The 57,671-nt window shown below is 53.0% G+C and carries 50 protein-coding genes, 3 pseudogenes and 1 riboswitch; of the genes and pseudogenes, 22 read left to right on the forward strand and 31 right to left on the reverse strand.

Annotated features, from left to right (window positions below; genetic code table 11):
• A partial coding sequence (locus tag BGK49_RS26820; RefSeq protein WP_047664789.1) for an IS1 family transposase occupies positions 1-165 on the reverse strand: 165 nt, incomplete at its 3' end.
• A 55-nt stretch (positions 166-220) separates the two neighbouring features.
• On the opposite strand from BGK49_RS26820, the pseudogene BGK49_RS12330 reads away from it, so the two are divergent.
• The 3 pseudogenes from BGK49_RS12330 to hofC all read left to right on the forward strand — a co-directional run.
• Positions 221-481: pseudogene (locus tag BGK49_RS12330) on the forward strand (prepilin peptidase-dependent pilin); the annotation flags it as partial.
• 9 nt (positions 482-490) lie between these two features.
• Positions 491-1,865: pseudogene (gene gspE / locus BGK49_RS12335) on the forward strand (type II secretion system protein GspE).
• Positions 1,855-3,041, forward strand: a pseudogene (hofC, locus tag BGK49_RS12340) (protein transport protein HofC). Before gspE ends, hofC begins: the two co-directional pseudogenes overlap by 11 nt.
• Positions 3,042-3,075: 34 nt before the next feature.
• On the opposite strand, the gene guaC reads toward hofC, so the two are convergent.
• Positions 3,076-4,119 carry a GMP reductase gene (guaC, locus tag BGK49_RS12345; protein WP_001217318.1) on the reverse strand — a complete coding sequence of 348 codons (1,044 nt, stop codon included), beginning with the start codon at positions 4,117-4,119 and terminating at the stop codon, positions 3,076-3,078.
• A gap of 155 nt (positions 4,120-4,274) precedes the next feature.
• Entirely contained in the window at positions 4,275-4,319 is a 45-nt protein-coding gene (locus BGK49_RS30630) for a protein YacM (protein WP_120795372.1), read from the reverse strand.
• 24 nt (positions 4,320-4,343) lie between these two features.
• Here BGK49_RS30630 and coaE point away from each other — a divergent pair, with 24 nt between their 5' ends.
• From coaE to yacG, 3 genes are read left to right on the forward strand one after another with little or no spacing between them, the layout of a single operon-like run.
• Entirely contained in the window at positions 4,344-4,964 is a 621-nt protein-coding gene (coaE, locus tag BGK49_RS12350) for a dephospho-CoA kinase (protein ID WP_001269520.1), read from the forward strand.
• Complete coding sequence (zapD, locus tag BGK49_RS12355) at positions 4,964-5,707, forward strand: cell division protein ZapD (RefSeq protein ID WP_001194731.1); 744 nt, start codon at positions 4,964-4,966, stop codon at positions 5,705-5,707. The genes coaE and zapD overlap by 1 nt, the downstream gene beginning before the upstream one ends.
• A 9-nt stretch (positions 5,708-5,716) precedes the next feature.
• Positions 5,717-5,914, forward strand: coding sequence for a DNA gyrase inhibitor YacG (gene yacG, locus BGK49_RS12360; protein WP_000005042.1), 198 nt, complete (start codon positions 5,717-5,719; stop codon positions 5,912-5,914).
• A gap of 106 nt (positions 5,915-6,020) precedes the next feature.
• On the opposite strand, the gene mutT is transcribed toward yacG, so the two are convergent.
• From mutT to ilvI, 23 genes are all read right to left on the reverse strand, one after another.
• Positions 6,021-6,410: an 8-oxo-dGTP diphosphatase MutT gene (gene mutT, locus BGK49_RS12370; RefSeq protein WP_000736004.1), complete on the reverse strand. Its 390-nt coding sequence runs from the start codon at positions 6,408-6,410 to the stop codon at positions 6,021-6,023.
• 59 nt (positions 6,411-6,469) lie between these two features.
• On the reverse strand, positions 6,470-9,175 hold the full coding sequence (gene secA, locus BGK49_RS12375) for a preprotein translocase subunit SecA (protein WP_000905789.1): 2,706 nt from the start codon (positions 9,173-9,175) through the stop codon (positions 6,470-6,472).
• Positions 9,176-9,236: 61 nt separating this feature from the next.
• Entirely contained in the window at positions 9,237-9,749 is a 513-nt protein-coding gene (gene secM / locus BGK49_RS12380) for a secA translation cis-regulator SecM (protein WP_004980437.1), read from the reverse strand.
• A 229-nt stretch (positions 9,750-9,978) separates the two neighbouring features.
• Complete coding sequence (gene lpxC / locus BGK49_RS12385; RefSeq protein WP_000595479.1) at positions 9,979-10,896, reverse strand: UDP-3-O-acyl-N-acetylglucosamine deacetylase; 918 nt, start codon at positions 10,894-10,896, stop codon at positions 9,979-9,981.
• 100 nt (positions 10,897-10,996) lie between these two features.
• On the reverse strand, positions 10,997-12,148 hold the full coding sequence (gene ftsZ / locus BGK49_RS12390; protein WP_000462776.1) for a cell division protein FtsZ: 1,152 nt from the start codon (positions 12,146-12,148) through the stop codon (positions 10,997-10,999).
• Between the two features lie 60 nt (positions 12,149-12,208).
• Positions 12,209-13,471 carry a cell division protein FtsA gene (ftsA, locus tag BGK49_RS12395; RefSeq protein ID WP_000588474.1) on the reverse strand — a complete coding sequence of 421 codons (1,263 nt, stop codon included), beginning with the start codon at positions 13,469-13,471 and terminating at the stop codon, positions 12,209-12,211.
• Positions 13,468-14,298 (reverse strand): cell division protein FtsQ, encoded by an 831-nt coding sequence (ftsQ, locus tag BGK49_RS12400; RefSeq protein ID WP_000075744.1) that lies wholly within the window; start codon positions 14,296-14,298, stop codon positions 13,468-13,470. Before ftsQ ends, ftsA begins: the two co-directional genes overlap by 4 nt.
• Before the next feature lies 1 nt (position 14,299).
• Positions 14,300-15,220: a D-alanine--D-alanine ligase gene (gene ddlB, locus BGK49_RS12405; RefSeq protein WP_000130053.1), complete on the reverse strand. Its 921-nt coding sequence runs from the start codon at positions 15,218-15,220 to the stop codon at positions 14,300-14,302.
• Positions 15,213-16,688, reverse strand: coding sequence for a UDP-N-acetylmuramate--L-alanine ligase (gene murC, locus BGK49_RS12410; RefSeq protein ID WP_001096080.1), 1,476 nt, complete (start codon positions 16,686-16,688; stop codon positions 15,213-15,215). Before murC ends, ddlB begins: the two co-directional genes overlap by 8 nt.
• Positions 16,689-16,741: 53 nt before the next feature.
• Positions 16,742-17,809, reverse strand: coding sequence for an undecaprenyldiphospho-muramoylpentapeptide beta-N-acetylglucosaminyltransferase (gene murG / locus BGK49_RS12415; RefSeq protein WP_000016559.1), 1,068 nt, complete (start codon positions 17,807-17,809; stop codon positions 16,742-16,744).
• The gene (gene ftsW / locus BGK49_RS12420) at positions 17,806-19,050 is read right to left on the reverse strand and encodes a cell division protein FtsW (RefSeq protein WP_001369939.1); all 1,245 of its coding nucleotides are present in this window, start codon (positions 19,048-19,050) and stop codon (positions 17,806-17,808) included. The genes murG and ftsW overlap by 4 nt, the downstream gene beginning before the upstream one ends.
• The gene (gene murD / locus BGK49_RS12425; RefSeq protein WP_000796491.1) at positions 19,050-20,366 is read right to left on the reverse strand and encodes a UDP-N-acetylmuramoyl-L-alanine--D-glutamate ligase; all 1,317 of its coding nucleotides are present in this window, start codon (positions 20,364-20,366) and stop codon (positions 19,050-19,052) included. The genes ftsW and murD overlap by 1 nt, the downstream gene beginning before the upstream one ends.
• Before the next feature lie 2 nt (positions 20,367-20,368).
• Positions 20,369-21,451: a phospho-N-acetylmuramoyl-pentapeptide-transferase gene (gene mraY, locus BGK49_RS12430; RefSeq protein ID WP_000964131.1), complete on the reverse strand. Its 1,083-nt coding sequence runs from the start codon at positions 21,449-21,451 to the stop codon at positions 20,369-20,371.
• Entirely contained in the window at positions 21,445-22,803 is a 1,359-nt protein-coding gene (gene murF / locus BGK49_RS12435; RefSeq protein WP_000626688.1) for a UDP-N-acetylmuramoyl-tripeptide--D-alanyl-D-alanine ligase, read from the reverse strand. Before murF ends, mraY begins: the two co-directional genes overlap by 7 nt.
• Positions 22,800-24,287, reverse strand: coding sequence for a UDP-N-acetylmuramoyl-L-alanyl-D-glutamate--2,6-diaminopimelate ligase (gene murE, locus BGK49_RS12440; protein WP_046891676.1), 1,488 nt, complete (start codon positions 24,285-24,287; stop codon positions 22,800-22,802). Before murE ends, murF begins: the two co-directional genes overlap by 4 nt.
• Entirely contained in the window at positions 24,274-26,040 is a 1,767-nt protein-coding gene (ftsI, locus tag BGK49_RS12445) for a peptidoglycan glycosyltransferase FtsI (protein ID WP_000642199.1), read from the reverse strand. The genes murE and ftsI overlap by 14 nt, the downstream gene beginning before the upstream one ends.
• A 15-nt stretch (positions 26,041-26,055) precedes the next feature.
• Positions 26,056-26,421, reverse strand: a complete 366-nt coding sequence (gene ftsL, locus BGK49_RS12450; protein ID WP_000625658.1) for a cell division protein FtsL — start codon at positions 26,419-26,421, stop codon at positions 26,056-26,058.
• Positions 26,418-27,359, reverse strand: a complete 942-nt coding sequence (gene rsmH, locus BGK49_RS12455; RefSeq protein WP_069375748.1) for a 16S rRNA (cytosine(1402)-N(4))-methyltransferase RsmH — start codon at positions 27,357-27,359, stop codon at positions 26,418-26,420. The genes ftsL and rsmH overlap by 4 nt, the downstream gene beginning before the upstream one ends.
• 1 nt (position 27,360) lies before the next feature.
• Positions 27,361-27,819, reverse strand: a complete 459-nt coding sequence (gene mraZ / locus BGK49_RS12460) for a division/cell wall cluster transcriptional repressor MraZ (protein ID WP_005039044.1) — start codon at positions 27,817-27,819, stop codon at positions 27,361-27,363.
• Positions 27,820-28,420: 601 nt separating this feature from the next.
• Positions 28,421-29,425: a catabolite repressor/activator gene (gene cra / locus BGK49_RS12465; RefSeq protein ID WP_000762401.1), complete on the reverse strand. Its 1,005-nt coding sequence runs from the start codon at positions 29,423-29,425 to the stop codon at positions 28,421-28,423.
• 81 nt (positions 29,426-29,506) lie between these two features.
• Positions 29,507-29,593: a hypothetical protein gene (locus BGK49_RS12470; protein WP_032161951.1), complete on the reverse strand. Its 87-nt coding sequence runs from the start codon at positions 29,591-29,593 to the stop codon at positions 29,507-29,509.
• A gap of 11 nt (positions 29,594-29,604) precedes the next feature.
• Complete coding sequence (gene ilvN, locus BGK49_RS12475; protein ID WP_001252743.1) at positions 29,605-30,096, reverse strand: acetolactate synthase small subunit; 492 nt, start codon at positions 30,094-30,096, stop codon at positions 29,605-29,607.
• Between the two features lie 2 nt (positions 30,097-30,098).
• A complete protein-coding gene (ilvI, locus tag BGK49_RS12480) occupies positions 30,099-31,823 on the reverse strand; it encodes an acetolactate synthase 3 large subunit (protein WP_000425674.1) in 1,725 nt (574 codons plus the stop codon).
• 118 nt (positions 31,824-31,941) lie between these two features.
• Between ilvI and BGK49_RS30635 the strand changes: the two genes are divergently transcribed.
• A complete protein-coding gene (locus tag BGK49_RS30635; RefSeq protein ID WP_128566915.1) occupies positions 31,942-31,986 on the forward strand; it encodes a hypothetical protein in 45 nt (14 codons plus the stop codon).
• 154 nt (positions 31,987-32,140) lie between these two features.
• Here BGK49_RS30635 and leuO read toward each other — a convergent pair whose 3' ends face one another.
• Positions 32,141-33,085, reverse strand: a complete 945-nt coding sequence (gene leuO / locus BGK49_RS12485) for a transcriptional regulator LeuO (protein ID WP_005039095.1) — start codon at positions 33,083-33,085, stop codon at positions 32,141-32,143.
• Positions 33,086-33,745: 660 nt separating this feature from the next.
• Here leuO and leuL point away from each other — a divergent pair.
• The 5 genes from leuL (at position 33,746) to leuD (ending at position 38,606) form a co-directional block, all read left to right on the forward strand.
• Complete coding sequence (gene leuL / locus BGK49_RS12490; protein WP_001300467.1) at positions 33,746-33,832, forward strand: leu operon leader peptide; 87 nt, start codon at positions 33,746-33,748, stop codon at positions 33,830-33,832.
• A 92-nt stretch (positions 33,833-33,924) separates the two neighbouring features.
• Positions 33,925-35,496, forward strand: coding sequence for a 2-isopropylmalate synthase (gene leuA / locus BGK49_RS12495; protein ID WP_000082849.1), 1,572 nt, complete (start codon positions 33,925-33,927; stop codon positions 35,494-35,496).
• Positions 35,496-36,587, forward strand: a complete 1,092-nt coding sequence (gene leuB, locus BGK49_RS12500; RefSeq protein ID WP_000042364.1) for a 3-isopropylmalate dehydrogenase — start codon at positions 35,496-35,498, stop codon at positions 36,585-36,587. Before leuA ends, leuB begins: the two co-directional genes overlap by 1 nt.
• Before the next feature lie 2 nt (positions 36,588-36,589).
• Positions 36,590-37,990, forward strand: a complete 1,401-nt coding sequence (gene leuC / locus BGK49_RS12505; RefSeq protein ID WP_001140664.1) for a 3-isopropylmalate dehydratase large subunit — start codon at positions 36,590-36,592, stop codon at positions 37,988-37,990.
• 10 nt (positions 37,991-38,000) lie between these two features.
• Positions 38,001-38,606 (forward strand): 3-isopropylmalate dehydratase small subunit, encoded by a 606-nt coding sequence (leuD, locus tag BGK49_RS12510; protein WP_000818228.1) that lies wholly within the window; start codon positions 38,001-38,003, stop codon positions 38,604-38,606.
• A 48-nt stretch (positions 38,607-38,654) separates the two neighbouring features.
• Here leuD and BGK49_RS12515 read toward each other — a convergent pair whose 3' ends face one another.
• Both BGK49_RS12515 and sgrT read right to left on the reverse strand, forming a co-directional pair.
• Entirely contained in the window at positions 38,655-39,737 is a 1,083-nt protein-coding gene (locus BGK49_RS12515; RefSeq protein WP_000637830.1) for an MFS transporter, read from the reverse strand.
• Between the two features lie 101 nt (positions 39,738-39,838).
• Positions 39,839-39,970, reverse strand: a complete 132-nt coding sequence (sgrT, locus tag BGK49_RS12520) for a glucose uptake inhibitor SgrT (RefSeq protein WP_001248770.1) — start codon at positions 39,968-39,970, stop codon at positions 39,839-39,841.
• An 88-nt stretch (positions 39,971-40,058) separates the two neighbouring features.
• Between sgrT and sgrR the strand changes: the two genes are divergently transcribed.
• The 4 genes from sgrR to thiQ all read left to right on the forward strand — a co-directional run bounded on the left by sgrR (position 40,059) and on the right by thiQ (position 45,129).
• Entirely contained in the window at positions 40,059-41,714 is a 1,656-nt protein-coding gene (gene sgrR, locus BGK49_RS12525; protein ID WP_005039252.1) for a DNA-binding transcriptional regulator SgrR, read from the forward strand.
• A 33-nt stretch (positions 41,715-41,747) separates the two neighbouring features.
• A riboswitch (TPP riboswitch) is annotated at positions 41,748-41,847 on the forward strand.
• Between the two features lie 30 nt (positions 41,848-41,877).
• Entirely contained in the window at positions 41,878-42,861 is a 984-nt protein-coding gene (thiB, locus tag BGK49_RS12530) for a thiamine ABC transporter substrate binding subunit (RefSeq protein WP_005031838.1), read from the forward strand.
• Positions 42,837-44,447: a thiamine/thiamine pyrophosphate ABC transporter permease ThiP gene (gene thiP / locus BGK49_RS12535; protein ID WP_069375749.1), complete on the forward strand. Its 1,611-nt coding sequence runs from the start codon at positions 42,837-42,839 to the stop codon at positions 44,445-44,447. The genes thiB and thiP overlap by 25 nt, the downstream gene beginning before the upstream one ends.
• The gene (gene thiQ, locus BGK49_RS12540) at positions 44,431-45,129 is read left to right on the forward strand and encodes a thiamine ABC transporter ATP-binding protein ThiQ (RefSeq protein ID WP_000916323.1); all 699 of its coding nucleotides are present in this window, start codon (positions 44,431-44,433) and stop codon (positions 45,127-45,129) included. The genes thiP and thiQ overlap by 17 nt, the downstream gene beginning before the upstream one ends.
• Positions 45,130-45,241: 112 nt before the next feature.
• Here thiQ and BGK49_RS12545 read toward each other — a convergent pair whose 3' ends face one another.
• Positions 45,242-46,006 (reverse strand): DedA family protein, encoded by a 765-nt coding sequence (locus BGK49_RS12545; protein ID WP_001148403.1) that lies wholly within the window; start codon positions 46,004-46,006, stop codon positions 45,242-45,244.
• A gap of 85 nt (positions 46,007-46,091) precedes the next feature.
• Positions 46,092-46,970: an arabinose operon transcriptional regulator AraC gene (araC, locus tag BGK49_RS12550; protein WP_005039286.1), complete on the reverse strand. Its 879-nt coding sequence runs from the start codon at positions 46,968-46,970 to the stop codon at positions 46,092-46,094.
• A gap of 337 nt (positions 46,971-47,307) precedes the next feature.
• Here araC and araB point away from each other — a divergent pair, with 337 nt between their 5' ends.
• The 6 genes from araB (at position 47,308) to rluA (ending at position 57,583) form a co-directional block, all read left to right on the forward strand.
• Complete coding sequence (araB, locus tag BGK49_RS12555; RefSeq protein ID WP_000951763.1) at positions 47,308-49,008, forward strand: ribulokinase; 1,701 nt, start codon at positions 47,308-47,310, stop codon at positions 49,006-49,008.
• A gap of 10 nt (positions 49,009-49,018) precedes the next feature.
• Positions 49,019-50,521, forward strand: a complete 1,503-nt coding sequence (gene araA, locus BGK49_RS12560; RefSeq protein WP_000151685.1) for an L-arabinose isomerase — start codon at positions 49,019-49,021, stop codon at positions 50,519-50,521.
• Positions 50,522-50,720: 199 nt separating this feature from the next.
• Positions 50,721-51,416, forward strand: coding sequence for an L-ribulose-5-phosphate 4-epimerase (gene araD, locus BGK49_RS12565; protein ID WP_000888672.1), 696 nt, complete (start codon positions 50,721-50,723; stop codon positions 51,414-51,416).
• A 74-nt stretch (positions 51,417-51,490) separates the two neighbouring features.
• Positions 51,491-53,842, forward strand: coding sequence for a DNA polymerase II (gene polB / locus BGK49_RS12570; RefSeq protein ID WP_000035676.1), 2,352 nt, complete (start codon positions 51,491-51,493; stop codon positions 53,840-53,842).
• A gap of 163 nt (positions 53,843-54,005) precedes the next feature.
• Entirely contained in the window at positions 54,006-56,912 is a 2,907-nt protein-coding gene (gene rapA, locus BGK49_RS12575) for an RNA polymerase-associated protein RapA (RefSeq protein ID WP_001117037.1), read from the forward strand.
• A gap of 11 nt (positions 56,913-56,923) precedes the next feature.
• Positions 56,924-57,583: a bifunctional tRNA pseudouridine(32) synthase/23S rRNA pseudouridine(746) synthase RluA gene (gene rluA / locus BGK49_RS12580; protein WP_000525181.1), complete on the forward strand. Its 660-nt coding sequence runs from the start codon at positions 56,924-56,926 to the stop codon at positions 57,581-57,583.
• The last annotated feature ends 88 nt before the right edge of the window (positions 57,584-57,671 follow it).

Genomic DNA, 57,671 nt, shown 5'->3' on the forward strand with positions numbered 1-57,671 from the left:
TTTCTGGTGCGTACCGGGCTGAGAGGCGGTGTAAGTGAACTGTAGTTGCCATGTTTTACGGCAATGAGAGCAGAGATAGCGCTGATGTCCGGCAGTGCTTTTGCCGTTACGCACCACGCCTTCAGTAGCGGAGCAGGAAGGACATCTGATGGAAATGGAAGCCACGCAAGCACCTTAAAATCACCATCATACACTAAATCAGTAAGTTGGCAGCATTACCGGTGGATTAGATACCTGCGACGGTGGCAGCAATGGCATTCCCTCGCCTACCACCACCCGCTATGTTTCAGCCATGAGTGTGGCAAAAGGCGTGGTGTCGCTGACCGGGCAAGAAAGTCTCAATGGACTAAGCGTCGTCATGACGCCAGGTTGGGATAACGCAAACGGCGTCACCGGCTGGGCGCGCAACTGCAATATTCAAAGTGACAGCGCATTGCAGCAAGCCTGCGAAGATGTCTTCCGCTTTGATGACGCCAACTAAGGAGCGGCAATGAATATTCCACAGCTCACCGCCCTGTGTCTGCGTTATCAGGGAGTCTTGCTGGATGCCAGCGAAGAGGTGGTTCATGTTGCGGTAGTCGATGCACCTTCGCATGAGTTGCTGGACGCATTGCATTTCGCTACCACCAAACGTATTGAGATCACCTGCTGGACGCGCCAACAAATGGAAGGCCACGCCAGTCGCACACAACAGACATTGCCCGTAGCTGTTCAGGAGAAGCATCAGTCGAAAGCAGAGTTGCTGACTCGAACGTTACAATCTGCGCTGGAACAACGTGCGTCTGATATTCATATCGAACCAGCGGACAATGCCTACCGCATCCGCTTGCGTATCGACGGCGTATTGCATCCTTTACCGGATGTTTCACCGGATGCCGGAGTCGCATTAACCGCCAGATTAAAAGTGCTGGGAAACCTGGATATTGCGGAACATCGCCTGCCGCAGGACGGGCAATTCACTGTCGAACTGGCAGGAAACGCCGTCTCATTTCGTATTGCGACCTTACCATGTCGGGGTGGTGAAAAGGTGGTATTAAGGTTGTTACAGCAGGTGAACCAGGCACTGGATGTTAACACGCTGGGAATGCAGCCGTTACAACTGGCGGACTTTGCTCATGCCTTGCAACAACCACAGGGACTGGTGCTGGTAACTGGCCCTACAGGCAGCGGCAAAACGGTCACGCTTTATAGTGCCCTGCAAAAGCTGAATACCGCTGACATTAATATTTGTAGCGTCGAAGATCCGGTTGAGATCCCCATAGCCGGACTAAACCAGACGCAAATCCATCCGCGTGCCGGGCTCACCTTTCAGGGCGTTTTGCGTGCGTTATTGCGCCAGGATCCTGACGTCATCATGATCCGATGGCGAAACGGCAGAAATTGCCATTAAAGCCGCGCAAACCGGTCACCTGGTGTTGTCTACCCTACACACTAATTCCACCTGCGAAACGCTGGTACGTTTACAGCAAATGGGAGTCGCCCGCTGGATGCTCTCATCAGCGCTTACGCTGGTAATAGCCCAGCGTCTGGTACGTAAATTTTGCCCACATTGTCGCCAGCAGCAAGGGGAGCCCATCCATATTCCAGACAATGTATGGCCGTCGCCGCTGCCCCACTGGCAGGCACCCGGTTGTGTACATTGCTACCACGGTTTTTATGGTCGTACCGCCTTGTTTGAAGTCCTGCCCATTACACCAGCCATACGCCAGCTTATTTCCGCTAATACCGACGTTGAATCGCTGGAAACGCACGCACGACAGGCGGGTATGCGTACGCTTTTTGAAAACGGCTGCCTAGCCGTGGAGCAAGGCTTAACCACCTTTGAAGAGTTAATCCGCGTACTGGGGATGCCGCATGGCGAGTAAGCAACTCTGGCGCTGGCATGGCATAACCGGCGACGGCAATGCGCAAGATGGGATGCTATGGGCAGAGAGCCGTGCTTTGCTGCTCATGGCACTACAGCAACAGATGGTTACCCCACTTAGCCTGAAGCGAATCGCCATCAATTCTGCGCAGTGGCGAGGAGATAAAAGCGCGGAAGTCATTCATCAACTGGCGACGCTACTCAAAGCCGGGTTAACGCTTTCTGAAGGGCTGGCACTGCTGGCGGAACAGCATCCCAGTAAGCAATGGCAAGCGTTGCTGCAATCGCTGGCGCACGATCTCGAACAGGGCATTGCTTTTTCCAATGCCTTATTACCCTGGTCAGAGGTATTTCCGCCACTCTATCGGGCGATGATCCGCACGGGTGAACTGACCGGTAAGCTGGATGAATGCTGCTTTGAACTGGCGCGTCAGCAAAAAGCCCAGCGTCAGTTGACCGACAAAGTGAAATCAGCGTTACGTTATCCCATCATCATTTTAGCGATGGCAATCATGGTGGTTGTGGCAATGCTGCATTTTGTTCTGCCGGAGTTTGCCGCTATCTATAAGACCTTCAACACCCCACTACCGGCACTAACGCAGGGGATCATGACGCTGGCAGACTTTAGTGGCGAATGGAGCTGGCTGCTGGTGTTGTTCGGCTTTCTGCTGGCGATAGCCAATAAGTTGCTGATGCGCCGACCGACCTGGCTTATAGTGCGGCAGAAATTGCTGTTACGCATCCCGATTATGGGTTCACTGATGCGGGGATCTTTACGATTCTGGCGCTGACACAAAGTGCAGGCATTACTTTTTTGCAGGGCGTAGAGAGCGTCAGAGAAACAATGCGCTGCCCGTACTGGGTGCAACTTCTGACACAAATCCAGCACGATATCAGTAACGGTCATCCCATCTGGCTGGCGCTAAAAAATACCGGGGAGTTTAGCCCGCTCTGTTTGCAATTAGTGAGAACAGGAGAGGCATCCGGCTCGCTGGACCTCATGTTAGACAACCTCGCCCATCATCATCGGGATAACACAATGGCGCTGGCGGATAACCTCGCAGCCTTACTGGAACCGGCGTTGCTGATCATAACGGGAGGAATTATCGGTACGCTGGTGGTGGCGATGTATCTGCCAATTTTCCATTTAGGCGATGCGATGAGTGGGATGGGATAACGCTGGCGTGTTGCTCCACACCAGCGTTGGAAGATTACAGGTTGTTGAAGATGCGGTTTTCTTGTTCCTGCACACGGATAAATGTGGTGCGCTTGGTCAGTTCTTTCAGGCGTGAAGCCCCAACGTATGTACAAGCTGAACGCAGGCCGCCCAAAATATCACGCGCGGTATTTTCAACCGGGCCTCGCAGCGGCAGCTTAACGGTTTTACCTTCTGCTGCGCGATATTCCGCAACGCCGCCAACGTGACGTTTCATCGCAGACTCGGAGCTCATGCCGTAGAACAGCATAAATTTCTCGCCGTTCTCCTCAACGATGCGACCGCCGCTCTCTTCGTGGCCCGCCAGCATGCCGCCAAGCATGACGAAATCGGCACCGCCGCCAAAGGCTTTTGCGACATCGCCCGGCGTGGTGCAGCCACCGTCGCTGACGATCATTCCGCCCAGACCGTGCGCCGCATCGGCACATTCGATTACCGCAGAAAGCTGCGGATAACCGACGCCTGTTTTGACGCGAGTTGTACAAACAGAACCTGGGCCAATGCCAACTTTAACGATATCAGTACCGGAGAGGATAAGCTCCTCACACATTTCACCAGTCACTACGTTGCCAGCACAAATGGTTTTGGTCGGCCACGCTTCACGCGCTTTCGCAACGAACTGCACGAAGTGTTCGGAATAACCATTCGCCACATCAATACAAACAAAGTTTAATGCCGGGTTCAGGTCGAGAATCTGTTTAGTTTTTTCGAAATCCGCATCAGACGTACCGGTAGAAACCATCACATGTTTCAGCACATCAGCGGAAGAATTGTTGATAAACGCTTGCCACTCTTCGACAGAATAGTGTTTATGCACAGCAGTCAAAATATCAAAAGAAGCCAGCGCAGAGGCCATAGAAAATGTACCTACGGTGTCCATATTTGCGGCGATAATCGGCACGCCGGACCAGCTCTGATCTGAATGTTTGAAGGTGAATTGACGTTCCAGTTCAACATCGGAACGGCTTTTAAGAGTGGAGCGTTTAGGGCGGATGAGAACGTCTTTAAAACCTAACTTCAGATCTTCTTCAATACGCATGTGCGGATTCCTGGGGTTAATGGCTATAAGGGTAAGAGCGCAACTCCAGTGACGCTATCATACGCACTAATCAATGCGGCGCAAGACTGCGAAATTGTCTTTTTTTACGCTACAATCCCATAAATTTACCTGGTAAATAGTGAGCGAACGTTTCATCAATTTCGCTTTCGTGCACTCATTTTTAACGTTTTGATAATCATGATGAATTCCCGGGAATATAAATTATGAGGTATATAGTTGCCTTAACGGGAGGCATTGGCAGTGGCAAGAGTACCGTTGCCAATGCGTTTGCTGATCTCGGAATTAACGTCATTGATGCCGATATTATTGCGCGTCAGGTGGTTGAACCAGGTGCACCTGCGCTACATGCCATTGCTGATCACTTTGGCGCTAACATGATTGCTGCTGATGGAACATTGCAGCGCCGGGCCTTGCGCGAGCGGATCTTCGCCAACCCGGAAGAGAAAAACTGGCTTAACGCCCTGCTGCATCCGCTGATTCAGCAAGAGACGCAACACCAGATCCAGCAAGCTACTTCCCCCTATGTACTGTGGGTTGTGCCATTGCTGGTAGAAAACTCACTGTATAAAAAAGCGAATCGAGTGCTGGTGGTGGATGTCAGCCCAGAAACGCAACTTAAGCGCACCATGCAGCGCGATGATGTAACTCGCGAGCATGTCGAACAAATCCTTGCTGCTCAGGCAACGCGCGAAGCCCGCCTTGCCGTGGCAGATGACGTCATTGATAATAACGGCGCACCGGATGCTATCGCATCGGATGTTGCCCGCCTGCACGCACACTATTTGCAGCTTGCGTCGCAGTTTGTCTCACAGGAAAAACCGTAATGCAGACCCAGGTCCTTTTTGAACATCCACTAAATGAAAAAATGCGTACATGGCTGCGCATTGAGTTTTTGATTCAGCAACTCACCGTTAATTTACCCATCGTTGACCACGCTGGCGCGCTGCATTTCTTCCGTAATGTCAGTGAATTACTGGATGTTTTCGAGCGCGGCGAAGTCCGCACTGAGCTGTTGAAAGAACTTGACCGGCAGCAACGTAAACTCCAGACCTGGATTGGCGTGCCTGGCGTGGACCAGAGCCGTATTGAAGCATTAATTCAGCAGTTAAAAGCGGCGGGGAGCGTATTAATTTCCGCGCCGCGTATCGGGCAATTTCTGCGTGAAGATCGTTTGATTGCTCTGGTGCGTCAGCGACTGAGCATCCCAGGCGGCTGTTGCAGCTTTGATTTACCTACATTGCACATTTGGCTGCATCTACCCCAGGCGCAGCGCGACAGCCAGGTAGAAACCTGGATTGCCAGCCTGAACCCGCTCACCCAGGCACTTACCATGGTGCTGGATTTAATTCGCCAGTCGGCCCCCTTCCGTAAACAAACCAGCCTGAATGGTTTTTATCAGGATAACGGTGGCGATGCCGACTTGCTGCGCCTGAATCTGTCGCTCGATTCACAGCTTTATCCGCAAATTTCCGGACATAAGAGCCGTTTTGCCATTCGTTTTATGCCGCTGGACAGTGAAAACGGACAGGTACCGGAACGTCTAGATTTCGAACTGGCCTGTTGCTAAGGAGTGAAAATGTCAGAAACTATTACGGTGAATTGCCCAACCTGCGGGAAAACGGTGGTGTGGGGTGAAATCAGCCCGTTTCGGCCATTTTGCTCCAAACGTTGTCAGCTGATCGACCTCGGAGAATGGGCTGCTGAAGAAAAACGAATCCCCAGCAGTGGCGATCTTTCCGAAAGCGATGACTGGAGCGAAGAGCCAAAGCAGTGACATTGGTCTGATGCCGCACATAGGCCTGATAAGACGCGGACAGCGTCGCATCAGGCATCTTGTGCAAATGTCGGATGCGGCGTGAACGCCTTATCCGACCTACAGACTACAGACGCTTAAGCTTCGCAATTACCGGTTCATTGGCTGGCGGAAAATCATCGGCATTAAGACCGACCAGCGACATCCACTCACCGGGTTGCCCTTCTTTACCCCACGGCACCCCTTCCCAACTTTCGACCAGCCAGAACCACAGAGTTATATGCCTGTCCGGGAATTCATATGCCAGTTTTTCAAATAGCGAAAAATGTTGTGGGGTAATCCCGACCTCTTCCTGAAGTTCACGCACCACCGCCTGTTCCGGCGTTTCGCCCATTTCAATTTTACCGCCGGGAAACTCCAGTTTATTCGCCATGTGCGCATCTGCTGCGCGACGCGTTATAAAGATTTCATTGTTCTCGTTGCGAATAATACCTACCGCAATTTGCAGCTTTTTCATTGTTTTAAACCTATAAAAAAGGCGCAGAATCCTGCGCCTTTTGCTTCAACAGTTAGCTTTTATTGCAGGCGGCCATGACACTGCTTGTATTTTTTACCAGAACCGCACGGGCAAGGATCGTTACGTCCTACTTTGCGCTCACCGGTTTGCGCCGCCAGTGCAGCTGCGGCTGCAGAGTCGTCATCCTGATGGCTAAGCTGCTGCATTTGCGCTAAACGCTCGGCTTCCATACGACGCTGTTGTTCCAGCTCCTCAACCTCTTCAGGCATACGTACCTGAACTTTGCTCAGCGTACTGATAACTTCATATTTCAACGACTCCAGCATCGCTGCAAACATGGAGAACGATTCACGTTTGTATTCCTGCTTCGGATCTTTCTGTGCATAGCCACGCAGGTGGATACCCTGACGCAGATAGTCCATCGCTGCCAGGTGCTCTTTCCACAGGGAGTCAAGCGTTTGCAGCATGACGCCTTTCTCGAAGTGACGCATCATCTCAGCACCAACCACTTCTTCTTTACGCTGATACACTTCGATGGACTGCGCCAGAATGCGCTCACGCAGCGTCTCTTCATGCAGTTCTGGTTCTTTATCCAGCCACTCGGCAATTGGTAAATCGAGGTCGAAATCGTTCTTCAGACGTTCCTGCAGCCCCGGAATATCCCACATTTCTTCCAGCGACTGTGGCGGAATGTAGGCATCAATGGTGGCTTTGAACACATCTTCACGAATGCTGTTGATGGTTTCGCTCACATCGCTGACATCCAGCAGTTCGTTACGCTGGGAGTAAATGGCGCGACGCTGATCGTTAGCCACGTCATCATATTCCAGCAGTTGCTTACGAATGTCGAAGTTACGACTTTCAACTTTACGCTGGGCGTTGGCAATCGCTTTAGTCACCCACGGGTGTTCAATGGCTTCGCCTGGCTTCATACCCAGTTTACGCATCATGCCGGATACTCGGTCGGAAGCAAAAATACGCATCAGCGCATCTTCCATCGACAGGTAGAAACGGGAAGAACCAGCATCCCCCTGACGACCAGAACGACCGCGCAACTGGTTATCGATACGACGGGATTCGTGACGCTCGGTACCGATGATATGCAGGCCACCTGCTTCCAGTACCGCATCGTGACGTACCTGCCAGTCGGCTTTAATTTTTTCAATTTGCTCTGCGGTCGGATTTTCCAGCGCGGCAACTTCTGCCTGCCAGCTACCACCGAGCACAATATCTGTACCACGACCCGCCATATTGGTCGCGATAGTCACCGCAGCCGGATAACCTGCCTGAGCAACAATCGCCGCTTCGTTGGCGTGGAATTTGGCGTTCAGGACGTTGTGCTTAATACCGGCTTTGGTCAGTTCGTTTGACACCAGCTCCGATTTTTCGATGGAGATAGTACCCACCAGCACCGGCTGGCCTTTCGCAGTACGTTCTTTGATATCTTCAATGATCGCCTGAATTTTTTCCGCTTCAGTCATGTAGACCAGGTCCGGCAGATCTTTACGAATCATTGGACGGTTGGTCGGAACAACGACGGTATCCAGCTTGTAGATGGAGCTAAATTCGAAAGCTTCGGTATCAGCAGTACCGGTCATCCCCGCCAGTTTTTCATACAGACGGAAGTAGTTCTGGAAGGTGATCGAAGCCAGCGTTTGGTTTTCGTTCTGGATCTGCACACCTTCTTTCGCTTCCACAGCCTGGTGCAGACCATCGGACCAGCGACGGCCCTGCATGGTACGACCGGTGTGTTCGTCAACGATGATAACTTCACCATCTTTAACGATGTAGTCGACGTCGCGGGTAAACAGCGCATGAGCGCGCAGCGCCGCCGTTACGTGGTGCATCAGCATGATGTTGGCCGGAGAGTACAGAGACTCCCCTTCATCCATGATGCCCTCTTTCACCAGCAGTTCTTCAATCAGCACCAGACCACGTTCGGTCAGGTTCACCTGGCGAGATTTTTCGTCCACCGAGAAGTGGCCTTCGCCCTGGAAGGTTTCGGAGTCTTCTTTTTCCTGACGGATCAGGTGCGGAATAATTTTATTCACGCGTTTATACATTTCCGAGCTGTCTTCTGCCGGGCCGGAAATGATCAGCGGTGTACGCGCTTCATCGATCAGGATGGAGTCCACTTCGTCCACCAGCGCATAGTGCAGTTTACGCTGTACACGTTCTTCAGGGCTGAACGCCATATTGTCGCGCAGGTAGTCAAAGCCGTATTCGTTGTTCGTACCGTAAGTGATGTCAGCTGCGTAAGCTTCGCGCTTTGCCGGTGCTGGCATGCCCGGCAGGTTGATACCGACAGTCAGGCCAAGGAATTCAAACAGCGGACGGTTGTTTTCGGCGTCACGTTGCGCCAGGTAGTCGTTAACGGTAACTACGTGCACGCCTTTACCGGTTAGTGCGTTCAGGTAAGCAGGCAGCGTTGCGGTCAGGGTTTTACCTTCACCGGTACGCATTTCGGCGATGCAGCGTTCGTTAAGAACCATACCGCCGAGTAACTGAACGTCGAAGTGACGCATACCAAAGACGCGCTTACTTGCCTCACGTACCACGGCGAAAGCTTCCGGGATCAGATTTTCCAGCACTTCGCCTTTTTCCAGACGTGCACGAAACTCTGCGGTTTTCCCTTTCAGTTCTTCGTCGGAGAGTTTTTCCATCTCCGGTTCCATGGCATTGATGATGTTGACCACTTTGCGCATCCGGCGCAGGGTGCGATCGTTACGACTACCGAAAACTTTAGTTAACAATTTGATTAGCATAATAAAATCTCAAACGCCCCGCGTTGCGGAGTTAATAAAATGAAGTAAAGGTTTATTGTTGTTAGGTGAGGCGTTGAGGGCCAGCACGGATGCCTTGCGCCTGGCTTATCCAGACGGGCGTGCTGAATTTTGCTTGTGGGGTAAAATGCGCATAATCAATGCGATAACCCTTTTCAGACGGCGTGCCTTCCTGGGTCAGCAGCGCGCTGAGCGTATCCAGTAATGCAAGATGTTGCGCCTGAAGAGGCAAAGATTCTTCAGCAACGGGCAGTGTTTGCGGTGCCATTGCGAAAGAAAGATGACGGATTACCGTGCGAATGGCATATTGATGCCAGTAATCAACGGAATAGTTCGAATTCGGGCGGCGTGTGTTCGCTTCCAGCAAGGCCAATTGACCAAAGTTAACTTTGGCTGAAGGCTCGTGGTTGCGGGTTGTCGCTTTTGCGGGCACGTTTGGTTCGGCGGCGTTGCTGAGCGCAGGCAAACCTAAACTCGCCGCGACCATCCCTAATAAGAGATGCGGCCAGAAGTAGCGTTTACCAAACTGTCGCCAGCGCGTCAGTATTCCACTCACGTTATTGCCATCCCGATCGAATTCAAACGTATTTAGCGCACAAATCTTATCATTAAAGCCTGAAGCCCACAGCATGAATGAAGATAAGTTGTGCGTAAAAGTGCTTAAGAAAACAGCGTTCGCACCGTTTTTTATAGCTCTTATAAAATTCAAAAAAAACGACTGGTTCACCTGGCCGGAGAGAGTGCCAGATTTGCCAGTCGAATTTTATACGACAGTATAAATGTCGTTATGCCAGTACAGCTGAAGGCGCTTTGAAGGCCAACGGCAGTTCTGCGTCGTCCTGGAAGGTCACATATTCCCAGGCTTCCTGTTTCGCCAGGACAGCCTGCAGCAGTTTGTTATTCAGTGCATGACCGGATTTATAAGCGATAAATGCACCAATAATATTGTGACCACACATGAACAAGTCACCGATCGCATCGAGCATTTTGTGACGCACAAATTCGTCTTCAAAACGCAGGCCGTCTTCGTTCAGTACGCGATAATCGTCAACAACGATGGCACAATCGAAGCTGCCGCCCAGGCACAAACCACGGGACTGCAGATATTCGATATCACGCATGAAACCGAACGTACGCGCACGGCTGATCTGGCGCATAAACGCATCAGCGGAGAAGTTCATCGCATAGCGCTGGTTGCTGGAATCAATAGCCGGATGGTTAAAATCGATGGTGAAATCCAGCGAAAAACCATTGTACGGCTTAAATTCAGCCCACTTATCGCCATCTTCGACACGAACAGTCTCTTTGATGCGAACAAATTTTTTGGCGCAGTTCAACTCGTCGATACCGGCGTCAAGCAGCAGGTATACAAACGGAGCGGCGCTGCCGTCCATGATCGGGATTTCCGGCGCGTTAACTTCGATAACAATGTTATCGATGCCCAGGCCCGCGAGAGCAGCATTGAGGTGCTCTACGGTTGAAATCCGTACATCATGCTCGTTGACCAGACACGTACAGAGCATGGTATCACGCACAGATTTGGCATCGGCCGGGAAATCTACCGGTGGATTCAAGTCGGTGCGACGATAGATGACCCCGGTGTTGGCCGGCGCAGGGCGTAACGTCAGAGTGACTTTCTTGCCGGTATGTAAACCGACACCCGTCGCCTGAACGATACGTTTAAGTGTCCTTTGTTTGATCATCGTATTATCTCGCCAAATTACCTATCTAACCGAAGTGTACTATACATTCGGCGGGCCAGTTTAGCACAAAGAGCCTCGAAACCAAAATTCCAGTCAATTCTTAATCAGCTTGCTTACGCAGGAATGCTGGGATATCCAGATAATCCGGCTCTTTCGCAGTTTGCGGCGCATTGTCATTCACGACTTTAGCAACCGGCTTCTGCTCCTGGGTCAGCGGAGCCATCCCATGCTGCTGGTAGCGATCCATCACTGGCTGCTGAACCTGCTTATTGGTCACCAGAGTGATTTCAGGACGTTTGTCCATGCCGATACCTGTCGCAACAACGGTTACGCGCAGCTCGTCATTCATATCCGGGTCAAGAGAAGTACCGATAACCACAGTCGCGTTGTCGGAAGCAAATGCACGGATGGTGTTACCTACCGTTTCGAACTCATCCAGACGCAGGTCGAAGCCCGCCGTGATGTTAACCAGCACGCCGCGCGCGCCAGACAGGTCGATATCTTCCAGCAGCGGAGAAGAGATAGCCATTTCAGCAGCTTCTTCCGCACGGTCTTCACCGCTCGCCACGCCAGAACCCATCATTGCGTAGCCCATCTCAGACATTACGGTGCGTACGTCTGCAAAGTCCACGTTCATCAAACCCGGACGAGTAATCAGTTCAGCGATACCTTGCACAGCGCCTTTCAGTACATCGTTCGCTGCGCCAAACGCATCCAGCAGGGAGATACCGCGGCCCAGAACTTTCAGCAGTTTGTCGTTCGGGATAGTGATCAGAGAGTCCACATGCTTGGACAGTTCAGTGATCCCCTGCTCCGCGAATGCCATACGCTTCTTGCCTTCAAAGTTGAAAGGCTTAGTGACGACAGCAACGGTCAGGATACCCAAATCTTTTGCCACTTCAGCGACGACTGGTGCTGCACCTGTACCGGTACCACCACCCATACCCGCAGCAATAAAGACCATGTCTGCACCTTCCAGCGCCGCACGCAATGCATCGCGATCCTCATCAGCCGCATTGCGGCCAACTTCTGGATTAGCGCCAGCGCCCAGTCCTTTGGTGATACCGCTACCGATTTGAATCGTCTGTCCAACCGCTGTTTTACGCAGCGCTTGTGCATCGGTATTTACCGCGAAGAATTCAACACCTTCAATGCGCTCGCGCACCATGTGTTCAACAGCATTACCGCCGCCGCCGCCGACGCCGATGACTTTAATCACCGCGTCATTGGTAAGTTCCATTGGTTCAAACATAGTTTCTCTCCGATTTGTGCCTGTCGCCTGAGGCCGTAATCATCGTCGGCCTCATAAAAATTAAAACTCTTTTCGCAGCCAACTATTGAGTCGCTTGATCCACGAGCCAACTGATGCTGTAACACGTTTTTCTACTTCAGCTTCACCGTTAAGATGTGACTCTTTCCCATAGTGAAGCAATCCCACCGCCGTCGAATAATACGGCTCCTGAGCATAATCCGTTAAACCGGTAATGTTCAGCGGCGCGCCGATACGCACTTGCGTATGAAACACGCGCTGAGCACAGGCTGCAAGACCTTCGATCTGCGCTGCGCCACCGGTTAATACAATGCCTGCCGCCAGGTGATGTTTAACCCCTTGTTGGCGAAGCTTTTCCTGCAACTGCAATATCTCTTCGTTGACCAGGTTGAGCAGCTCGGTATAGCGCGGCTCGATCACCTCTGCCAGGGTCTGACGTTGCAGACTCCGTGGCGGACGACCGCCTACGCTCGGCACTTCCACGCTCTCATCTTTTCCAACGATGGAACCCAGCGCACAACCGTGGCGAACTTTAATCGCTTCGGCGTCGCTTGGCGGCGTGCCAAAGGCGTAAGCGATATCACTGGTCACGACATTGCCAGCATAAGGAATTACCTTAGTGTGGCGCAATGCCCCACCGGTATAAACGGCGATATCCATTGTACCACCTCCGATATCGACGACGCAGACACCCAGTTCACGTTCATCTTCCGTCAATACCGAATAACTTGATGCCAGTCCGGCAAATATCAGTTGGTCAACTTTCAGCCCACAACGTTCAACCGCTTTGACGATGTTTTTCGCCATATCGTTGTGACATGTGATCAGGTGCACTTTTGCCTGCATCCGCACGCCCGAAAGTCCTACCGGATTCTTGATCCCTTCCTGATAGTCAATCGCATACTCTTGCGGGATCACATGCAGCACACGATGTTCATCGCGCACACGCACCGATTTCGCGGTATGGACGACGTTTTCCACATCTTCTTGCGTCACTTCTTCTTCAGAAATAGGCACCATACCAATTTCATTCTGGCAGCTGATGTGCTTACCAGAAAGCGCCAGATATACCGAAGAGATCTGACAATCTGCCATCAATTCTGCCTGGTCAATGGCGCGTTGTACGCACTTGACCACGGATTCGAGGTCGTTCACCCCGCCTTTATCCATACCACGTGACGGGCAGCTGCCCACGCCAATGATATTGACCATACCGTCGGGCAGAACTTCCCCTACTAAAGCGGCAACCTTCGCGGTACCAATCTCCAGTCCTACTACCAGTTTTCTGTCCGTCGCCTTGATCATTGTTGTTCTGCCTGTGCCTGATTTTGTTGCTGAGTAGATTCCTCTGGCGGCAAGGGCGCCCAGCCTACTGCCGCTCCAGAGTCATAACGCAAATCAACGTAGCTAATCCGTTTGCCATCGGTTTGCGCCTGCTGCTGTAAAACCGGATAAAGTTCTACAAAGCGAGCCAAACGTTTCATCGTATCGCCCCGGCCAAGATTGAGCTTAATATCGTTATTCAGCGTCAACTGCCAGGAACGCCGCGCGGTCATCGCCGCTTCCTTCAGAGTAAATCTGTCCTTTGCCAGCATCTGCCCCATTTCGCGATAGCCCTGCAACACTTCATTGGCGCTGCCTTCCGGGCCATACAGCATTGGAAGCACCTGCTTGCTGGTGCGATCTGGCGGCACGCTGAAGGTGTTTCCTTCCGCGTCTACCATATGTTGATCATTCCACCGCGCAATCGGCACATATTCAACCAGATGAATCTTCAATTCATCAGGCCACTGCTTTCTGACGCTCACCTGCTTAATCCACGGCAGGCGTTGTTCTATTTGCGTCTGGATGATGTTGACATCCTGGGTCATAAAGGTACCCGGCTCACCCAATGCCAGGATCGACTGCCGGATATCGTCATTACGCGTGTAATGGCGTTCACCGGTCAACACCAGCTTTGAGAGCGGCAGGCGTTGCGCATCTTCCATCCAGCCCAACACGACCCAGCCGCTCACCAACACTGTCGTTAAAACGGTCAGCAGGAAAAGGATCCCCGCCAGACGCGTTCCATTATTGCGGCGAGAAGAAACCTCTTCTTCGCTGTTTCGCGTGTTCAGAGCAGCCTGCGACATATTAGTCCGCCAGTTCCAGAATTCGTACTACCAACTGCGAGAAGCTCATACCTGCCTGACGTGCCGCCATCGGCACCAGGCTGTGGCTGGTCATACCCGGTGAGGTATTGGCTTCCAGCAGATAAAACTGTCCATCGCTGTCCAGCATAACGTCAATACGTCCCCATCCTTTGCAACCTAACGTCGTCCATGCTTTCAGCACTAATGCCTGCAAATTGGCCTCTTGTGACGCATCCAGACCTGCGGGGCAGAAATACTGTGTCTCATCAGAGAGATACTTCGCCTCATAATCATAGAAGGTTCCGGACGGTTGAATACGTATTGACGGTAAAATTTCTTCACCGAGTATCGCAACCGTGAACTCCGGCCCACTTAGCCATTTTTCAATCAATACTTCTTCATCGTGCTGAAATGCCAATCTTAATGCATCTTGTAGAGCATTTTCTGCTACTACTTTTGACATTCCCACACTGGAACCTTCGCGGCTCGGCTTAACGATAACCGGCAAACCCAGAGCAGAAATTTCTGCTAACTGCTTATCGCTCAGGCCTTTTTCAAACTCTGCGCGGGTTAACGCTACCCACGGCGCGACCGGTAAACCGGCACCTTGCCACAGCAGTTTGCTGCGTAGTTTATCCATTGAAAGCGCAGATGCCATCACTCCGCTGCCAGTATAAGGCAAGCCCATCAGCTCGAGCATGCCCTGCAGCGTACCATCTTCACCGCCGCGACCGTGTAGCGCGATAAACACTTTCTGAAAACCCATCGACTTCAGTTGCGTCACGTCGACTTCTTTCGGGTCGACAGGATACGCATCAATACCACCTTCACGCAGCCCGGCTAACACCGCTGCGCCAGAATTCAGAGAAACTTCCCGCTCAGCGGAAGTCCCGCCCAACAGGACCGCGATTTTATCAGTCATGTTGTTCTTCCTCCGGAGTTTGCGGCTTCAGTTTGATTTCAGCTAAAGAACGGGCAATTTTTCCGATATTACCAGCCCCCTGAACGAGAATCAGGTCGTTACCGGTTAATACCGGTGCCAGCATCTCGGCTACCTGCGCAGGGTCCGGCACCAGAATGGGATCAATTTTCCCACGTCCACGAATTGTGCGACACAGCGAACGGCTGTCCGCTCCCGGAATTGGCGCTTCGCCAGCCGGATACACTTCCAGCATCAACAGGGTATCAACCTGCGTCAGCACATTGGCGAAATCATCATACAGGTCGCGCGTACGGGTAAAACGGTGCGGCTGAAACAGCATTACCAGGTTTTTATCCGGCCAGCCTGCGCGCGCCGCTTTAATGGTGGCGTCAACTTCCGTCGGGTGGTGGCCGTAGTCATCGACCAGCATTGCCGTACCGCTTTTACCATTCACTGGCTCCAGCGGGAATTCACCGAGGAAATCAAAACGGCGACCAGTCCCCAGGAAGCTCTCCAGCGCACGCAAAATAGCCTCGTCGTCAATTCCCTCTTCCGTAGCAACCGCAACCGCAGCTGCGGCGTTCAGCGCGTTATGACGGCCTGGCGCATTCAGGGTGACGCGCATCGGCTCTTTGTCCTGGCGCAGCAGCGTAAAGTGCCCCTGCGGGCCAATCTGCTGATAATCTTCTACACGCACGTCGGCATCTTCGCTGAAGCCGTAAGTCGTGGTCTGACGTCCCACACGCGGTAACAATTCGCGGATCACCGGATCATCAACACACATCACCGCACGACCGTAAAACGGCAGGTTGTGCAGAAAATTAATAAAAGTCTGTTTTAAATTCTCAAAGTCGCCCTGGTAGGTATCCATGTGGTCGGCTTCGATATTGGTGACAATCGCCACCATCGGTTGCAGATGCAGGAACGATGCATCACTCTCATCTGCTTCGGCAATCAGGTACCGACCATGCCCCAAACGCGCATGAACCCCCGCCGCTTTTACCAGCCCGCCGTTAACGAAGGTTGGGTCGAGCCCCGCTTCTGCGTAGATGCTGGAAACCATCGCGGTGGTTGTCGTTTTGCCGTGCGTTCCTGCAATGGCGATGCCATGACGAAAACGCATTAACTCAGCCAGCATTTCGGCACGACGGATCACCGGAATACGCGCTTCATGAGCTGCGACAATTTCCGGGTTATCGGCAGAAATGGCGCTGGAAACAACGACCACGCTGGCATCACGTACGTTTTCCGGGCGATGGTTGAAATAAATCGTCGCTCCCAGATTCATTAACTGCTGCGTGACCGGATTTGGCGCTAAATCGGAACCACTGATCTGATAACCTTCATTGGCCAGAACTTCGGCAATACCGCCCATACCGGCACCACCGATGCCGACAAAATGTATGTGCCGAACGCGACGCATTTCGGGCACGATGGTACGCAGTTTTGCCAATTGTTGTGTATTCATTCTTTACGCCATTAACTTCTTAAATTCATACGATGCAAAAGGCATCGCTACAATTACGCCCGGGCAGCCCGGCTCACTTCATTTGCCACTCGCTCGGTGGCATCCGGAATGGATGCAGCGCGGGCGCGTTCTGCCATGGTTAATAAGGTTTCTCGCGACCACCCGGCCAGGGTGTTGGCGACAGCATCCACGCTAAGCTGTGGCTGCTCGATAATTTTGGCTGCGCCCGCTTTTTCCAGCGGTAGCGCATTCCAGTATTGCTGGCGGTCTTTATGTTGAAACGGCACAAACAACGCCGGTAGTCCTGCCGCGGCGATTTCACTCACCGTTAAAGCACCGGAGCGGCAAACGACGACATCCGCCCACGCATACGCCGCCGCCATATCATCAATAAATTCCGTCACTTTATGCTGCGGTTGCCCCGCTTCGGCATACGCCTGTTCAACGGATTGTTGCGAACCTTTACCGCTCTGATGCCAGATAGTGACTGAATCACCCAGTTTCGCAGCAACCTGCGGCATTGTCTGGTTAAGAATGCGTGCGCCCTGGGAACCACCCACTACCAGCACACGAACCGGACCTTCACGTCCAGCCAAACGTTGCTGCGGCAACGGCAGCGCCAGCACATCGGTACGCACCGGGTTACCCACCACTTCCGCATTAGGGAAAGCGCCTGGAAACGCCTGCATCACTTTGGTGGCAATCTTCGCCAGCCATTTATTGGTTAAGCCCGCAATACCGTTTTGTTCATGAAGTACAACCGGAATGCCTAACGACCACGCGGCCAGACCACCTGGACCTGATACATAGCCGCCCATACCGAGTACCACGTCAGGTTTGTACGCTTTCATAATCGCCCGCGCCTGACGCCAGGCGTTGAAGATACGCAGCGGCGCAGCTATCAGTGCTTTTATACCTTTTCCACGCAGACCAGAGATACGAATGAAATCAATTTCGATGCCATGTTTTGGCACTAAGTCCGCTTCCATACGGTCGGCAGTCCCCAGCCAGCGAACTTGCCAACCCTGAGCCATTAGATGGTGCGCAACCGCCAGTCCCGGGAATACATGTCCACCGGTTCCGCCTGCCATCACCATTAATCGCTTTCCTTGACCACTCATCGTGAACCTCGTACAAACGCCTGCGCTTTCTCCAGACGCGTTTCATAATCAATACGCAACAGCATCATGATGGCTGTCGACATAATCAGTAAGCTCGAACCACCGTAACTGATCAGCGGCAATGTCAGACCTTTGGTCGGTAACATCCCCGCCGCCGCGCCTACGTTAACCAGCGCCTGGAAGCTAAACCAGATGCCAATAGAACAGGCGAGAAAACCGGAAAAACGGTGGTCAATTTCTAACGCTTTGCGGCCAATCGACATCGCGCGAAAAGCGACGAAGAATACCATTAAAAGTGCCAGCACCACACCGACATACCCCAGTTCTTCGCCGATAATGGCGAAAATAAAGTCAGTGTGCGCTTCCGGCAGATACTCCAGTTTTTGTACCGAGTTACCTAAACCTTGTCCCCAAAGTTCGCCGCGACCAAACGCCATCAGCGATTGCGTTAACTGATAGCCGCTGCCAAAGGGATCTTCCCACGGGTTCCAGAATGCGGTAACACGGCGGATACGGTACGGTTCGGCGAGTATCAGCAACACAACCGCTGAAATGCCCATACCGATAATGGCAATGAACTGCCACAATTTCGCTCCCGCCAGGAACAACATCGCCAGCGTAGTCACAAACACCACCACCACCGTACCAAGGTCTGGCTGTGCCAGCAGTAACACTGCCAACACCAGAATCACGCCCATCGGTTTCAGGAAGCCGCGCAGGTTATTACGTACTTCGTCGCCTTTACGCACCAGATAGTTGGCGATATAACAAAACAGCGACAGTTTTGTCAGCTCCGCAGGCTGGATACGCAGCAAACCGAGATCGATCCAACGCGATGCCCCTTTAACCGAGCTACCCACTACCAGCACGATCATCAGCAGGATGATAGATCCGAGCAGCATCGTGGCACTGTAGCGTTGCCAGAACTCCATCGGCAGACGCAGCGTAATGATCGCCAGAATGAATGCCAGGATCAGATAGACGCCATCACGCTTCGCGAAGAAGAACGGATCGTTGGTTAAGCGTTGCCCTATGGGCATTGACGCCGAGGTCACCATGATAAAGCCAATCGCCGCAAGGCCGAAGGTCAGCCACAGTAAGGTGCGATCGTACATGATCAGGCTGTCGGTATCTTTTTCCCGCGAGCCCATCACCCAGCCTTTTAGCGCCGTGGAGATCCAGACCAGGATACTGAATCCTGGCAGGCGCGGCATTTTCAGGCGAGGGAGAGATAAACGCATCAACCTAACTCCTTCGCCAGACGGGCAAACTCATTGCCTCGTTGTTCAAAGTTCTTGAACTGATCAAGGCTGGCACAGGCCGGGGAGAGCAGAACCATATCGCCCGGCTGAACACGCGGAGCCAGCAAGCGCATCGCCTGTTCCATAGTTTCGGTTTGTTCTGCCACTTCCGGGCGTAGCGCCGCCAGCTGCGCACCGTCACGACCAAAACAGTACAAACGCACGTTGTCGCCATTCAGATAGCGCGCCAGTGGACTGAAGTCCGCCGATTTACCATCGCCGCCCAGCAACAAATGCAGCGTGCCGTCTACCTGCAAGCCATTCAACGCCGCTTCCGTACTGCCGACGTTAGTGGCTTTCGAATCGTTAATCCAGCGTACGCCATTGTGCTCCAGCACCACTTCAAAGCGATGCGGCAGACCGGTGAAGGTGGTTAACGCTTTCAGGCTGCTGGCGCGCGGCAAACCAGCTGCGTCTGCCAGTGCCAGTGCTGCCAGCGCATTGGTGTAGTTATGCTGCCCGGAAAGTTTCATCTCTTTCACGTTCAGCACTTTCTCGCCTTTCACTCGCAGCCAGGTTTCTCCCTGCTGATGATTCAGGTGATAGTCACCCATGTTGACGCCAAAGCTGACGCAGCGTTCATCAGCACCGCGAATCGGCATTGTTAAGGCATCATCAGCATTGACGACACAAACTTTCGCATTTTCGTAAATACGCAATTTTGCCGCACGGTATTGCTGCAAACCAAACGGATAGCGGTCCATATGATCTTCAGTCACGTTCAGAATGGTCGCCGCCACCGCCTGTAAGCTGGAAGTGGTTTCCAGCTGGAAGCTCGACAGTTCCAGCACGTACAGTTCGCACTCAGCATCAAGCAGCATCAACGCTGGCAGGCCAATATTGCCACCCACACCAACGTTAACCCCCGCCGCTTTCGCCATTTCACCCACTAGCGTGGTGACCGTGCTTTTGCCGTTAGAACCGGTAATCGCCACAATCGGTGCTTGTGCTTCGCGGCAGAACAGCTCGATATCGCCAACGATTTCGATTCCGGCATCAGCGGCAGCGCTTAAGGATGGATGCGCCAGTGCAATACCGGGACTGGCGACAATCAGATCTGCCGCCATCAGCCATTCATCATTCAGACTGCCCGTGTGGCGTTCTACGGCTTCGGGTAATTTATCCAGGCTAGGCGGTGTCATACGCGTATCCATAACGCGCGGCGTCACACCGCGAGCGAGGAAAAAGTCCACGCAGGAAAGCCCGGTGAGGCCCAGGCCGATAATGACGACATTTTTACCCTGATAATCAGCCATGATTAACGTACCTTCAGCGTTGCCAGACCAATCAGAACCAGCATCAGCGAAATAATCCAGAAACGCACAATGACGCGCGGTTCCGGCCAGCCTTTCAGTTCATAGTGGTGATGAATCGGTGCCATGCGGAAAATACGTTGTCCGCGCAGTTTAAAGGAGCCGACCTGCAGGATGACAGAAAGCGTTTCTACCACGAACACGCCCCCCATAATCACCAGCAGGAATTCCTGACGTAGCAGTACGGCGATAATGCCTAACGCACCACCTAACGCCAGCGAACCTACATCGCCCATAAAGACCTGCGCCGGATAGGTGTTAAACCACAGGAAGCCCAGTCCTGCCCCGACTATCGCGGTACAGACAATAACCAGTTCCCCGGCGTGTCGCAGATACGGTATGTGTAAATAGCTGGCAAAGTTCATGTTGCCGGTCGCCCACGCCACCAGCGCAAAACCACCGGCGACAAATACGGTCGGCATAATTGCCAGGCCGTCGAGACCATCGGTCAGGTTTACCGCGTTGCCAGTACCCACAATGACGAAGTAAGCCAGCAGAATGTAGAACAGCCCCAACTGCGGCATCACATCTTTAAAGAATGGGACCACCAGCTGCGTTGCGGGCGTGTCTTTGCCGGCAAGGTACAGGGCGAAGGCGACACCCAGCGCAATGACCGACATCCAGAAATACTTCCAACGAGCGATCAACCCTTTGGTGTCTTTACGCACCACTTTGCGATAATCATCAACAAAGCCAATAACACCGTAACCTACCAGCACCACCAACACGCACCAGACGTACGGATTGGACGGGTAAGCCCACAGCAGTACGGAGATCACAATCGCCGTCAGGATCATAATCCCGCCCATGGTCGGCGTACCGCGCTTGCTGAAGTGTGATTCAGGACCGTCGTTACGCACCACCTGACCAAAGGAAAGTTTTTGCAAATGAGCAATCATACGCGGGCCCATCCACAATGAGATGAACAGCGCGGTCAGCAGGCTGACGATGGCGCGAAACGTCAGATAGGAAAAGACGTTAAAGCCGGAATAATATTTGACCAAATGTTCGGCCAGCCAAACTAACATGTCCCATTCTCCTGTAAAGCGCGTACTACCTCTTCCATGGCGGCACTACGTGAACCCTTAACTAAAATCGTAATTACCTGTTGCTCAGCAATCAGTGATTTAAGACGCGTAATTAACGCAGTTTTATCAGCAAAATGTTCGCCAACGCCGCTGGCGGTGCTGATAGCATGGCTTTGTTTACCCACGCTTAACACGCGGTCAATACCAGCAGCTTTTGCCGCCTCGCCCACCTGTACATGGCAGGCTTCGCTTTCAGCGCCCAGTTCCGCCATATCGCCCACCACCAGCACGCGGTAGCCCGGCATTTCAGCCAGTACCTGAACAGCGGCGGTCATTGAACCGACATTGGCGTTGTAGGAGTCGTCGAGCAGCAACTGGTTTTCTGCCAGTTGGATGGGGAACAGACGGCCTGGAACAGCTTTCAGATTTGCCAGCCCCGCTTTGATAGCATCAAGCGTTGCGCCCACGGACATGGAGAGCGCAGCGGCTGCCAGCGCATTCGCAATATTGTGACGCCCCGGCAACGGCAGCAGAACATCGACGCTACCGGTTGGGGTTTGTAGGGTAAATTCCGTACCGTGCGAGGTCACATGGATATTGGTGGCGGTGAAATCGCTGTTGGCGGCATTGGGTGAGAAACGCCACACTTTGCGTGAGCCAATTACGCTCTGCCAGTTCAGCCAGTCGTTGTTGTCGGCGTTCATAATGGCGATACCGTTTTCCGGCAGGCCGCTAAAGATTTCACCTTTCGCTTTCGCGACACCCGCAAGCGAGCCAAAACCTTCCAGATGCGCCGCTGCCAGGTTGTTGACCAGCGCAGCTTCCGGGCGAGTCAGACTCACAGTCCAGGCTATTTCGCCCTGATGGTTCGCGCCAAGTTCAATAACTGCGTAATCGTATTCCGGCGTTAAGCGCAACAACGTCATCGGTACACCGATGTCGTTGTTGAGATTGCCTGCCGTATAAAGCGTGTTGCCGCACTGGCTTAAAATCGCCGCCGTCATCTCTTTAACGGAGGTTTTGCCGGAGGAACCTGTCAGAGCAACCACGCGCGCCGGAACTTGCTGGCGAACCCATGCAGCCAGTTCACCAAACGCCAGACGCGTATCCTTGACGATTAACTGCGGCAGGTCGATATCCAGCGGACGGCTGACCAGTAGTGCGCCCGCGCCGCCAGCTTTCGCCTGGTCGGCAAAATCGTGGGCATCAAAACGTTCGCCTTTCAGGGCAACAAACAGGCAGCCCGGCGTCAGTTTTCGGGTATCAGTGGTTACAGCATCAAGGGTGATATCTGCACCTTGCAGTTCACCGTTGAGAATGTCGGTAAGTTGGCTAAGGGTTACGCTAATCATGCAATCACCCCCAGCAGACGCGCCACCGTGACGCGATCGGAGTAGTCCAGACGCTGATTGCCAACAATCTGGTAATCTTCATGGCCTTTGCCCGCGACCAGCACCACATCGTTCTCTTTAGCCTGCATAACGGCGCAAGTCACCGCTTCAGCACGGCCTTCCATCACTTTGGCATGTCCGGCATCTAACATTCCCGCCAGAATATCGTTGATGATGGCACGCGGTTCTTCGGTACGCGGGTTATCGTCCGTCACCACCGCCACGTCAGCAAACTCTTCGGCAATTGCGCCCATCAGTGGACGCTTACCTTTATCGCGATCGCCACCACAGCCAAAGACACACCACAGCTTGCCCGCACAGTGCAGACGCGCCGCCTGTAAGGCTTTTTCCAGTGCATCCGGCGTATGCGCGTAATCCACCACCACCGTCGGTTTGCCTGGCGCAGTGAACACTTCCATACGTCCGCAAACCGGTTGCAGACGCGCGGCGGTTTTCAACAGATCAGCCAATGGATAGCCGAGTGCCAACAGTGTCGCCAGCGCGAGCAGCAGGTTGCTGACGTTAAAAGCGCCTATCAGATGGCTTTCAATTTCGCCATCGCCCCAACTTGAGCTAAAGCGAATCGTCACACCGCTGTCGTGATAGTTCACGTCGATCACTTTTAACCAGCGTCCGTGACAGTTCAGATTAATATGATCTTCCATTGATACCGCAACCGCGTCCGGCAGCTTTGCCAGCCAACGGCGGCCCACTTCATCGTCGGCGTTAATAATCGCCTGACCGCAATGATGTTCAGAATAAAGCAGCCATTTCGCAGCTTCGTAGTGTTCCATATCACCATGATAATCAAGGTGATCGCGGCTTAAGTTGGTAAAGACCGACGCCGCAAATTTCAATGCCGCCACACGGTACTGTACCAGCCCGTGGGAGGAAACTTCCATTGCGCAAAACGTCGCGCCCTGCTCCACCAGCCCCGCCAGCTCATGCTGAACATCGACTGCCGAACCGGTGGTATTTTCTGTCGGGATCACTTTCCCCAGCAGACCGTTACCAACGGTGCCCATTACCGCGCTGGTTTCGCCAAGCAGTTGGCTCCACTGCGCCAGCAGCTGGGTAGTCGTGGTTTTGCCGTTGGTGCCCGTTACGCCTACGAGACGTAAATTGTCAGAGGGTTCATGGTAAAAGCGGCCCGCCAGTGCAGATAAACGCTCGTTGAGCTGGCTGAGATAGATGACCGGTACGCCGTGCATTTCACGGATTTCACCGTCGGTCGCCTCATCTTTCGCCTCTGCAATAATGGCAGCCACACCTTGCGCTATCGCCTGCGGGATATATCGACGCCCGTCCGCCTGATGACCTACTACAGCTACAAAGAGATCGCCCGCCGCAGCCACACGGCTGTCGAGTGTCATCTCTCGCAGTGCTCGCGAAGGTGCGTCTGGCACCCACGGAGCAAGAAGGTCGCGCAAATTACGATCTGCCACCTGTCCCCTCGCCTTGATTAATCACAAATTCATTTTTATCGCCCGTTGTCAGCGCATCCGGCTCGATGTTCATGGTACGCAATACGCCGCCCATGATGGCACCAAAGACCGGCGCGGAAACGGCGCCGCCGTAGTATTTACCCGCCTGCGGATCGTTGATAACAACAACCAGCGCGAAGCGCGGCTGACTCGCAGGCGCAACGCCTGCGGTATAAGCAATATATTTATTGATGTAGCGACCGTCCGACCCGACCTTTTTCGCGGTACCGGTTTTAATGGCGATACGATAGCCTTTAATCGCCGCCTTCACGCCGCCGCCGCCCGGTAGCGCCACGCTTTCCATCATATGCACCACGGTGCGGACAATGGATTCCGGGAAGACACGTTCACCGGGAACCGGGGGGTCAACTTTGGTAATCGACAGTGGGCGATAAATGCCGTAGCTGCCGATAGTTGCGTAGACTCGCGCTAACTGTAACGGTGTTACCATTAGCCCGTAGCCGAAAGAGAAGGTGGCCCTCTCTATGTCAGACCACCGTTGTTTTTGAGGATATAAGCCACTGCGTTCTCCGACCAACCCCAAATTGGTCGCTTTTCCCAGTCCAAAACGTGAGTAAGTATCTACTAACGCTGAGGACGGCATCGCTAACGCCAGCTTGGAAACACCGACGTTACTCGACTTCTGTAATACCCCGGTCAGGGTTAATTCGCTGTAGCGTGCCACGTCTTTGATTTCGTGGCCGTTAATTCGATAAGGAATGGTATTGAGTACCGAGTTTTCCCGCACCACGCCACGTTGCAACGCGGTCATCACCACCATCGGTTTAACCGTTGAGCCCGGTTCAAACACGTCGGTGATGGTACGGTTACGCATCGCCTCTTTCGGCGTGCCGCTCAGATTGTTAGGGTTGTATGACGGGCTGTTAGCCATCGCCAGCACTTCACCTGTGTTGACATCCACCAGCACGGCGCTACCAGATTCAGCCTTGTTAAAGGCCACCGCGTTGTTCAGTTCGCGATAAACCAGCGCCTGCAGGCGTTCATCAATACTCAGCGCCAGGTTGTGCGCTGCCTGGCTGTCAGTAGAAGAAATATCTTCAATTACGCGACCATAGCGGTCTTTACGCACAATGCGCTCACCCGGCTGCCCGGTAAGCCATTTATCGAAACTCTTCTCAACGCCCTCAATCCCTTGACTATCGACGTTAGTAAAGCCAATGAGGTGAGCAGTCACTTCGCCGGATGGATAATAACGGCGAGATTCTTCACGCAGATGAATACCCGGCAGTTTCAGTTTTTTGATGTAGTCCGCCATGTCAGGGTTTACCTGACGCGCCAGATAAATAAAGCGCCCTTTCGGGTTGGCGTTAATGCGGGCAGAAAGCTGATCCAGCGGAATATTGAGCGCGTTAGCCAGCGCCTTCCAGCGGTCACCGACGCTGATACCGCCAGCGTCATGCACTTCTTTCGGGTCAGCCCAAATCGCTTTTACCGGCACGCTCACCGCTAACGGGCGACCAGAACGGTCAGTAATCATGCCGCGGGAGGTGGAAACTTGCTGAACGCGAAGAGAACGCATGTCGCCCTCTTTCACCAGCATATCCGGGGAGATAACTTGTAACCACGCTACGCGTCCGAGCAGAAAAGCCAGCGCCAGGAGAATACAGCCGCATAACAACGCAAAACGCCAACTAATAAAGTTGGCATGTTCTTCCTGACGTTTTGGTTTCTGCGTTTTCGCCGCTGCTTTCATGCGTCGCGTTTATCCTTATTTTTGCACTACGATATTTTCTTGTGACGGATCAACATGCTGCATTTGCAGCTTTTCCGTGGCGATCCTTTCCACCCGGCTATGGTCGCCGAGCGCATTCTCTTCAAGGATCAGGTTGCGCCATTCAATGTCTAAAGCATCTCGCTCCAGCACCAGTTGTTCGCGCTGAGCGGTCAGTAAACGGGTATGGTGCGCCGTAGTTACCACGGTCACCGCCGTCAAAATAATGCAAATGAACAGGCAGAGTGGCAGCTTCCCAAATCGCAAAAGATCGTCACCGATAACACCAGGCAATGCATGGCGCTCGTGGCTTCCCATCGATCCTTTAACTTTGCTTAGAGCTTCTGTCACTCTGCTGATCATGCGTTCGTCCTCTCTGCGATACGCAGAACTGAACTACGGGCACGAGGATTCTCAGCCACCTCTTCTTCGCCCGGCATTAACTTGCCTAATGCTCGCAGCTGACGGCCACCCAGTTTTTTGAGCTGCTCTTCAGTCATCGGTAACCCTGCCGGAACTTGCGGACCGCGGCTGTTTTCACGCATAAAACGTTTCACAATACGGTCTTCCAGCGAGTGGAAGCTGATGATCGAAAGCCGCCCACCCGGGGCCAGCACGTTGAGCGAGCTTTTTAGCGCCTGCTCTATCTCCTCCAGTTCACTGTTTACCCAAATGCGCACCGCCTGGAAGGTACGGGTCGCGGGATGTTTAAACTTATCTTTCACCGGCGTTGCAGCAGCCACGACTTCCGCCAGTTCTTTGGTGCGGGTCATCGGCTGTTCGCGGTTACGCTCGACAATGGCGCAGGCAATGCGTTTGGCAAAACGCTCTTCACCATAGGTTTTCAATACCCAGGCGATATCGGCTTCTTCTGCGGTTTGTAGCCATTCAGCGGCTGACTGCCCACGGGTTGGGTCCATACGCATGTCCAGCGGACCATCGCGCATAAAGGAAAAGCCACGTTTAGCATCATCAAGTTGCGGTGAAGATACGCCAAGATCGAGGAGAATGCCGTCGATCTTGCCGATAAGATCGCGCTCGGCAACGTATTCGCCCAGCGCGGAGAAAGGTCCGTGGATGATGGAGAAGCGCGGATCATCAATAGTCTTCGCAACGGCGATAGCCTGCGGGTCGCGATCGATCGCCAGCAAACGCCCCTCTTCGCCAAGCTGCGAGAGGATCAGACGTGAGTGACCACCGCGACCAAAAGTCCCATCAATGTAGATGCCATCAGGACGGATATTGAGGCCATTAACGGCTTCATCCAGCAGCACCGTAGTATGTTTATAGTTTTCCATCATTTTATAGAGACAAGTCCTGCAGTCGCTCCGATAAGTTTCCAGTAGCCAACTGCTCTGCGTCGATATCTTCCTTGACCTGTTGATGCCAGGTTGTTTCATCCCACAGCTCAAACTTGTTGAACTGTCCAACCAGCATCACTTCTTTTGTCAGCCCGGCATGTTGCCGCAGTACTGGCGCGATTAACAATCGACCTGCGCCATCCATCTGACATTCGCTGGCATGACCTAACAGTAGGCGCTGCACACGGCGCTCAACTGGGTTCATGCTCGACAGACGCGATAATTTTTGCTCGATAACTTCCCATTCAGGCAGGGGGTAAAGCAGCAGGCACGGGTGATGAATGTCAATGGTGCAAACCATTTGACCGGCAGCGTTCTCAAGCAGCTGTTCCCGATAACGGGTAGGCACTGATAAGCGCCCTTTGCTGTCGAGATTGACTAACGTTGCTCCCCGGAACATGCCAGCCTCACCCCTTATTCCCACTTTGCCCCACAATTTCCCACTGAAAGGAGTTTACGGAGCGGAGGAAAAGCTTGTCAAGCCAGTCACAAGGCATACCGAGGTAAAAAACCCGATGTTTACGGCTAATATCAGCGTTGTTTATTTTACGTCCAACGCGCGAAGCAAATTAACGTTATGAATAGCTGTAAGAAAAAATCCCTCATCGTCATCACTGTTTTAAAATGACTCACTATTTTCCACAGCAAATATAAAGTGTCAGTTTGCGACGCGAGCGGCATTTTAGGACATATCTTCCCCGGTTAACAGTCCTTGTTACGTCTGTGTGGCGCTTGATGCCAGCGGGTTTGCGCAAAAGCAAAGAAAAGTGTTTGTTAAATCGGCAATTCATCGCCGCATGTAACAAAATAATGCAAAAACGCGCTGTCGATATCACTTAATTATTGTGAATTTCAGCTGGTGAGTTAATTAACGGGCGGGTTTAAAACCATTTATCAATAATAGTCAGGAATAGTCTTATTTACTTTAAGCATATTGATGTCCAGTCCCGTACTCTACGCGCCAGAGGGAAATTCACCTGGCGCGTATTTTTGTTCGCGGCTTAGCTACGGCTGAGCACACCGCGGCGATAGAGATTACGTTTAATGCGCGTTAAACCAGGTTTTGGCTTACGCGGTTCGTCTAGGCTTGCCAGGACAATCTCCAGCACACGCTCTGCGACATCGCGGTGACGTTGAGCCACTGCCAGCACCGGGCACTGTAAGAAGTCGAGCAGTTCGTTATCGCCAAAGGTGGCAATTGCCAGGTCAGAAGGCAGTTTACCATCGCGACGTAGCGTGACATCCATCACCCCTTGCAACAACGCAAACGACGTTGTGAACAGCGCCTGCGGCATCGGATGCGTTTCCAGCCATTTTTCGAATAACTGGGCAGCCGCCTCCCGCTCATAGCTGTTGGCATACAGGAAATGCACTTCGCGCGGATCATCTTTCCAGGCAGTACGGAAACCTTGTTCACGCAGGAAGCTGACAGAAAGCTCCGGCAGCGCGCCAAGATAAAGCACCGTCTCGGCGGGAAACTTACGTAACTCTTCCGCCAGCATTTCGGCATCATCCTGATCGGCACCAACCACGCTGGTGAAATGTTCACGATCGAGGGCGCGGTCCAGCGCGACAATCGGGAACGGGTCGTTAGCCCAGCGTTGATAAAAAGGATGCTCAGGTGGCAACGACGTCGAAACAATAATGGCATCAACCTGACGCTGTAAAAGGTGCTCAATGCAGCGCATTTCGTTGTCTGGCTGATCTTCTGAGCAGGCAATCAGCAGTTGATAACCCCGTTGCCGCGCCTGGCGCTCAAGATAGTTAGCGATGCGGGTATAGCTGGTGTTCTCCAGATCGGGGATCACAAGACCAATAGAACGTGTGCGTCCAGCACGAAGCCCAGCTGCCACGGCGTTCGGGTGGTAATTGTGCTCACGCACCACAGCCATGACTTTTTCAACGGTTTTGTCGCTCACACGGTATTGCTTCGCTTTGCCGTTAATAACATAGCTTGCAGTGGTCCGCGACACTCCCGCCAGCCGAGCGATTTCATCCAGTTTCACAATTGCCCCTTGCGTAAAATGTAAAAACCATAGCCATTGTACTGGTATGGGTTAAATTCATTAACATCTAAGCGCAGAAAATTAACTGCGGCAACTGCTTTTATTCCAGGTTCCCACTGATTTCGCAAAAAAAGCCCAACGTGACATGTTGGGCTGCAAATTGCACACTGAGATCATTCTCAACGCATTATTTTATCGCCGCGCGAAAGTCCGACCACACCAGAGCGAGCAACTTCCACAATTTTCGCCACCTCGCGAATCAATGCTAAAAATGCATCAAGCTTATCGCTGGTGCCTGCTAATTGAACGGTATAAAGCGAGGGGGTGACATCGATAATTTGCCCACGGAATATTTCCGTATTACGTTTCACTTCGTCACGCCCGTAACCGCTGGCCTGAATTTTCACCAGCATGATTTCCCGCTCAACATGCGCGCCCTGCCCCAACTCACTCACGCGCAAGACATCGACCAGCTTGTGTAATTGCTTTTCGATCTGCTCAAGTACTTTTTCATCGCCCACGGTCTGGATGGTCATACGCGATAATGTCGGATCGTCGGTTGGCGCAACGGTCAGGCTTTCAATGTTGTAGCCTCGCTGGGAAAAAAGGCCAATCACGCGGGATAACGCGCCTGATTCATTTTCGAGTAAGACTGATAATATCCGGCGCATAATCAGGTTCTCTCCGTTTTGCTTAACCACATTTCATCCATTCCGCCCCCGCGAATCTGCATCGGGTAGACGTGCTCACTGCCATCGACGGTAACATCAACAAACACCAGGCGATTATTGCGCACCTGTTCCAGCGCCTCGCTAAGTTTGCTTTCCAGCTCATGCGGATGAGAGATCTGGATCCCGACGTGACCATAGGCTTCCGCCAGACGGACGAAATCGGGTAGTGATTGCATATAAGATTGTGAATGACGGCCGGAATAGATCATGTCCTGCCACTGTTTCACCATCCCCAGATAGCGGTTATTGAGATTCACCACCAGTACGGGCAACTCGTATTGCAACGCGGTAGACAGTTCCTGAATGTTCATCTGAATACTGCCGTCGCCAGTGACGCAAACCACGGTTTCTTCTGGCAACGCCATTTTGACGCCCAGTGCCGCAGGTAAACCAAAACCCATCGTGCCGAGGCCACCGGAATTGATCCAGCGACGCGGTTTGTCGAATGGATAATAAAGTGCAGCAAACATCTGGTGCTGCCCGACATCGGACGTCACGTAAGCGTCTCCCTTCGTCAACCGCCAAAGAGTCTCGATCACCGCCTGCGGTTTAATCTTTTCACTGTGAGTGTCATATTTCAGGCACTGACGAGCGCGCCACTGTTCAATTTGCTGCCACCAGTCGCGGATCTCATCCAGTGGTTGATGGGCGGATTCTTGCGACAAGAGTTCAAGCATTTGTTCGAGGACCTGGCGAGCATCCCCCACAATCGGGATATCCGCAGTCACGGTTTTAGAAATGGAAGTAGGATCAATATCGATATGCAGAACAGTGGCATTTGGGCAGTACTTTGCCAGATTGTTCGTCGTTCGGTCATCAAATCGTACCCCGACGGCGAAAATCACATCCGCGTTATGCATCGTCATATTGGCTTCGTAGGTACCGTGCATTCCCAGCATGCCCAGTGCCTGACGATGCGTTGCCGGAAACGCCCCCAGCCCCATCAATGAGGAAACAACGGGCAGATTCAACGCCTCCACCGTTTCTTTCAACTGCTGATGGCAGCCCGCCATGATTGCCCCACCGCCTACGTAGACAACCGGTTTTTTTGCCACTACCAGCGTTTGCAGAGCACGCTTAATTTGCCCTTTATGTCCGGTAGTAGTGGGATTGTAAGAACGCATACTGACCGACTCCGGCCAGACATAGGGTAATTTGTTCGCCGGATTAAGAATATCTTTCGGTAAATCAACGACTACTGGTCCAGGACGACCACTTGCCGCCAGCCAGAAAGCCTTTTTCAGCACCTGCGGAATGTCTTCCGTTTGCTTAACCAGAAAACTGTGTTTAACCACTGGTCGCGAAATCCCCACCATGTCGCACTCCTGAAAGGCATCGTAACCTATCAACGAGGTCGCTACCTGCCCGGAAAGGACAACTAATGGAATGGAATCCATATAAGCGGTGGCGATGCCGGTAATCGCATTGGTCGCCCCTGGACCCGACGTTACCAGCACGACGCCGACTTCCCCGGTCGCGCGCGCCAGACCATCGGCCATATGCACTGCCGCCTGCTCATGACGAACTAAAACATGATCGATACCACCCACGGTATGCAATGCATCGTAAATATCAAGGACTGCGCCTCCAGGATAACCGAATACTTGTTTAACGCCCTGATCGATAAGCGATCGGACGACCATCTCGGCTCCAGACAACATCTCCATGGCCTGCCTCACTGTTTGATGGAAAAAATGTGTAAAACACATTAACCGTCCGATCTTGCTTAAGCAATTGGCAGCCAGAGACATAAACGCAGGGTAATAAGAATAAACAGGAGGAAAGGTGAAAAGAAACGATAAAATCCTCCATTACGAAGGATTAAATTGATAATAAATCGGCTGAATCCCACAACTTACAGCAATTTCTCTATTTTTTTAATTAATCCTAAAATAGAGAGCCCACACATTCAGAATAAAATTCTACATTCAATAAAAAATGCAGAATAAACCAGACATTCATGTCTGACCTATTCTGCATTCAGTTAGCGTTTGCAAATTGAGACTAATTGTTCTTCCATCCACTGATGGCCTTTATCGCGCCCGGCAGCTTCATGCCATGAGAGATAACAGGTTCTGCTGTTTTGTTTTAACGGCAGCGGTAATACCTGTAATTCTAAGGATTCAGCGAACTCTTCAGCCAGCCAACGCGGCGCAATAGCGACCAAATGCGTTTGCGACACCACGCTAAGTACGCTCATCATTGCCATGCCCTGATACGCGATACTGGCTTGCTTATCTACCGTGTCATACCAAGGTTGACTAAATGACGCGAAACGATCGAGCGAAACCGCCGCATGTTGTTCGTTATAAACATCATGTTTCAGTAACGGGCCTTTAATTGTTGGATGATTTTTGCTGGCTACCAGCACCATTTCATCTTTAAATAATGGCACGCTGGTAAATTCAGGACGATGGAAGTCTTCATAACTAATCACAAACTCCGTTTCCTGATAACGCAGCTGATGTTCAGTGTTCTGATTTAATGAAGACTTGAACATAACATGTATATTTGGCGCAATCTGCTCAATGTGATTATAAATCTGCGAGGTCAGAATGCTGTCTAACGGGCTGCAAACACAAAGATGAAATACACGTTCACTACTCGCGGGTTCAAAACCTGAACCAGGCAATTCATTTTGTACTAGTTGCAATGCCTGGCGAACTGAACCAAAAAGTTGAAATGCGCGAGCAGTCGGTTGAATACCACGGCCATAACGAACAAAAAGCTCGTCATTAAACATCACCTTCAGGCGTGCAACAGCGTTACTGACCGCAGGTTGCGACATACCCAGAACATGAGCGGCACGGGTAATGTTTTGCTCCTGCATCACGGCATCGAAAACGGTTAATAAGTTGAGATCGACCATGCGTAGCTGTGGCTTGCTTAACTCCACCGTCTCTGAATGATCTGTTTGTACCTCTGGCATACTTAACTCCACTGTCACACTTAACTCCCTTTCCCTTATTGGAATGCAGAGAAATAATCCTGAAGAATATGATTTATCATGCATATAAAATAAGAAAAAGCAAAATGAGTAAAATTCGGAAAACATAAAGATATGGGTTCTGATAAAAACAGAATCCATTGCCGTGGAATGAGTCATTTACCACAGCATAATAATCCATAATGTTTTTGTTGCGAAAACAATCTAATCATAACTACCGCGAATACTCAATCATCTACAAAATGGATTAAATGTGCTTATTTAATAATTAATTTATATATTTAATGCATTAATTATTAACATTAATGGATCAATAATATTCACCAAATCAATATCAAAAAAAATTCGCAAAACATATAATTCAATACAAATCATCAGGATAGGTTTTGCAACGCGTGCATTTTGTCCCCTTTTTCCTCGTTGATTAGATGCAAAAATTTATTCTGAAATATGTCAACCTATGAAAAGTGTCGGTCGTTAAACAGAAATTAATATCGCTTGCTTTAACCACCGCAGCACAATTAGCTAATTTTACGGATGCAGAACTCGCGCTGGCGGGACGTTTTTATTGCGTCAGGGTTGACATCCGTTTTTGTATCCAGTAACTCTAAAAGCATATCGCATTCATCTGGAGCTGATTTAATGACTCACATCGTTCGCTTTATCGGTCTACTACTACTAAACGCATCTTCTTTGCGCGGTAGACGAGTGAGCGGCATCCAGCATTAAGCCAGCACGCAGTCAAACAAAAAACCCGCGCCATTGCGCGGGTTTTTTTATGCCCGAAGCGAGGCGCTCTAAAAGAGACAAGGACCCAAACCATGAGCCAGCAAGTCATTATTTTCGATACCACATTGCGCGACGGTGAACAGGCGTTACAGGCAAGCTTGAGTGTGAAAGAAAAACTGCAAATTGCGCTGGCCCTTGAGCGTATGGGTGTTGACGTGATGGAAGTCGGTTTCCCCGTCTCTTCGCCGGGCGATTTTGAATCAGTGCAAACCATCGCCCGCCAGGTTAAAAACAGCCGCGTATGCGCGTTAGCTCGCTGCGTGGAGAAAGATATCGACGTGGCGGCCGAATCCCTGAAAGTCGCCGAAGCCTTCCGTATTCATACCTTTATTGCCACTTCGCCAATGCACATCGCCACCAAGCTGCGCAGCACGCTGGATGAAGTGATCGAACGCGCTATCTATATGGTGAAACGCGCCCGTAATTACACCGATGATGTTGAATTTTCTTGCGAAGATGCCGGGCGTACCCCCATTGCCGATCTGGCGCGAGTGGTCGAAGCGGCGATTAATGCCGGTGCCACCACCATCAACATTCCGGACACCGTGGGCTACACCATGCCGTTTGAGTTCGCCGGAATCATCAGCGGTCTGTATGAACGCGTACCTAACATCGACAAAGCCATTATTTCCGTACATACCCACGACGATTTAGGCCTGGCGGTCGGCAACTCACTGGCGGCGGTACATGCCGGTGCACGCCAGGTGGAAGGTGCAATGAACGGGATCGGCGAGCGTGCCGGTAACTGTTCGCTGGAAGAAGTCATCATGGCGATTAAAGTTCGTAAGGATATTCTCAACGTCCACACCGCCATTAATCACCAGGAGATATGGCGCACCAGCCAGTTAGTTAGCCAGATTTGTAATATGCCGATCCCGGCAAACAAAGCCATTGTTGGCAGCGGCGCATTCGCTCACTCCTCCGGTATCCACCAGGATGGCGTGCTGAAAAACCGCGAAAACTACGAAATCATGACACCAGAATCTATTGGTCTGAACCAAATCCAGCTGAATCTGACCTCTCGTTCGGGGCGTGCGGCGGTGAAACATCGCATGGATGAGATGGGGTATAAAGAAAGTGAATATAATTTAGACAATTTGTACGATGCTTTCCTGAAGCTGGCGGACAAAAAAGGTCAGGTGTTTGATTACGATCTGGAGGCGCTGGCCTTCATCGGTAAGCAGCAAGAAGAGCCGGAGCATTTCCGTCTGGATTACTTCAGCGTGCAGTCTGGCTCTAACGATATCGCCACCGCCGCCGTCAAACTGGCCTGTGGCGAAGAAGTCAAAGCAGAAGCCGCCAACGGTAACGGTCCGGTCGATGCCGTCTATCAGGCAATTAACCGCATCACTGACTATAACGTCGAACTGGTGAAATACAGCCTGACCGCCAAAGGTCACGGTAAAGATGCGCTGGGTCAGGTGGATGTTGTCGCCAACTACAACGGTCGCCGCTTCCACGGCGTCGGCCTGGCCACCGATATTGTCGAGTCCTCCGCCAAAGCCATGGTGCACGTACTGAACAATATCTGGCGTGCCGCAGAAGTCGAAAAAGAGTTGCAACGCAAAGCTCAACACAACGAAAACAACAAGGAAACCGTGTGATGTCGAAGAATTACCATATTGCCGTATTGCCGGGGGACGGTATTGGTCCGGAAGTGATGACCCAGGCGCTGAAAGTGCTGGATGCCGTGCGCAACCGCTTTGCGATGCGCATCACCACCAGCCATTACGATGTAGGCGGCGCAGCCATTGATAACCACGGGCAACCACTGCCGCCTGCGACGGTTGAAGGTTGTGAGCAAGCCGATGCCGTGCTGTTTGGCTCGGTAGGCGGTCCGAAATGGGAACATTTACCACCAGACCAGCAACCAGAACGCGGCGCGCTGTTGCCTTTGCGTAAGCACTTCAAATTATTCAGCAACCTGCGTCCGGCAAAACTGTATCAGGGGCTGGAAGCATTCTGTCCGCTGCGTGCTGACATTGCCGCTAACGGCTTCGACATCCTGTGCGTGCGCGAACTGACCGGCGGCATCTATTTCGGTCAGCCAAAAGGCCGCGAAGGTAGCGGACAGTATGAAAAAGCGTTTGATACCGAGGTGTATCACCGTTTTGAGATCGAACGTATCGCCCGCATCGCGTTTGAATCTGCCCGCAAGCGTCGCCACAAAGTCACCTCAATCGACAAAGCCAACGTGCTGCAATCCTCTATTTTATGGCGGGAGATCGTTAACGAGATCGCCACGGAATACCCGGATGTCGAACTGGCGCATATGTACATCGACAACGCCACCATGCAGCTGATTAAAGATCCATCACAGTTTGACGTCCTGCTGTGCTCCAACCTGTTTGGCGACATTCTGTCTGACGAGTGCGCAATGATCACTGGCTCGATGGGGATGTTGCCTTCCGCCAGCCTGAACGAGCAAGGTTTTGGTCTGTATGAACCGGCAGGCGGCTCAGCACCAGATATCACAGGCAAAAACATCGCCAACCCGATTGCGCAAATTCTGTCGCTGGCACTGCTGCTGCGCTACAGCCTGGATGCCGATGATGCGGCTTACGCCATTGAACGCGCCATTAACCGCGCATTAGAAGAAGGCATTCGCACCGGGGATTTAGCCCGTGGCGCTGCCGCCGTTAGTACCGATGAAATGGGCGATATCATTGCCCGCTATGTGGCAGAAGGGGTGTAATCATGGCTAAAACGTTATACGAAAAATTATTCGACGCTCACGTAGTGTACGAAGCCGAAAACGAAACCCCGCTGTTATATATCGACCGCCACCTGGTGCATGAAGTGACCTCACCGCAGGCGTTCGATGGTCTGCGCGCCCACGGTCGCCCGGTACGTCAGCCGGGCAAAACCTTCGCCACTATGGATCACAACGTCTCTACCCAGACGAAAGACATTAATGCCTGTGGTGAAATGGCGCGCATCCAGATGCAGGAGCTGATTAAAAACTGCAAAGAATTTGGCGTCGAACTGTATGACCTGAATCACCCGTATCAGGGGATCGTCCACGTAATGGGGCCGGAACAGGGCGTCACCTTGCCGGGGATGACCATTGTCTGCGGCGACTCGCATACCGCCACCCACGGCGCGTTTGGCGCACTGGCCTTTGGTATCGGCACTTCCGAAGTTGAACACGTACTGGCAACGCAAACCCTGAAACAGGGCCGCGCAAAAACCATGAAAATTGAAGTCCAGGGCAAAGCCGCGCCGGGCATTACCGCAAAAGATATCGTGCTGGCAATTATCGGTAAAACCGGTAGCGCAGGCGGCACCGGGCATGTGGTGGAGTTTTGCGGCGAAGCAATCCGTGATTTAAGCATGGAAGGTCGTATGACCCTGTGCAATATGGCAATCGAAATGGGCGCAAAAGCCGGTCTGGTTGCACCGGACGAAACCACCTTTAACTATGTCAAAGGCCGTTTGCATGCGCCGAAAGGCAAAGATTTCGACGACGCCGTTGCCTACTGGAAAACCCTGCAAACCGACGAAGTCGCAACTTTCGATACCGTTGTCACTCTGCAAGCAGAAGAAATTTCACCGCAGGTCACCTGGGGCACCAATCCAGGCCAGGTGATTTCCGTGAACGACAATATTCCCGATCCGGCTTCGTTTGCCGATCCGGTTGAACGCGCGTCGGCAGAAAAAGCGCTGGCCTATATGGGGCTGAAACCGGGCATTCCGCTGACCGAAGTGGCTATCGACAAAGTGTTTATCGGTTCCTGTACCAACTCGCGCATTGAAGATTTACGCGCGGCAGCGGAGATCGCCAAAGGGCGAAAAGTCGCGCCAGGCGTGCAGGCACTGGTGGTTCCCGGCTCTGGCCCGGTAAAAGCCCAGGCGGAAGCGGAAGGTCTGGATAAAATCTTTATTGAAGCCGGTTTTGAATGGCGCTTGCCTGGCTGCTCAATGTGTCTGGCGATGAACAACGACCGTCTGAATCCGGGCGAACGTTGTGCATCCACCAGCAACCGTAACTTTGAAGGCCGCCAGGGGCGCGGCGGGCGCACGCATCTGGTCAGCCCGGCAATGGCTGCCGCTGCTGCTGTGACCGGACATTTCGCCGACATTCGCAACATTAAATAAGGAGCAGACCATGGCAGAGAAATTTATCAAACACACAGGCCTGGTGGTTCCGCTGGATGCCGCCAATGTCGATACCGATGCAATCATCCCGAAACAGTTTTTGCAGAAAGTGACCCGTACGGGTTTTGGCGCGCATCTGTTTAACGACTGGCGTTTTCTCGATGAAAAAGGCCAACAGCCAAACCCGGACTTCGTGCTGAACTTCCCGCAGTATCAGGGCGCTTCCATTTTGCTGGCACGAGAAAACTTCGGCTGTGGCTCCTCGCGTGAGCACGCGCCCTGGGCATTGACCGACTACGGTTTTAAAGTGGTGATTGCGCCGAGTTTTGCTGACATCTTCTACGGCAATAGCTTTAACAACCAGCTGCTGCCGGTGAAATTAAGCGATGCAGAAGTGGACGAACTGTTTGCGCTGGTGAAAGCCAATCCGGGGATCCATTTCGACGTGGATCTGGAAGCGCAAGAGGTGAAAGCGGGAGAGAAAACCTATCGCTTTACCATCGATGCCTTCCGCCGCCACTGCATGATGAACGGTCTGGACAGTATTGGGCTTACCTTGCAGCACGACGACGCCATTGCCGCTTATGAAGCAAAACAACCTGCGTTTATGAATTAATCCCCTTGCCCGGTCAAATGACCGGGCTTTCCGCTATCGTCCACGTCATCAAACGTCTTTAACCTTTGCGGTTAAAAATAATGCGACAACAGAAATAACCGCAATTACCCAGTAGACAGCAAAGTGCCCCCAACTTTGTGCAATTGCTCCCTGAATAACGCCAGCCAGAATTACCCCGGTAGAAATACTGTTAGTAAATAAGGTGGTAGCTGCCCCCGCTCTTCCAGGCATTAAATCCTGAAACCATAGCATCCCAATACCCGCAACAATGCCGATAAATACAGCGTTAAAAAGTTGCAGCGTCATCAACGCCATACGGCTATGAAAGAAAATCAATCCGGTGTAAAACAGTACTCCTGCCGCCACTGCTATGACCATCATTCGCCGCTTACCATAACGTTTGACATAGTAGCCAGCCAGAATCATTGCTGGTATTTCCAGTCCAGCTGCCGTCCCCATCAGGAAACCCGCCAGTTTGTCTGGCAATCCTAACTCGCTACTGATCCACAACGGCATATCAATAATGTACATGGTGTTGCAGGTCCACATTAACGTCGAGGCGACAAATAACATCCGTACGTTACTATCCTGCCAGCCACCTTGCATTGATAAAGCATTTTCCGACGGCAGTTCTACCCGCGCCACAGACGGAAGCATAAATGCAATCAATACCAGACTGAGTGTGAATATCCCGGCGGCAATCGAAAACATCACCACTTCTCGCGCCGAGTTATCCGCATATTCCCGCGCCAGAGCAAATAACTGTGGCATTGCCGTATTGGCCAGAGATGCCAGAAGCACACCACAGGTGATAAGCGTCAGATAATGACGATTAAATGCAAACAATGGCGCATTGCCGATAGCCATCAAACAGCAAAATATAATCAGTTTTCGCCGATCGCCCTGACTGTCTGAACGTTTTGCCAACCAGAGGCTTACGCCGATCCCAGCAATAGTATTCACCGTATAAAAGAGTCCGATCCAGAAAGGTTGCGCGCCAACCTCACGACTCAGAAATAAGCTCAATGTAGGAGCCTGTAGCGCCCCGGCCCCCCCTATCATAAAAGCGACCAGCATAAATGCCGCGTAAACACCGTTCATACGGCGAGCCATCGTCATTATCCAGATCATACGTTCCCTTTTTAGCGCGGCGAGAATAAAAAAAACCAGCAGGTATAATCTGCTGGCGGGTGATTTTACACCAATACTCAGTCACACATGATGCAGGCAAGTCAACTTTCAGAATTGCGGTCATCCCACTGCATCAGTCCTTCAAGCATGGTTAATCGTTGTGGGACGCTTAACCAACGCAACCAGCACAACTTCGCTGTCGCGGTAAAATAGTGCTGATAAAACTGACGCATGGGGCACCTCCTTGCTTCATCGTTAGGAATTATTGACTTAATATAGGGAAAATAAAGTTGCTGTCTTTTGCGCAGGAGTTCCCCTTTTATGTCATCTGCTCGTCTGCAACAACAGTTCATCCGCCTGTGGCAATGCTGCGAGGGTAAATCGCAGGACACAACGCTCAACGAACTGGCAGCGTTATTGAGCTGCTCGCGTCGTCATATGCGTACCCTGCTCAACACCATGCAGGATCGCGGCTGGCTGACGTGGGAAGCGGAAGTCGGGCGCGGTAAACGCTCGCGTCTGACATTCCTCTATACCGGGCTGGCGCTTCAGCAACAGCGGGCGGAAGACCTGCTGGAGCAGGATCGTATCGACCAACTAGTGCAGTTGGTTGGCGACAAAGCGACTGTGCGGCAAATGCTGGTTTCTCATCTGGGCCGCAGCTTCCGCCAGGGGCGGCACATCCTGCGCGTGCTCTACTATCGTCCGTTGCGTAATCTGCTACCTGGCAGCGCATTGCGCCGTTCCGAAACCCATATTGCCCGGCAAATCTTCAGTTCGCTAACGCGCATAAATGAGGAAAATGGGGAACTGGAAGCAGACATCGCCCACCACTGGCAGCAAATATCACCGCTTCACTGGCGTTTCTTTTTGCGTCCAGGAGTCCATTTTCATCATGGTCGTGAACTGGAAATGGACGACGTGATCGCCTCTTTAAAACGAATCAATACGCTGCCGCTCTATTCGCATATTGCGGACATTGTGTCGCCGACGCCCTGGACGCTGGATATCCATCTCACGCAACCGGACCGCTGGTTACCGTTACTGCTGGGGCAAGTTCCGGCGATGATCCTGCCGCGCGAATGGGAAACCCTCAGTAACTTTGCCAGCCATCCCATCGGCACCGGTCCGTATGCGGTGATCCGCAACACCACCAATCAACTGAAAATTCAGGCATTCGATGACTTCTTCGGTTACCGGGCATTAATCGATGAAGTTAACGTCTGGGTTCTGCCGGAAATTGCCGACGAGCCAGCTGGAGGTCTGATGCTAAAAGGTCCACAGGGTGAGGAAAAAGAGATTGAAAGCCGCCTGGAGGAAGGTTGCTACTATTTACTATTCGACAGCCGCACCCATCGCGGAGCGAATCAGCAAGTCAGGGACTGGGTAAGCTATGTGCTTTCTCCAACTAATCTGGTCTATTTCGCTGAGGAACAGTACCAGCAACTGTGGTTCCCGGCTTATGGACTGCTCCCCCGTTGGCACCATGCCCGCACCATAAAGAGCGAAAAACCGGCTGGCCTGGAAAGCCTCACCCTGACCTTTTATCAGGATCACAGTGAGCATCGGGTGATTGCCGGGATCATGCAGCAGATTCTGGCAAGTCACCAGGTCACGCTGGAAATCAAAGAGATCAGCTACGATCAGTGGCATGAAGGAGAGATCGAGAGCGATATCTGGCTTAATAGCGCCAACTTTACGCTGCCGCTGGATTTTTCGCTGTTCGCGCACTTGTGCGAGGTGCCGCTGCTCCAACACTGTATTCCGATCGACTGGCAAGCCGACGCCGCCCGCTGGCGCAATGGCGAAATGAACCTGGCGAACTGGTGCCAGCAACTGGTCGCCAGTAAAGCAATGGTGCCGCTTATCCACCACTGGCTGATCATTCAGGGACAACGCAGTATGCGCGGCCTGCGTATGAATACCCTCGGCTGGTTCGATTTTAAATCAGCGTGGTTTGCGCCGCCGGATCCATGATTGCTGGTAGATAACAAAATCACTACACTAACGCCGTTCTCAACGGGGTGCCACGCAAACGCGTGCGCTGAGAAAATACCCGTCGAACCTGATCCGGATAACGCCGGCGAAGGGATTTGAGGCTCCTTCTCAAGTCCTTTGCCACTCTTTTTTGAGGTGCAAAGTGTTAAAAAAATGTCTTCCCCTGCTGTTGCTGTGCACAGCGCCCGTTTTCGCTAAACCCGTTCTGACTGTTTATACCTACGATTCCTTCGCCGCCGACTGGGGGCCTGGTCCAAAGATCAAAAAAGCTTTTGAAGCCGACTGTAACTGCGAACTGAAACTGGTGGCGCTGGAAGATGGCGTTTCGCTTCTCAACCGTCTACGGATGGAAGGCAAAAATAGTAAAGCCGATGTGGTGCTGGGGCTGGATAACAATCTGTTAGACGCCGCCAGTAAAACCGGACTATTTGCCAAAAGCGGTGTGGCAGCGGATGCCGTTAACGTTCCCGGCGGCTGGAATAATGACACTTTCGTCCAGTTTGATTACGGCTATTTCGCCTTCGTCTATGACAAGAACAAACTGAAAAACCCGCCGCAAAGCCTGAAAGAATTGGTTGAGAGCGATCAAAACTGGCGGGTGATTTATCAGGATCCGCGCACCAGTACGCCGGGGCTGGGCCTGCTGTTGTGGATGCAAAAAGTCTATGGCGATGACGCCCCACAAGCCTGGCAAAAACTGGCGAAGAAAACCGTCACGGTCACCAAAGGCTGGAGCGAAGCCTACGGCCTGTTTTTAAAAGGTGAAAGCGATCTGGTACTGAGTTACACCACCTCTCCGGCTTATCACATTCTCGAAGAGAAAAAAGATAACTACGCCGCCGCGAACTTTAGCGAAGGTCACTATCTGCAGGTGGAAGTCGCCGCCCGCACCGCTGCCAGCAAGCAGCCGGAGCTGGCGCAAAAATTCCTCCAGTTTATGGTTTCTCCGGCTTTTCAGAATGCGATCCCAACCGGTAACTGGATGTATCCGGTGGCAAATGTCACGCTGCCTGCCGGGTTTGAACAATTGACCAAACCGGCCACCACGCTGGAGTTCACACCAGCTGAAGTGGCGGCACAACGTCAGGCATGGATTAGCGGATGGCAACGCGCCGTCAGCCGTTAATTCCCGGCTGGTTAATTCCAGGTGTAAGCGCCGCCACGCTGGTGGTAGCGGTTGCGCTCGCGGCGTTTCTCGCCCTGTGGTGGAACGCGCCGCAGGGTAACTGGGTGGCAGTCTGGCAGGACAGCTACCTGTGGCATGTGGTGCGCTTCTCCTTCTGGCAGGCGTTTCTCTCGGCGCTACTCTCTGTCGTACCCGCGATATTCCTCGCCCGCGCCCTCTATCGCAGGCGCTTTCCGGGTCGGCTGGCGCTGTTGCGTCTGTGCGCAATGACCTTGATCCTCCCGGTGCTGGTTGCTGTTTTCGGCATTCTTAGCGTCTATGGTCGCCAGGGCTGGCTGGCATCGCTCTGCCAATCGCTCGGTCTGGAGTGGACCTTTTCGCCCTACGGCCTGCAAGGTATTTTGCTGGCGCACGTATTTTTTAATCTGCCGATGGCGAGCCGCTTATTACTCCAGGCACTGGAAAACATTCCCGACGAACAACGTCAGCTTGCCGCCCAGCTTGGGATGCGCGGCTGGCATTTTTTCCGCTTCGTCGAATGGCCGTGGTTACGGCGACAAATCCCGCCGATTGCTGCACTTATCTTTATGCTCTGTTTCGCCAGCTTCGCCACCGTGCTATCACTGGGCGGCGGTCCGCAGGCGACCACTATCGAGCTGGCTATTTATCAGGCGCTGAGTTACGACTACGATCCTGCCCGCGCGGCGATGCTGGCGCTGATCCAGATGGTGTGTTGCCTTGGGCTGGTACTGTTGAGTCAGCGATTGAGTAAGGCCATTGCGCCAGGCACCACGCTGCTGCAAGGCTGGCGCGACCCGGACGATCGTCTGCATAGCCGCATTTGCGACACGGTGTTAATAGTGCTGGCGCTGCTGCTGTTGTTGCCACCGTTGCTGGCGGTGATCGTCGATGGGGTAAATCGCCAGTTGCCGGAAGTGCTGGCACAACCGGTGCTGTGGCAGGCGCTGTGGACCTCGTTGCGTATTGCGCTGGCGGCAGGTGTATTGTGCGTAGTGCTGACCATGATGCTGCTATGGAGCAGTCGCGAACTTCGGGCGCGGCAGAAAATGCTGGCGGGTCAGGCGCTGGAGATGAGCGGCATGTTGATTCTCGCCATGCCGGGGATTGTGCTGGCTACCGGCTTCTTTTTACTGCTCAACAACACTATCGGCCTGCAACAATCTGCTGACGGCATTGTGATTTTCACCAATGCGTTAATGGCGATCCCTTATGCGCTGAAAGTACTGGAAAACCCGATGCGCGATATCACCGCCCGCTACAGTATGTTGTGTCAGTCGCTGGGCATTGAAGGCTGGTCGCGCTTAAAAGTGGTGGAGCTGCGCGCCCTGAAACGTCCACTGGCGCAGGCGCTGGCCTTTGCCTGCGTGCTGTCGATTGGTGATTTTGGCGTGGTGGCGTTGTTCGGTAACGATGATTTCCGTACCCTGCCGTTTTATCTCTACCAGCAAATTGGCTCCTATCGCAGCCAGGACGGCGCGGTCACCGCGTTAATTCTGCTGCTACTCTGTTTTCTGCTGTTTACCGTGATTGAAAAACTACCGGGGCGAAATGTTAAAACTGACTGATATCACCTGGCTTTACCAACATTTGCCGATGCGTTTTAGCTTAACGGTGGAACGCGGCGAGCAGGTGGCGATCCTCGGGCCAAGCGGCGCAGGTAAAAGTACCCTGCTGAATTTGATTGCCGGTTTTCTGACGCCAGCCAGCGGTTCGCTGACTATCGATGGCGTTGATCACACCACGACGCCGCCGTCACGCCGTCCGGTGTCGATGCTGTTTCAGGAGAACAACCTGTTCAGCCACCTGACGGTCGCGCAGAACATCGGGCTGGGGCTTAATCCAGGATTGAAGCTGAACGCGGCACAGCAGGAGAAAATGCACGCTATCGCCCGTCAGATGGGGATTGATAATTTAATGGCGCGGTTACCGGGCGAGCTTTCCGGCGGCCAGCGACAGCGCGTGGCGTTAGCGCGTTGTCTGGTGCGCGAACAGCCGATTTTATTGCTCGATGAACCGTTCTCTGCGCTCGATCCGGCGTTACGTCAGGAGATGCTGACGCTGGTGAGCACGAGCTGCCAGCAGCAAAAAATGACGCTATTGATGGTGTCGCACAGTGTGGAAGATGCGGCGCGGATCGCCACACGCTCGGTGGTGGTCGCCGACGGGCGCATCGCCTGGCAGGGTAAGACTGAAGAATTGTTGAGCGGTAAGGCGAGTGCTTCGGCAATATTGGGGATTACGGGTTAGTATGCACTGTCAGATGCGGCGTGAACACCTTATCCGACCTACGGACAGTGCGTTTTGTAGGCCTGATAAGACGCGGTCAGCGTCGCATCAGCAACCCGCACAAGACAATCCCCTAAACCCCAACCACTTTACGCAAAATATCGATATACACCGGCATCAACGGGTGGCGAATTAACACCACCAGCGCCACCACGCCGATGGCAGAAATCAACGGCGTCAGCCACAACAAACGGCCGCGCGACAAATAATGACTTAAACGATCGGTTGCTTTACCGCTGCGCCATAACCGCCAGCACAGCCAGCCACCAACCCACAAAAATACCGCCGTCGCCAGCAGCAACCATTTAAACTCGCCGCTCTGCATTCCGGCTGGAATATCGATCGCCGCGCCCGCCAGAATCCCAGGCAGGAAGTAAAACGGTGGCCACAGCAGGCAGCCGATAATATTCGGCGTAATGAATTTTGCCACCGGCAGATCCAGCATTCCCGCCACCATTGGCACCAGCGGACGCGTCGGGCCAACAAAGCGACCGACCAGAATGGTGAACATGCTGTGTTGATGCAACGCATGTTCAGTTTTATCGAGTAATGCTTTGTTTTTCTTCAGAAATGACCAGCGATGCAACGGCTTTTTAAAACGCCAGCCCAGCCAGAAGGAGATCCAGTCGCCCAGCAGACAACCGACAATCCCTGCCAGCCAGGCGTGCCAGAAACTTAACTCGCCGCTGCCAATCAGCGCTCCCAGCCCCGCCATCAGCACCGTACCGGGTAGAATCAAACCGACCAGCGCCAGCGACTCCAGAAAGGCCACCAACACCACCGCCATCAATGAATACACGGTAGATTGGGTAATAAAGTGTTCCAGCAATGCTTGCATAATGTGCCTGTCAAATGGACGAAGCAGGGATTCTGCAAACCCTATGCTACTCCGTCAAGCCGTCAATTGTCTGATTCGTTACCAATTATGACAACTTGACGGCTACATCATTCACTTTTTCTTCACAACCGGCACGGAACTCGCTCGGGCTGGCCCCGGTGCATTTTTTAAATACCCGCGAGAAATAGAGTTGATCGTCAAAACCAACATTGCGACCGACGGTGGCGATAGGCATCCGGGTGGTGCTCAAAAGCAGCTTCGCCTGGCTGATACGTTGGTCCTCGCGCCAGCTTAAGACGCTAATCCCTAACTGCTGGCGGAAAAGATGTGACAGACGCGACGGCGACAAGCAAACATGCTGTGCGACGCTGGCGATATCAAAATTGCTGTCTGCCAGGTGATCGCTGATGTACTGACAAGCCTCGCGTACCCGATTATCCATCGGTGGATGGAGCGACTCGTTAATCGCTTCCATGCGCCGCAGTAACAATTGCTCAAGCAGATTTATCGCCAGCAGCTCCGAATAGCGCCCTTCCCCTTGCCCGGCGTTAATGATTTGCCCAAACAGGTCGCTGAAATGCGGCTGGTGCGCTTCATCCGGGCGAAAGAAACCCGTATTGACAAATATTGACGGCCAGTTAAGCCATTCATGCCAGTAGGCGCGCGGACGAAAGTAAACCCACTGGTGATACCATTCGCGAGCCTCCGGATGACGACCGTAGTGATGAATCTCTCCTGGCGGGAACAGCAAAATATCACCCGGTCGGCAAACAAATTCTCGTCCCTGATTTTTCACCACCCCCTGACCGCGAATGGTGAGATTGAGAATATAACCTTTCATTCCCAGCGGTCGGTCGATAAAAAAATCGAGATAACCGTTGGCCTCAATCGGCGTTAAACCCGCCACCAGATGGGCATTAAACGAGTATCCCGGCAGCAGGGGATCATTTTGCGCTTCAGCCATACTTTTCATACTCCCGCCATTCAGAGAAGAAACCAATTGTCCATATTGCATCAGACATTGCCGTCACTGCGTCTTTTACTGGCTCTTCTCGCTAACCCAACCGGTAACCCCGCTTATTAAAAGCATTCTGTAACAAAGCGGGACCAAAGCCATGACAAAAACGCGTAACAAAAGTGTCTATAATCACGGCAGAAAAGTCCACATTGATTATTTGCACGGCGTCACACTTTGCTATGCCATAGCATTTTTATCCATAAGATTAGCGGATCCTACCTGACGCTTTTTATCGCAACTCTCTACTGTTTCTCCATACCCGTTTTTTGGATGGAGTGAAACGATGGCGATTGCAATTGGCCTCGATTTTGGCAGTGATTCTGTGCGAGCTTTGGCGGTGGACTGCGCCAGCGGTGAAGAGATCGCCACCAGCGTAGAGTGGTATCCCCGTTGGCAAAAAGGGCAATTTTGTGATGCCCCGAATAACCAGTTCCGTCATCATCCGCGTGACTACATTGAGTCAATGGAAGCGGCACTGAAAACCGTGCTTGCAGAGCTTAGCCTCGAACAGCGCGCAGCTGTGGTCGGGATTGGCGTTGACAGTACCGGCTCGACGCCCGCACCGATTGATGCCGACGGTAACGTGCTGGCGCTGCGCCCGGAGTTTGCCGAAAACCCAAACGCGATGTTCGTATTGTGGAAAGACCACACTGCGGTTGAAGAAGCGGAAGAGATTACCCGTTTGTGCCACGCGCCGGGCAACGTTGACTACTCCCGCTACATTGGTGGTATTTATTCCAGCGAATGGTTCTGGGCAAAAATCCTGCATGTGACTCGCCAGGACAGCGCCGTGGCGCAATCTGCCGCATCGTGGATTGAGCTGTGCGACTGGGTGCCAGCTCTGCTTTCCGGTACCACCCGCCCGCAGGATATTCGTCGCGGACGTTGCAGCGCCGGGCATAAATCTCTGTGGCACGAAAGCTGGGGCGGCTTGCCGCCAGCCAGTTTCTTTGATGAGCTGGACCCGATCCTCAATCGCCATTTGCCTTCCCCGCTGTTCACTGACACCTGGACTGCCGATATTCCGGTGGGCACCTTATGCCCGGAATGGGCGCAGCGTCTCGGCCTGCCTGAAAGCGTGGTGATTTCCGGCGGCGCGTTTGACTGCCATATGGGCGCAGTTGGCGCAGGCGCACAGCCTAACGCACTGGTAAAAGTTATCGGTACTTCCACCTGCGACATTCTGATTGCCGACAAACAGAGCGTTGGCGAGCGGGCAGTTAAAGGTATTTGCGGTCAGGTTGATGGCAGCGTGGTACCTGGATTTATCGGTCTGGAAGCAGGCCAATCGGCGTTTGGTGATATCTACGCCTGGTTTGGTCGCGTACTCGGCTGGCCGCTGGAACAGCTTGCCGCCCAGCATCCGGAACTGAAAGCGCAAATCAACGCCAGCCAGAAACAACTGCTTCCGGCGCTGACCGAAGCATGGGCCAAAAATCCGTCTCTGGATCACCTGCCGGTGGTGCTCGACTGGTTTAACGGCCGCCGCACACCGAACGCTAACCAACGCCTGAAAGGGGTGATTACCGATCTTAACCTCGCTACCGACGCTCCGCTGCTGTTTGGCGGTTTGATTGCTGCCACCGCCTTTGGCGCACGCGCAATCATGGAGTGCTTTACCGATCAGGGGATCGCCGTCAATAACGTGATGGCGCTGGGCGGCATCGCGCGGAAAAACCAGGTCATTATGCAGGCCTGCTGCGACGTGCTGAATCGCCCGCTGCAAATTGTTGCCTCTGACCAGTGCTGTGCGCTCGGTGCGGCGATTTTTGCTGCCGTCGCCGCGAAAGTGCACGCAGACATCCCATCAGCCCAGCAAAAAATGGCCAGTGCGGTAGAGAAAACCCTGCAACCGCGCAGCGAACAGGCACAACGCTTTGAACAGCTTTATCGCCGCTATCAGCAATGGGCGATGAGCGCCGAACAACACTATCTTCCAACTTCCGCCCCGGCACAGGCTGCCCAGGCCGTTCCGACTCTATAAGGACACGATAATGACGATTTTTGATAATTATGACGTGTGGTTTGTCATTGGCAGCCAGCATCTGTATGGCCCGGAAACCCTGCGTCAGGTCACCCAACATGCCGAGCACGTTGTTAATGCGCTGAATACGGAAGCGAAACTGCCCTGCAAACTGGTGTTGAAACCGCTGGGCACCACGCCGGATGAAATCACCGCTATTTGCCGCGACGCGAATTACGACGATCGTTGCGCTGGTCTGGTGGTGTGGCTGCACACCTTCTCCCCGGCCAAAATGTGGATCAACGGCCTGACCATGCTCAACAAACCGTTGCTGCAATTCCACACCCAGTTTAACGCGGCGCTGCCGTGGGACAGTATCGATATGGACTTTATGAACCTGAACCAGACTGCACATGGCGGTCGCGAGTTCGGCTTCATTGGCGCGCGTATGCGTCAGCAACATGCCGTGGTTACCGGTCACTGGCAGGATAAACAAGCCCATGAGCGTATCGGCTCCTGGATGCGTCAGGCGGTCTCTAAACAGGATACCCGTCATCTGAAAGTCTGCCGTTTTGGCGATAACATGCGTGAAGTAGCGGTCACCGATGGTGATAAAGTTGCCGCACAGATCAAGTTCGGTTTCTCCGTCAATACCTGGGCGGTTGGCGATCTGGTGCAGGTGGTGAACTCCATCAGCGACGGCGATGTTAACGCGCTGGTCGATGAGTACGAAAGCTGCTACACCATGACGCCTGCCACACAAATCCACGGCGAAAAACGACAGAACGTGCTGGAAGCGGCGCGTATTGAGCTGGGGATGAAGCGTTTCCTGGAACAAGGTGGCTTCCACGCGTTCACCACCACCTTTGAAGATTTGCACGGTCTGAAACAGCTTCCAGGTCTGGCCGTACAGCGTCTGATGCAGCAGGGTTACGGCTTTGCGGGCGAAGGCGACTGGAAAACCGCCGCCCTGCTTCGCATCATGAAGGTGATGTCAACCGGTCTGCAGGGCGGCACCTCCTTTATGGAGGACTACACCTATCACTTCGAGAAAGGTAATGACCTGGTGCTCGGCTCCCATATGCTGGAAGTCTGCCCGTCGATTGCCGTAGAAGAGAAACCGATCCTCGACGTTCAGCATCTCGGTATTGGTGGTAAGGACGATCCTGCCCGACTGATCTTCAATACCCAAACCGGTCCAGCGATTGTCGCCAGCCTGATTGATCTCGGCGATCGTTACCGTCTGCTGGTTAACTGTATAGACACGGTGAAAACACCGCACTCCCTGCCGAAACTGCCGGTGGCGAATGCGCTGTGGAAAGCGCAACCGGATCTGCCAACTGCTTCCGAAGCGTGGATCCTCGCTGGTGGCGCGCACCATACCGTCTTCAGCCATGCGCTGAACCTCAACGATATGCGTCAGTTCGCCGAGATGCACGACATTGAAATCACGGTGATTGATAACGACACCCGCCTGCCAGCGTTTAAAGACGCACTGCGCTGGAACGAAGTGTATTACGGATTTCGTCGCTAAGTAGCCACATCAGGTATGTAACGCCTGATGCGACGCTGACGCGTCTTATCTGGCCTACACGCTGCGATTTTGTAGGCCGGATAAGCAAAGCGCATCCGGCATTCAACGCCTGATGCGACGCTGGCGCGTCTTATCAGGCCTACGCGCTGCGATTTTGTAGACCGGATAAGCGAAGCGCATCCGGCACGAAGGAGTCAACATGTTAGAAGATCTCAAACGCCAGGTATTAGAAGCCAACCTGGCGCTGCCAAAACACAACCTGGTCACGCTCACATGGGGCAACGTCAGCGCCGTTGATCGCGAGCGCGGCGTCTTTGTGATCAAACCTTCCGGCGTCGATTACAGCGTCATGACCGCTGACGATATGGTCGTGGTTAGCATCGAAACCGGTGAAGTGGTTGAAGGTACGAAAAAGCCCTCCTCCGACACGCCAACTCACCGGCTGCTCTATCAGGCATTCCCCTCCATTGGCGGCATTGTGCATACGCACTCGCGCCACGCCACCATCTGGGCGCAGTCGGGTCAGTCGATTCCAGCAACCGGCACCACCCACGCCGACTATTTCTACGGCACCATTCCCTGCACCCGCAAAATGACCGACGCAGAAATCAACGGCGAATATGAGTGGGAAACCGGTAACGTCATCGTAGAAACCTTTGAAAAACAGGGTATCGATGCAGCGCAAATGCCCGGCGTTCTGGTCCATTCCCACGGCCCGTTTGCATGGGGCAAAAATGCCGAAGATGCGGTGCATAACGCCATCGTGCTGGAAGAGGTCGCTTATATGGAGATATTCTGCCGTCAGTTAGCGCCGCAGTTACCGGATATGCAGCAAACGCTGCTGGATAAACACTATCTGCGTAAGCATGGCGCGAAGGCATATTACGGGCAGTAATGACTGTATAAAACCACAGCCAATCAAACGAAACCAGGCTATACTCAAGCCTGGTTTTTTGATGGATTTTCAGCGTGGCGCAGGCAGGTTTTATCTTAACCCGACACTGGCGGGACACCCCGCAAGGGACAGAAGTCTCCTTCTGGCTGGCGACGGACAACGGGCCGTTGCAGGTTACGCTTGCACCGCAAGAGTCCGTGGCGTTTATTCCCGCCGATCAGGTTCCCCGCGCTCAGCATATTTTGCAGGGTGAACAAGGCTTTCGCCTGACACCGCTGGCGTTAAAGGATTTTCACCGCCAGCCGGTGTATGGCCTTTACTGTCGCGCCCATCGCCAATTGATGAATTACGAAAAGCGCCTGCGTGAAGGTGGCGTTACCGTCTACGAGGCCGATGTGCGCCCGCCAGAACGCTATCTGATGGAGCGGTTTATCACCTCACCGGTGTGGGTCGAGGGTGATATGCACAATGGCACTATCGTTAATGCCCGTCTGAAACCGCATCCCGACTATCGTCCGCCGCTCAAGTGGGTTTCTATAGATATTGAAACCACCCGCCACGGTGAGCTGTACTGCATCGGCCTGGAAGGCTGCGGGCAGCGCATCGTTTATATGCTGGGGCCGGAGAATGGCGACGCCTCCTCGCTTGATTTCGAACTGGAATACGTCGCCAGCCGCCCGCAGTTGTTGGAAAAACTCAACGCCTGGTTTGCCAACTACGATCCTGATGTGATCATCGGTTGGAACGTGGTGCAGTTCGATCTGCGAATGCTGCAAAAACATGCCGAGCGTTACCGTCTTCCGCTGCGTCTTGGGCGCGATAATAGCGAGCTGGAGTGGCGCGAGCACGGCTTTAAAAACGGCGTCTTTTTTGCCCAGGCTAAAGGTCGGCTAATTATCGACGGTATCGAGGCGCTGAAATCCGCGTTCTGGAATTTCTCTTCATTCTCGCTGGAAACTGTCGCTCAGGAGCTATTAGGCGAAGGAAAATCTATCGATAACCCGTGGGATCGAATGGACGAAATTGACCGCCGTTTCGCCGAAGATAAACCTGCGCTGGCAACTTATAACCTGAAAAATTGCGAGCTGGTGACGCAGATCTTCCACAAAACTGAAATCATGCCATTTTTACTCGAACGGGCAACGGTGAACGGCCTGCCGGTGGACCGACACGGCGGTTCGGTGGCGGCATTTGGTCATCTCTATTTTCCGCGAATGCATCGCGCTGGTTATGTCGCGCCTAATCTCGGCGAAGTGCCGCCGCACGCCAGCCCTGGCGGCTACGTGATGGATTCACGGCCAGGGCTTTATGATTCAGTGCTGGTGCTGGACTATAAAAGCCTGTACCCGTCGATCATCCGCACCTTTCTGATTGATCCCGTCGGGCTGGTGGAAGGCATGGCGCAGCCTGATCCAGAGCACAGTACCGAAGGTTTTCTCGATGCCTGGTTCTCGCGAGAAAAACATTGCCTGCCGGAGATTGTGACTAACATCTGGCACGGGCGCGATGAAGCCAAACGCCAAGGTAACAAACCGCTGTCGCAGGCGCTGAAAATCATCATGAATGCCTTTTATGGCGTGCTCGGCACCACCGCCTGCCGCTTCTTCGATCCGCGGCTGGCATCGTCGATCACCATGCGTGGTCATCAGATCATGCGGCAAACCAAAGCGTTGATTGAAGCACAGGGCTACGACGTTATCTACGGCGATACCGACTCAACGTTTGTCTGGCTGAAAGGCGCACATTCGGAAGAAGAAGCGGCGAAAATCGGTCGTGCACTGGTGCAGCACGTTAACGCCTGGTGGGCGGAAACGCTGCAAAAACAACGGCTGACCAGCGCATTAGAACTGGAGTATGAAACCCATTTCTGCCGTTTTCTGATGCCAACCATTCGCGGAGCCGATACCGGCAGTAAAAAGCGCTACGCCGGGCTGATTCAGGAGGGCGATAAACAGCGGATGGTGTTTAAAGGGCTGGAAACCGTGCGCACCGACTGGACGCCGCTGGCCCAGCAGTTTCAGCAGGAGCTATACCTGCGCATCTTCCGCAACGAGCCATATCAGGAATATGTACGCGAAACCATCGACAAACTGATGGCGGGTGAACTGGATGCGCGACTGGTTTACCGTAAACGCCTTCGCCGTCCGCTGAGCGAGTATCAGCGTAATGTGCCGCCTCATGTACGCGCCGCTCGCCTTGCCGATGAAGAAAACCAAAAGCGTGGTCGCCCCTTGCAATATCAGAATCGCGGCACCATTAAGTACGTATGGACCACCAACGGCCCGGAGCCGCTGGACTACCAACGTTCACCACTGGATTACGAACACTATCTGACCCGCCAGCTACAACCCGTGGCGGAGGGAATACTCCCTTTTATTGAGGATAATTTTGCTACACTTATGACCGGGCAACTTGGGCTATTTTGAGCAAAAAAAGAGTTCGCCAGATACCATTTTGATGCGTGACGAATGCTTTGCCATCCAGTACCATAGCGCCCTTTCCATTCCTGGACCTGAATAACACCACTACCTCATAAGCACGGTAGCAGGTGGTTATTGCCTGCAATTAAAGATATAGAGCCGAACACATATGCCTTTTACACTTGGTCAACGCTGGATCAGCGATACAGAAAGCGAATTGGGACTTGGAACCGTTGTCGCGGTGGATGCGCGAACTGTCACTTTACTTTTCCCATCTACTGGTGAAAACCGTCTGTACGCACGCAGTGATTCCCCCGTGACCCGCGTGATGTTCAACCCTGGTGATACCATTACCAGCCATGACGGCTGGCAGATGCAAGTCGAAGAAGTAAAAGAAGAAAATGGCTTGCTGACCTATATCGGTACTCGCCTGGATACTGAAGAGTCCGGCGTAGCCCTGCGTGAAGTTTTCCTTGATAGCAAAATGGTGTTCAGCAAACCGCAGGACCGCCTGTTTGCCGGGCAGATTGACCGTATGGACCGCTTTGCGCTGCGTTATCGCGCGCGTAAGTATTCCAGCGAACAGTTCCGTATGCCGTACAGCGGCCTGCGCGGTCAGCGTACCAGCCTGATCCCGCACCAGCTCAACATCGCTCATGATGTTGGCCGCCGCCACGCGCCGCGCGTCCTGCTGGCTGACGAAGTGGGTTTAGGGAAAACCATTGAAGCCGGGATGATCCTGCATCAGCAACTGCTCTCTGGCGCTGCTGAACGTGTGCTGATTATCGTCCCGGAAACCTTACAGCATCAGTGGCTGGTAGAAATGCTGCGCCGTTTCAACCTGCGCTTTGCTCTGTTTGATGATGAGCGTTATGCCGAAGCTCAGCACGATGCTTACAACCCGTTCGACACCGAACAGCTGGTGATTTGCTCGCTGGATTTTGCCCGTCGTAGCAAACAGCGCCTGGAACATCTCTGTGAAGCCGAATGGGACCTGCTGGTGGTCGATGAAGCGCATCACCTGGTGTGGAGCGAAGATGCGCCAAGCCGTGAATATCAGGCCATTGAACAACTGGCAGAGCACGTGCCGGGCGTTCTGCTGCTGACCGCGACCCCGGAACAGCTGGGGATGGAAAGCCACTTCGCCCGTCTGCGTCTGCTGGACCCGAACCGTTTCCACGATTTTGCGCAGTTCGTTGAAGAGCAGAAAAATTATCGTCCGGTTGCGGACGCCGTTGCCATGCTGCTGGCAGGTAACAAACTGAGCAATGACGAACTGAACATGCTCGGCGAGATGATCGGCGAGCAGGATATCGAGCCGCTGTTGCAGGCAGCAAACAGCGACAGCGAAGATGCCCAGAGCGCCCGTCAGGAGCTGGTTTCGATGCTGATGGATCGCCACGGCACCAGCCGCGTGCTGTTCCGTAACACGCGTAACGGTGTGAAAGGATTCCCGAAACGCGAGCTGCACACCATTAAGCTGCCGCTACCGACGCAGTATCAGACGGCTATTAAAGTCTCCGGCATTATGGGCGCACGTAAAAGTGCGGAAGATCGTGCTCGCGATATGCTCTACCCGGAGCGTATTTATCAGGAATTTGAAGGTGATAACGCCACCTGGTGGAACTTCGATCCGCGCGTTGAGTGGCTGATGGGCTACCTGACCAGCCATCGCTCTCAGAAAGTGCTGGTGATCTGCGCCAAAGCTGCCACTGCGCTGCAACTGGAGCAGGTACTGCGCGAACGTGAAGGTATTCGCGCTGCGGTGTTCCACGAAGGTATGTCGATTATCGAACGTGACCGCGCTGCCGCCTGGTTTGCCGAAGAAGACACCGGCGCACAGGTACTGCTGTGCTCAGAAATCGGTTCTGAAGGACGTAACTTCCAGTTCGCCAGCCACATGGTGATGTTTGACCTGCCATTCAACCCGGATCTACTGGAGCAGCGTATTGGTCGTCTGGATCGTATCGGCCAGGCGCACGATATTCAGATCCATGTGCCTTATCTGGAGAAAACCGCTCAGTCGGTGCTGGTGCGCTGGTATCACGAAGGTCTGGATGCATTTGAGCACACCTGCCCGACCGGACGCACTATTTACGATAGCGTATACAACGATCTGATTAACTATCTGGCTTCACCGGATCAAACCGAAGGCTTTGACGATCTGATCAAAAACTGCCGCGAGCAACATGAAGCGCTGAAAGCACAGCTGGAACAGGGTCGTGACCGGCTGCTGGAAATCCACTCCAACGGTGGCGAAAAAGCCCAGGCACTGGCAGAAAGCATTGAAGAGCAGGATGACGATACCAACCTGATCGCCTTCGCCATGAACCTGCTCGATATTATCGGTATCAATCAGGACGATCGCGGCGACAACATGATCGTGCTGACGCCGTCCGATCATATGCTGGTGCCGGACTTCCCTGGCCTGTCGGAAGATGGCATCACCATCACCTTTGATCGTGAAGTGGCGCTGGCGCGTGAAGATGCACAGTTTATTACCTGGGAGCATCCGCTGATCCGCAACGGTCTGGATCTGATCCTTTCTGGCGATACCGGTAGCAGCACGATTTCACTGTTAAAAAACAAAGCGTTGCCGGTAGGTACGCTGTTGGTGGAACTGATTTATGTGGTTGAAGCCCAGGCTCCGAAGCAGTTGCAGCTCAACCGCTTCCTGCCACCGACGCCGGTACGTATGCTGCTGGATAAAAACGGCAACAACCTGGCGGCGCAGGTAGAGTTTGAAACCTTTAACCGCCAGCTTAACGCGGTTAACCGTCACACCGGCAGCAAACTGGTTAACGCCGTGCAGCAGGATGTTCACGCTATCCTTCAACTGGGTGAAGCGCAGATCGAGAAATCTGCCCGTGCATTGATTGATGCAGCGCGTAACGAAGCCGACGAAAAACTGTCTGCCGAGCTGTCTCGTCTGGAAGCTCTGCGTGCAGTGAACCCGAACATTCGTGACGACGAACTGACCGCCATTGAGAGCAACCGTCAGCAGGTAATGGAAAGCCTGGATCAGGCAGGTTGGCGTCTGGATGCCCTGCGTTTGATCGTTGTAACGCATCAGTAACGGAGCCGAAAATGGGGATGGAAAACTACAATCCACCGCAGGAACCCTGGTTGGTTATCCTGTATCAGGATGACCACATTATGGTGGTTAACAAGCCGAGCGGTTTGTTGTCTGTGCCGGGGCGTCTGGAAGAGCACAAAGACAGCGTGATGACGCGCATTCAGCGTGATTATCCGCAGGCAGAATCGGTGCATCGTCTGGATATGGCTACCAGCGGCGTGATTGTAGTGGCGCTGACCAAAGCCGCGGAGCGGGAGTTAAAACGCCAGTTCCGCGAGCGCGAGCCGAAAAAGCAGTATGTGGCCCGCGTCTGGGGGCATCCATCCCCTGCGGAAGGTCTGGTGGATCTGCCGCTGATTTGCGACTGGCCAAACCGCCCGAAACAGAAAGTCTGTTACGAAACGGGTAAACCTGCGCAGACGGAATATGAAGTGGTGGAGTATGCGCCGGATAACACGGCAAGAGTGGTGTTAAAACCGATTACTGGGCGTTCGCATCAATTGCGTGTGCATATGCTGGCGCAGGGGCATCCGATTCTCGGCGATCGTTTTTATGCATCACCAGAAGCGAGAGCGATGGCACCGCGTTTGTTGCTACATGCAGAGATGTTGACGATTACCCATCCGGCGTATGGCAATAGTATGACGTTTAAAGCGCCAGCGGATTTTTAATAGTCACGCTGGCGCAGTTCGGTAGGCGGATAAGGCATTCACGCCGAATCCGGCAATTGTGCGCCGATTGCCTGATGCGATGCGGGCC

Source organism: Shigella sp. FC1544 (genome assembly GCF_001722145.1).
Taxonomy (GTDB): domain Bacteria; phylum Pseudomonadota; class Gammaproteobacteria; order Enterobacterales; family Enterobacteriaceae; genus Escherichia; species Escherichia coli.

Bases quoted from the DNA above. Each gene is read 5' to 3' on its own strand.
- guaC (WP_001217318.1), bottom strand. From the start codon at position 4,119: ATGCGTATTGAAGAAGATCTGAAGTTAGGTTTTAAAGACGTTCTCATC.
- coaE (WP_001269520.1), top strand. From the start codon at position 4,344: ATGAGGTATATAGTTGCCTTAACGGGAGGCATTGGCAGTGGCAAGAGT.
- zapD (WP_001194731.1), top strand. From the start codon at position 4,964: ATGCAGACCCAGGTCCTTTTTGAACATCCACTAAATGAAAAAATGCGT.
- yacG (WP_000005042.1), top strand. From the start codon at position 5,717: ATGTCAGAAACTATTACGGTGAATTGCCCAACCTGCGGGAAAACGGTG.
- mutT (WP_000736004.1), bottom strand. From the start codon at position 6,410: ATGAAAAAGCTGCAAATTGCGGTAGGTATTATTCGCAACGAGAACAAT.
- secA (WP_000905789.1), bottom strand. From the start codon at position 9,175: ATGCTAATCAAATTGTTAACTAAAGTTTTCGGTAGTCGTAACGATCGC.
- lpxC (WP_000595479.1), bottom strand. From the start codon at position 10,896: ATGATCAAACAAAGGACACTTAAACGTATCGTTCAGGCGACGGGTGTC.
- ftsZ (WP_000462776.1), bottom strand. From the start codon at position 12,148: ATGTTTGAACCAATGGAACTTACCAATGACGCGGTGATTAAAGTCATC.
- ftsA (WP_000588474.1), bottom strand. From the start codon at position 13,471: ATGATCAAGGCGACGGACAGAAAACTGGTAGTAGGACTGGAGATTGGT.
- ftsQ (WP_000075744.1), bottom strand. From the start codon at position 14,298: ATGTCGCAGGCTGCTCTGAACACGCGAAACAGCGAAGAAGAGGTTTCT.
- ddlB (WP_000130053.1), bottom strand. From the start codon at position 15,220: ATGACTGATAAAATCGCGGTCCTGTTGGGCGGGACTTCCGCTGAGCGG.
- murC (WP_001096080.1), bottom strand. From the start codon at position 16,688: ATGAATACACAACAATTGGCAAAACTGCGTACCATCGTGCCCGAAATG.
- murG (WP_000016559.1), bottom strand. From the start codon at position 17,809: ATGAGTGGTCAAGGAAAGCGATTAATGGTGATGGCAGGCGGAACCGGT.
- ftsW (WP_001369939.1), bottom strand. From the start codon at position 19,050: ATGCGTTTATCTCTCCCTCGCCTGAAAATGCCGCGCCTGCCAGGATTC.
- murD (WP_000796491.1), bottom strand. From the start codon at position 20,366: ATGGCTGATTATCAGGGTAAAAATGTCGTCATTATCGGCCTGGGCCTC.
- mraY (WP_000964131.1), bottom strand. From the start codon at position 21,451: ATGTTAGTTTGGCTGGCCGAACATTTGGTCAAATATTATTCCGGCTTT.
- murF (WP_000626688.1), bottom strand. From the start codon at position 22,803: ATGATTAGCGTAACCCTTAGCCAACTTACCGACATTCTCAACGGTGAA.
- ftsI (WP_000642199.1), bottom strand. From the start codon at position 26,040: ATGAAAGCAGCGGCGAAAACGCAGAAACCAAAACGTCAGGAAGAACAT.
- ftsL (WP_000625658.1), bottom strand. From the start codon at position 26,421: ATGATCAGCAGAGTGACAGAAGCTCTAAGCAAAGTTAAAGGATCGATG.
- rsmH (WP_069375748.1), bottom strand. From the start codon at position 27,359: ATGATGGAAAACTATAAACATACTACGGTGCTGCTGGATGAAGCCGTT.
- mraZ (WP_005039044.1), bottom strand. From the start codon at position 27,819: ATGTTCCGGGGAGCAACGTTAGTCAATCTCGACAGCAAAGGGCGCTTA.
- ilvN (WP_001252743.1), bottom strand. From the start codon at position 30,096: ATGCGCCGGATATTATCAGTCTTACTCGAAAATGAATCAGGCGCGTTA.
- ilvI (WP_000425674.1), bottom strand. From the start codon at position 31,823: ATGGAGATGTTGTCTGGAGCCGAGATGGTCGTCCGATCGCTTATCGAT.
- leuO (WP_005039095.1), bottom strand. From the start codon at position 33,085: ATGCCAGAGGTACAAACAGATCATTCAGAGACGGTGGAGTTAAGCAAG.
- leuL (WP_001300467.1), top strand. From the start codon at position 33,746: ATGACTCACATCGTTCGCTTTATCGGTCTACTACTACTAAACGCATCT.
- leuA (WP_000082849.1), top strand. From the start codon at position 33,925: ATGAGCCAGCAAGTCATTATTTTCGATACCACATTGCGCGACGGTGAA.
- leuB (WP_000042364.1), top strand. From the start codon at position 35,496: ATGTCGAAGAATTACCATATTGCCGTATTGCCGGGGGACGGTATTGGT.
- leuC (WP_001140664.1), top strand. From the start codon at position 36,590: ATGGCTAAAACGTTATACGAAAAATTATTCGACGCTCACGTAGTGTAC.
- leuD (WP_000818228.1), top strand. From the start codon at position 38,001: ATGGCAGAGAAATTTATCAAACACACAGGCCTGGTGGTTCCGCTGGAT.
- BGK49_RS12515 (WP_000637830.1), bottom strand. From the start codon at position 39,737: ATGATCTGGATAATGACGATGGCTCGCCGTATGAACGGTGTTTACGCG.
- sgrT (WP_001248770.1), bottom strand. From the start codon at position 39,970: ATGCGTCAGTTTTATCAGCACTATTTTACCGCGACAGCGAAGTTGTGC.
- sgrR (WP_005039252.1), top strand. From the start codon at position 40,059: ATGTCATCTGCTCGTCTGCAACAACAGTTCATCCGCCTGTGGCAATGC.
- thiP (WP_069375749.1), top strand. From the start codon at position 42,837: ATGGCAACGCGCCGTCAGCCGTTAATTCCCGGCTGGTTAATTCCAGGT.
- thiQ (WP_000916323.1), top strand. From the start codon at position 44,431: ATGTTAAAACTGACTGATATCACCTGGCTTTACCAACATTTGCCGATG.
- BGK49_RS12545 (WP_001148403.1), bottom strand. From the start codon at position 46,006: ATGCAAGCATTGCTGGAACACTTTATTACCCAATCTACCGTGTATTCA.
- araC (WP_005039286.1), bottom strand. From the start codon at position 46,970: ATGGCTGAAGCGCAAAATGATCCCCTGCTGCCGGGATACTCGTTTAAT.
- araB (WP_000951763.1), top strand. From the start codon at position 47,308: ATGGCGATTGCAATTGGCCTCGATTTTGGCAGTGATTCTGTGCGAGCT.
- araA (WP_000151685.1), top strand. From the start codon at position 49,019: ATGACGATTTTTGATAATTATGACGTGTGGTTTGTCATTGGCAGCCAG.
- araD (WP_000888672.1), top strand. From the start codon at position 50,721: ATGTTAGAAGATCTCAAACGCCAGGTATTAGAAGCCAACCTGGCGCTG.
- rapA (WP_001117037.1), top strand. From the start codon at position 54,006: ATGCCTTTTACACTTGGTCAACGCTGGATCAGCGATACAGAAAGCGAA.
- rluA (WP_000525181.1), top strand. From the start codon at position 56,924: ATGGGGATGGAAAACTACAATCCACCGCAGGAACCCTGGTTGGTTATC.